The organism is Calothrix sp. NIES-2100, from assembly GCF_963875285.1.
Classification (GTDB): domain Bacteria; phylum Cyanobacteriota; class Cyanobacteriia; order Cyanobacteriales; family Nostocaceae; genus Aulosira.
In genome coordinates this window covers 4,609,735-4,667,405 of sequence record NZ_CAWNLA010000001.1, presented here as the reverse complement: position 1 = coordinate 4,667,405, position 57,671 = coordinate 4,609,735, and the positions used below count along the sequence as shown (strand labels likewise).

General features: G+C 41.7%; 58 protein-coding genes and 2 pseudogenes (2 of these 60 only partly in view). 40 read left to right on the top strand and 20 right to left on the bottom strand.

Annotated elements, in window-relative coordinates; genetic code table 11:
• Nucleotides 1-202: the 3' portion of a DUF2231 domain-containing protein gene (locus AACU32_RS19175; RefSeq protein WP_339378692.1), read on the top strand. Its footprint begins 107 nt before the window's first position; the window shows 202 of its 309 coding nt (coding positions 108-309); its start codon lies beyond the left edge, outside the window; its stop codon occupies nt 200-202.
• A 102-nt stretch (nt 203-304) separates the two neighbouring features.
• Here the strand turns inward: AACU32_RS19175 and AACU32_RS19170 are convergent, their stop codons facing one another.
• The 4 genes from AACU32_RS19170 to AACU32_RS19155 all read right to left on the bottom strand — a co-directional run bounded on the left by AACU32_RS19170 (nt 305) and on the right by AACU32_RS19155 (nt 4,976).
• Nucleotides 305-745, bottom strand: coding sequence for a cupin (locus AACU32_RS19170; RefSeq protein ID WP_096602352.1), 441 nt, complete (start codon nt 743-745; stop codon nt 305-307).
• A gap of 285 nt (nt 746-1,030) precedes the next feature.
• On the bottom strand, nt 1,031-1,969 hold the full coding sequence (locus AACU32_RS19165; protein WP_096602350.1) for a cation diffusion facilitator family transporter: 939 nt from the start codon (nt 1,967-1,969) through the stop codon (nt 1,031-1,033).
• A 61-nt stretch (nt 1,970-2,030) separates the two neighbouring features.
• Complete coding sequence (locus AACU32_RS19160; protein ID WP_096602349.1) at nt 2,031-4,157, bottom strand: amylo-alpha-1,6-glucosidase; 2,127 nt, start codon at nt 4,155-4,157, stop codon at nt 2,031-2,033.
• Nucleotides 4,158-4,163: 6 nt separating this feature from the next.
• Entirely contained in the window at nt 4,164-4,976 is an 813-nt protein-coding gene (locus AACU32_RS19155) for an SDR family oxidoreductase (protein WP_096602347.1), read from the bottom strand.
• A gap of 426 nt (nt 4,977-5,402) precedes the next feature.
• Between AACU32_RS19155 and AACU32_RS19150 the strand changes: the two genes are divergently transcribed.
• Nucleotides 5,403-6,362: a VOC family protein gene (locus AACU32_RS19150; RefSeq protein WP_096602345.1), complete on the top strand. Its 960-nt coding sequence runs from the start codon at nt 5,403-5,405 to the stop codon at nt 6,360-6,362.
• Nucleotides 6,363-6,511: 149 nt separating this feature from the next.
• Nucleotides 6,512-6,829 carry a sulfite exporter TauE/SafE family protein gene (locus tag AACU32_RS19145; RefSeq protein ID WP_339378082.1) on the top strand — a complete coding sequence of 106 codons (318 nt, stop codon included), beginning with the start codon at nt 6,512-6,514 and terminating at the stop codon, nt 6,827-6,829.
• Nucleotides 6,830-6,843: 14 nt separating this feature from the next.
• On the opposite strand, the gene AACU32_RS19140 is transcribed toward AACU32_RS19145, so the two are convergent.
• On the bottom strand, nt 6,844-8,211 hold the full coding sequence (locus AACU32_RS19140) for a sensor histidine kinase (RefSeq protein ID WP_096602342.1): 1,368 nt from the start codon (nt 8,209-8,211) through the stop codon (nt 6,844-6,846).
• 769 nt (nt 8,212-8,980) lie between these two features.
• Between AACU32_RS19140 and AACU32_RS19135 the strand changes: the two genes are divergently transcribed.
• From AACU32_RS19135 to AACU32_RS19100, 8 genes are all read left to right on the top strand, one after another.
• Complete coding sequence (locus tag AACU32_RS19135; protein WP_096602340.1) at nt 8,981-10,801, top strand: peptidoglycan D,D-transpeptidase FtsI family protein; 1,821 nt, start codon at nt 8,981-8,983, stop codon at nt 10,799-10,801.
• A gap of 207 nt (nt 10,802-11,008) precedes the next feature.
• Nucleotides 11,009-12,934 carry a transglycosylase domain-containing protein gene (locus AACU32_RS19130; protein ID WP_339378081.1) on the top strand — a complete coding sequence of 642 codons (1,926 nt, stop codon included), beginning with the start codon at nt 11,009-11,011 and terminating at the stop codon, nt 12,932-12,934.
• 60 nt (nt 12,935-12,994) lie between these two features.
• Nucleotides 12,995-13,672 (top strand): response regulator transcription factor, encoded by a 678-nt coding sequence (locus AACU32_RS19125; protein ID WP_096602338.1) that lies wholly within the window; start codon nt 12,995-12,997, stop codon nt 13,670-13,672.
• A gap of 525 nt (nt 13,673-14,197) precedes the next feature.
• Nucleotides 14,198-14,419, top strand: coding sequence for a hypothetical protein (locus AACU32_RS19120; protein ID WP_096602336.1), 222 nt, complete (start codon nt 14,198-14,200; stop codon nt 14,417-14,419).
• Nucleotides 14,420-14,481: 62 nt separating this feature from the next.
• Complete coding sequence (locus AACU32_RS19115) at nt 14,482-15,924, top strand: glycosyltransferase (RefSeq protein ID WP_096602334.1); 1,443 nt, start codon at nt 14,482-14,484, stop codon at nt 15,922-15,924.
• Nucleotides 15,925-16,002: 78 nt separating this feature from the next.
• Nucleotides 16,003-16,365: an STAS domain-containing protein gene (locus AACU32_RS19110; protein ID WP_096602332.1), complete on the top strand. Its 363-nt coding sequence runs from the start codon at nt 16,003-16,005 to the stop codon at nt 16,363-16,365.
• 31 nt (nt 16,366-16,396) lie between these two features.
• Nucleotides 16,397-18,814 (top strand): sucrose synthase, encoded by a 2,418-nt coding sequence (locus AACU32_RS19105; protein ID WP_096602330.1) that lies wholly within the window; start codon nt 16,397-16,399, stop codon nt 18,812-18,814.
• 158 nt (nt 18,815-18,972) lie between these two features.
• Complete coding sequence (locus AACU32_RS19100) at nt 18,973-19,743, top strand: sucrose-phosphate phosphatase (protein WP_096602328.1); 771 nt, start codon at nt 18,973-18,975, stop codon at nt 19,741-19,743.
• A gap of 32 nt (nt 19,744-19,775) precedes the next feature.
• Here AACU32_RS19100 and AACU32_RS19095 read toward each other — a convergent pair whose 3' ends face one another.
• Together AACU32_RS19095 and AACU32_RS19090 are read right to left on the bottom strand one after the other, a co-directional pair.
• Nucleotides 19,776-20,327 (bottom strand): alpha/beta hydrolase, encoded by a 552-nt coding sequence (locus AACU32_RS19095; protein ID WP_096602325.1) that lies wholly within the window; start codon nt 20,325-20,327, stop codon nt 19,776-19,778.
• Between the two features lie 382 nt (nt 20,328-20,709).
• Nucleotides 20,710-20,979: a GlsB/YeaQ/YmgE family stress response membrane protein gene (locus AACU32_RS19090; RefSeq protein ID WP_096602323.1), complete on the bottom strand. Its 270-nt coding sequence runs from the start codon at nt 20,977-20,979 to the stop codon at nt 20,710-20,712.
• 975 nt (nt 20,980-21,954) lie between these two features.
• Here AACU32_RS19090 and AACU32_RS19085 point away from each other — a divergent pair.
• Complete coding sequence (locus AACU32_RS19085) at nt 21,955-22,350, top strand: four-helix bundle copper-binding protein (RefSeq protein ID WP_096602321.1); 396 nt, start codon at nt 21,955-21,957, stop codon at nt 22,348-22,350.
• A 129-nt stretch (nt 22,351-22,479) separates the two neighbouring features.
• Here AACU32_RS19085 and AACU32_RS19080 read toward each other — a convergent pair whose 3' ends face one another.
• The 3 genes from AACU32_RS19080 to AACU32_RS19070 form a co-directional block, all read right to left on the bottom strand.
• A complete protein-coding gene (locus AACU32_RS19080) occupies nt 22,480-22,773 on the bottom strand; it encodes a hypothetical protein (protein ID WP_339378079.1) in 294 nt (97 codons plus the stop codon).
• A 152-nt stretch (nt 22,774-22,925) separates the two neighbouring features.
• Nucleotides 22,926-23,468, bottom strand: coding sequence for a DoxX family protein (locus tag AACU32_RS19075; protein ID WP_096602319.1), 543 nt, complete (start codon nt 23,466-23,468; stop codon nt 22,926-22,928).
• Entirely contained in the window at nt 23,465-24,370 is a 906-nt protein-coding gene (locus AACU32_RS19070; protein WP_096602317.1) for an SMP-30/gluconolactonase/LRE family protein, read from the bottom strand. The genes AACU32_RS19075 and AACU32_RS19070 overlap by 4 nt, the downstream gene beginning before the upstream one ends.
• Nucleotides 24,371-24,882: 512 nt before the next feature.
• Between AACU32_RS19070 and AACU32_RS19065 the strand changes: the two genes are divergently transcribed.
• The 12 genes from AACU32_RS19065 (at nt 24,883) to AACU32_RS19005 (ending at nt 37,286) form a co-directional block, all read left to right on the top strand.
• The gene (locus AACU32_RS19065) at nt 24,883-26,457 is read left to right on the top strand and encodes a GMC oxidoreductase (protein ID WP_096602315.1); all 1,575 of its coding nucleotides are present in this window, start codon (nt 24,883-24,885) and stop codon (nt 26,455-26,457) included.
• Between the two features lie 228 nt (nt 26,458-26,685).
• A complete protein-coding gene (locus tag AACU32_RS19060) occupies nt 26,686-27,066 on the top strand; it encodes a glycine zipper domain-containing protein (RefSeq protein WP_339378078.1) in 381 nt (126 codons plus the stop codon).
• Between the two features lie 151 nt (nt 27,067-27,217).
• Nucleotides 27,218-27,748: a hypothetical protein gene (locus AACU32_RS19055; RefSeq protein ID WP_096602313.1), complete on the top strand. Its 531-nt coding sequence runs from the start codon at nt 27,218-27,220 to the stop codon at nt 27,746-27,748.
• A 16-nt stretch (nt 27,749-27,764) separates the two neighbouring features.
• The gene (locus AACU32_RS19050) at nt 27,765-27,917 is read left to right on the top strand and encodes a hypothetical protein (protein WP_339378077.1); all 153 of its coding nucleotides are present in this window, start codon (nt 27,765-27,767) and stop codon (nt 27,915-27,917) included.
• Between the two features lie 144 nt (nt 27,918-28,061).
• A complete protein-coding gene (gene rppA / locus AACU32_RS19045) occupies nt 28,062-28,787 on the top strand; it encodes a two-component system response regulator RppA (protein WP_096602312.1) in 726 nt (241 codons plus the stop codon).
• Nucleotides 28,788-28,918: 131 nt separating this feature from the next.
• Entirely contained in the window at nt 28,919-30,259 is a 1,341-nt protein-coding gene (gene rppB / locus AACU32_RS19040; protein WP_096602310.1) for a two-component system sensor histidine kinase RppB, read from the top strand.
• A 177-nt stretch (nt 30,260-30,436) separates the two neighbouring features.
• Complete coding sequence (locus tag AACU32_RS19035) at nt 30,437-33,043, top strand: chloride channel protein (RefSeq protein ID WP_096602308.1); 2,607 nt, start codon at nt 30,437-30,439, stop codon at nt 33,041-33,043.
• Nucleotides 33,044-33,404: 361 nt separating this feature from the next.
• Nucleotides 33,405-33,782: a response regulator transcription factor gene (locus AACU32_RS19030; protein ID WP_096602306.1), complete on the top strand. Its 378-nt coding sequence runs from the start codon at nt 33,405-33,407 to the stop codon at nt 33,780-33,782.
• On the top strand, nt 33,779-35,200 hold the full coding sequence (locus AACU32_RS19025) for a sensor histidine kinase (RefSeq protein WP_096602304.1): 1,422 nt from the start codon (nt 33,779-33,781) through the stop codon (nt 35,198-35,200). Before AACU32_RS19030 ends, AACU32_RS19025 begins: the two co-directional genes overlap by 4 nt.
• Before the next feature lie 37 nt (nt 35,201-35,237).
• Nucleotides 35,238-35,381: a hypothetical protein gene (locus tag AACU32_RS19020; RefSeq protein WP_339378076.1), complete on the top strand. Its 144-nt coding sequence runs from the start codon at nt 35,238-35,240 to the stop codon at nt 35,379-35,381.
• A gap of 488 nt (nt 35,382-35,869) precedes the next feature.
• Complete coding sequence (locus tag AACU32_RS19010; protein WP_339378075.1) at nt 35,870-36,055, top strand: hypothetical protein; 186 nt, start codon at nt 35,870-35,872, stop codon at nt 36,053-36,055.
• A 178-nt stretch (nt 36,056-36,233) separates the two neighbouring features.
• Nucleotides 36,234-37,286, top strand: a complete 1,053-nt coding sequence (locus AACU32_RS19005) for an NADP-dependent oxidoreductase (RefSeq protein WP_096602302.1) — start codon at nt 36,234-36,236, stop codon at nt 37,284-37,286.
• Between the two features lie 36 nt (nt 37,287-37,322).
• Here AACU32_RS19005 and AACU32_RS19000 read toward each other — a convergent pair whose 3' ends face one another.
• The 3 genes from AACU32_RS19000 to AACU32_RS18995 all read right to left on the bottom strand — a co-directional run bounded on the left by AACU32_RS19000 (nt 37,323) and on the right by AACU32_RS18995 (nt 38,306).
• Entirely contained in the window at nt 37,323-37,688 is a 366-nt protein-coding gene (locus tag AACU32_RS19000) for an SDR family oxidoreductase (protein ID WP_339378074.1), read from the bottom strand.
• Nucleotides 37,621-37,815: an SDR family oxidoreductase gene (locus tag AACU32_RS40760; RefSeq protein ID WP_445223183.1), complete on the bottom strand. Its 195-nt coding sequence runs from the start codon at nt 37,813-37,815 to the stop codon at nt 37,621-37,623. Before AACU32_RS40760 ends, AACU32_RS19000 begins: the two co-directional genes overlap by 68 nt.
• 218 nt (nt 37,816-38,033) lie before the next feature.
• On the bottom strand, nt 38,034-38,306 hold the full coding sequence (locus AACU32_RS18995; protein WP_096602296.1) for a hypothetical protein: 273 nt from the start codon (nt 38,304-38,306) through the stop codon (nt 38,034-38,036).
• 390 nt (nt 38,307-38,696) lie between these two features.
• Between AACU32_RS18995 and dinB the strand changes: the two genes are divergently transcribed.
• The 3 genes from dinB to AACU32_RS18985 all read left to right on the top strand — a co-directional run bounded on the left by dinB (nt 38,697) and on the right by AACU32_RS18985 (nt 40,561).
• Nucleotides 38,697-39,611, top strand: coding sequence for a DNA polymerase IV (gene dinB, locus AACU32_RS18990; RefSeq protein ID WP_096602294.1), 915 nt, complete (start codon nt 38,697-38,699; stop codon nt 39,609-39,611).
• Nucleotides 39,612-39,817: 206 nt separating this feature from the next.
• Entirely contained in the window at nt 39,818-40,075 is a 258-nt protein-coding gene (locus AACU32_RS40755; RefSeq protein WP_096602292.1) for a DinB/UmuC family translesion DNA polymerase, read from the top strand.
• 330 nt (nt 40,076-40,405) lie between these two features.
• A complete protein-coding gene (locus tag AACU32_RS18985; protein ID WP_096602290.1) occupies nt 40,406-40,561 on the top strand; it encodes a dihydrofolate reductase family protein in 156 nt (51 codons plus the stop codon).
• Between the two features lie 102 nt (nt 40,562-40,663).
• Here the strand turns inward: AACU32_RS18985 and AACU32_RS18980 are convergent, their stop codons facing one another.
• Nucleotides 40,664-41,932 carry an RNA polymerase sigma factor gene (locus tag AACU32_RS18980; RefSeq protein ID WP_096602288.1) on the bottom strand — a complete coding sequence of 423 codons (1,269 nt, stop codon included), beginning with the start codon at nt 41,930-41,932 and terminating at the stop codon, nt 40,664-40,666.
• 169 nt (nt 41,933-42,101) lie between these two features.
• Between AACU32_RS18980 and AACU32_RS18975 the strand changes: the two genes are divergently transcribed.
• From AACU32_RS18975 to AACU32_RS18950, 6 genes are all read left to right on the top strand, one after another.
• A complete protein-coding gene (locus AACU32_RS18975; protein WP_096602286.1) occupies nt 42,102-42,461 on the top strand; it encodes a YciI family protein in 360 nt (119 codons plus the stop codon).
• 210 nt (nt 42,462-42,671) lie between these two features.
• A complete protein-coding gene (locus tag AACU32_RS18970) occupies nt 42,672-43,169 on the top strand; it encodes a VOC family protein (RefSeq protein ID WP_096602285.1) in 498 nt (165 codons plus the stop codon).
• A gap of 87 nt (nt 43,170-43,256) precedes the next feature.
• The gene (locus AACU32_RS18965; RefSeq protein ID WP_096602283.1) at nt 43,257-43,688 is read left to right on the top strand and encodes a YciI family protein; all 432 of its coding nucleotides are present in this window, start codon (nt 43,257-43,259) and stop codon (nt 43,686-43,688) included.
• A gap of 227 nt (nt 43,689-43,915) precedes the next feature.
• Nucleotides 43,916-44,326 carry a VOC family protein gene (locus AACU32_RS18960; RefSeq protein WP_096602282.1) on the top strand — a complete coding sequence of 137 codons (411 nt, stop codon included), beginning with the start codon at nt 43,916-43,918 and terminating at the stop codon, nt 44,324-44,326.
• A 317-nt stretch (nt 44,327-44,643) separates the two neighbouring features.
• On the top strand, nt 44,644-45,078 hold the full coding sequence (locus tag AACU32_RS18955) for a VOC family protein (protein WP_096602280.1): 435 nt from the start codon (nt 44,644-44,646) through the stop codon (nt 45,076-45,078).
• Between the two features lie 110 nt (nt 45,079-45,188).
• Complete coding sequence (locus AACU32_RS18950) at nt 45,189-45,821, top strand: glutathione S-transferase family protein (RefSeq protein WP_096602278.1); 633 nt, start codon at nt 45,189-45,191, stop codon at nt 45,819-45,821.
• A 598-nt stretch (nt 45,822-46,419) separates the two neighbouring features.
• Here the strand turns inward: AACU32_RS18950 and AACU32_RS18945 are convergent.
• The gene (locus tag AACU32_RS18945; RefSeq protein WP_096608073.1) at nt 46,420-46,986 is read right to left on the bottom strand and encodes a GNAT family N-acetyltransferase; all 567 of its coding nucleotides are present in this window, start codon (nt 46,984-46,986) and stop codon (nt 46,420-46,422) included.
• Here AACU32_RS18945 and AACU32_RS18940 point away from each other — a divergent pair.
• The gene (locus AACU32_RS18940; protein WP_339378073.1) at nt 46,979-47,104 is read left to right on the top strand and encodes a hypothetical protein; all 126 of its coding nucleotides are present in this window, start codon (nt 46,979-46,981) and stop codon (nt 47,102-47,104) included. The two genes, AACU32_RS18945 and AACU32_RS18940, sit on opposite strands and share 8 nt — an antisense overlap.
• Here the strand turns inward: AACU32_RS18940 and AACU32_RS18935 are convergent.
• Nucleotides 47,090-48,076 (bottom strand): NAD-dependent epimerase/dehydratase family protein, encoded by a 987-nt coding sequence (locus tag AACU32_RS18935; protein ID WP_096602276.1) that lies wholly within the window; start codon nt 48,074-48,076, stop codon nt 47,090-47,092. The two genes, AACU32_RS18940 and AACU32_RS18935, sit on opposite strands and share 15 nt — an antisense overlap.
• 578 nt (nt 48,077-48,654) lie before the next feature.
• On the opposite strand from AACU32_RS18935, the pseudogene AACU32_RS18930 reads away from it, so the two are divergent.
• Nucleotides 48,655-49,221, top strand: a pseudogene (locus AACU32_RS18930) (class I SAM-dependent methyltransferase); the annotation flags it as partial.
• 188 nt (nt 49,222-49,409) lie between these two features.
• On the opposite strand, the gene AACU32_RS18925 reads toward AACU32_RS18930, so the two are convergent.
• Nucleotides 49,410-49,565, bottom strand: coding sequence for a hypothetical protein (locus AACU32_RS18925; RefSeq protein ID WP_339378072.1), 156 nt, complete (start codon nt 49,563-49,565; stop codon nt 49,410-49,412).
• A gap of 131 nt (nt 49,566-49,696) precedes the next feature.
• Here AACU32_RS18925 and AACU32_RS18920 point away from each other — a divergent pair, with 131 nt between their 5' ends.
• The 4 genes from AACU32_RS18920 (at nt 49,697) to AACU32_RS18905 (ending at nt 54,211) form a co-directional block, all read left to right on the top strand.
• Nucleotides 49,697-50,533 (top strand): class I SAM-dependent methyltransferase, encoded by an 837-nt coding sequence (locus AACU32_RS18920; protein ID WP_096602272.1) that lies wholly within the window; start codon nt 49,697-49,699, stop codon nt 50,531-50,533.
• 89 nt (nt 50,534-50,622) lie between these two features.
• Nucleotides 50,623-51,171, top strand: a complete 549-nt coding sequence (locus AACU32_RS18915; protein ID WP_096602270.1) for a GNAT family N-acetyltransferase — start codon at nt 50,623-50,625, stop codon at nt 51,169-51,171.
• 195 nt (nt 51,172-51,366) lie between these two features.
• Nucleotides 51,367-52,488 (top strand): fatty acid desaturase, encoded by a 1,122-nt coding sequence (locus AACU32_RS18910; protein ID WP_096602268.1) that lies wholly within the window; start codon nt 51,367-51,369, stop codon nt 52,486-52,488.
• A gap of 1,015 nt (nt 52,489-53,503) precedes the next feature.
• The gene (locus AACU32_RS18905) at nt 53,504-54,211 is read left to right on the top strand and encodes a transposase (protein ID WP_096602266.1); all 708 of its coding nucleotides are present in this window, start codon (nt 53,504-53,506) and stop codon (nt 54,209-54,211) included.
• 21 nt (nt 54,212-54,232) lie between these two features.
• Here AACU32_RS18905 and AACU32_RS18900 read toward each other — a convergent pair.
• From AACU32_RS18900 to AACU32_RS18890, 3 genes and pseudogenes are all read right to left on the bottom strand, one after another.
• Nucleotides 54,233-55,049, bottom strand: a pseudogene (locus AACU32_RS18900) (IS5 family transposase).
• A 56-nt stretch (nt 55,050-55,105) separates the two neighbouring features.
• Nucleotides 55,106-55,240, bottom strand: coding sequence for a hypothetical protein (locus AACU32_RS18895; protein WP_339378071.1), 135 nt, complete (start codon nt 55,238-55,240; stop codon nt 55,106-55,108).
• A 167-nt stretch (nt 55,241-55,407) separates the two neighbouring features.
• Nucleotides 55,408-55,695, bottom strand: a complete 288-nt coding sequence (locus AACU32_RS18890) for an alpha-ketoglutarate-dependent dioxygenase AlkB (RefSeq protein ID WP_339378070.1) — start codon at nt 55,693-55,695, stop codon at nt 55,408-55,410.
• 57 nt (nt 55,696-55,752) lie between these two features.
• Here AACU32_RS18890 and AACU32_RS18885 point away from each other — a divergent pair, with 57 nt between their 5' ends.
• Nucleotides 55,753-57,671, top strand: partial view of an AAA family ATPase gene (locus AACU32_RS18885; RefSeq protein WP_096608072.1) — the 5' end (the start) only. The gene runs 4,075 nt beyond the window's last position; 1,919 of the gene's 5,994 nt are visible here — the first part of the coding sequence; it begins with the start codon at nt 55,753-55,755; its stop codon lies beyond the right edge, outside the window.

Here is a 57,671-nt window from a genome sequence, read left to right as displayed (position 1 = left end):
ACACTTTCAAATAACTTCTAAGTTAGTGTTTGTAGTGTTGTGGATTTGGCGCTGTATTACAAGAGAAAGGATGGCGAAATTTGCCATTATTTATTTTGTCATTACAGCGATCGCAGTCGGTGCAATTTTCTATGGCGCTCACTATGGCGGAGAATTAGTGTATGAATACGGTGTGGGTACAGCAGTACAGCCTGCTGTATAAAAACAGAAAAAGGCAAAAGAAATTTATTTTAGCTGATTGCCTTGTCCCATACATTGAAATAAGCATTGTTTAACATCAATGTAATTACCTAAAATAGTAGAGCTACTCCATACTTGGTGTTTCTTCAAATTGAACCATTATCAAAACAGCTGGCCCATCGCCTACGGTTCCAGAGAGATGACCCTTACGGCCTTGTGCATCCTCCTTTGTACCCTGATCTTCTCCAAAGGAAATTTCGCCAACACCCATCTCGACTCGCTGTCCGTCCATAGTCTCCACAAACCAGCGTCCTGACAAAGGGATGATCCACTGGGGTTTCGGGTTTTCATGCCAGTTACCAACCCATCCCACAGGTAGCACAGTGAAGGTGATTGTAGCACCAGACTGTTTCAAATTAGAAAGCCACTGCGGTGAAGTATCCGGGGCTATGCCTTTTTGAATGAAGTCTTCAATTTGACGACGGGATTGGTGACTTATACCGTCGTCGTCAGCCCAGACGTGCCAGTATTCAATTGTTGGTTTCGGTGATGAGTTATTCTGCATAATAATGGCTCTTTTTGATCCGAAATGTATTGAAAGGCGAACTAGAAATTAGGAATTACGAAATTCTAATCGTATAATTGCGTCCTTCCCATTTGCTGCTTTTAATCCAGAAAAAGCTAAAGTTGATGGGCTGTTGCTGATTATCATAAAGTTTAAACAAGTTTTTTGCTGGTGCAATAGCGAGGCTCGATACCTGGTGAACCAAATGCTTGTCCTTGACCAAGAATTTTTATCATAATTTATTGTAGAGTTCAGCGCTGTAATTGATATTTATTTGATTAAAATTTATTGAGAAGTTTGAGAAGTTCTTCGAGCAGTGGTTAAGGATTTAGCTTCAATAAAAATTTGTTTGATCTCAGGATGCTTTTGGCGAATGTTTGCTTCTAAACTTTCTACAGTTAAAGCTATTTCTTCACCTGTAAGATTGTGAGAGAATTGAAGTTCTAAGTTGAGTAATACTTCTTTGGGAGCAAGTTGCATTGTTAGCACTCGGATAACTTCTTTCACTCCTGGTTCCGTTTTTGATAAAGAACGGATATTAGCTATAGTTTGAGGCTCGGCACTTTCACCAACTAATAATCCTTTACTTTCTCTCGCTAGTACCACTGCTACTATAGCTAAGATAATGCCAATAATAATTGAGGCGATACCGTCCAAATAAACATTATTAAATAGATGACCTAAAAATATGCCTATTAAGGCAACAAATAAACCTAAAATCGCCGCAGTATCCTCAAATAATATTGTAATTACTGTGGGGTCTTTACTGCTTTTGATAGCCTGCCAAAAATTTTGTTTACCCTTCGTCGGCAAAAACTCTTTTAAAGCTACAGTCCAAGAAAAACCCTCCAATAATATTGCCATACCTAACACAATATAATTCCACATTGGGTCTTCTAAAGGGCTAGGGTTAATTAAATGAGTAATTCCCTCATAAATTGACATCCCGCCACCAATGGCAAAGATGAGGATAGCAACGATAAAAGTCCAGAAATAAAGTTCTTGACCGTAACCAAAAGGATGACTATCATCTGCTGGTTTTTGGCTCCTGCTAATTCCCAGCAAAAGTAATAGTTGGTCGCTAGTATCTACGATTGAATGAATACCCTCAGATATCATGGCAGAACTGCCAGTAATAGAAGCAGCGACAAATTTAGTAATAGCGATCGCTAAATTCGACCCCATCGCCGCAAAGATTGTTTTTTTAGATGAATCAGTTGCCATGATTGTAAATATTAGCTTCTAAACATTTTTATCAATTATCAGAATAGTTTTAGAGCAATTCCTAATTTGTAGTAGAAACTTCTAATCCACCATCAAGATAGGTAACTTCCCATTGAGTTTGTTCGCCATCGCGCCAAAAGCGTAATCCCACCGTAGCGTCTCCCACGGACAAATTTGTGAGTTCTAAATCGGGTAAGAAATCTGGTAGATTTGGCTGTACTTTTAACTGTGGTTTTGAAGCATCAGCTTCGAGTCCTAAAATAGTACGAATGAGTAAGAAAATTGAACCAGCAGCCCAAGCTTGGGGTATATTAGCGTCTGGGTAGGGGACTGGAAAGTTATTATCTTGGCGTTCAATTCCCGCAAACAATTCTGGCATTCGCCCAGCTTGAAAATAACTAGCAGCAGCAAAAATACCCTCGGCGATGCGATTAGCTTCTTGGTGATAGCCGTATCGCTTTAATCCTGCGGCAATAATAGAGTTATCGTGAGGCCAAACACTACCCCGTTGATAACTAATCGGGTTATATGCCGGATTTTCAGATGAAAGAGTCCGTACACCCCAACCACACCACATATCTGGTTGAAAAAGTCGGTTAACAAGTTTTTTTGCTCGTTCCTGTGGGACAATACCAGACCAGAGGAGATGACCAGGATTTGAGGCGATAGACTTAATTTGTTGCTTGTTATTATCTAAGCCCAGACAGTAAAAGCCTTCCTCTTCCATCCAAAAGCGATCGTTGAATCGTTGATAAAGTTCTTCGGCTTTTTGACGTAGCTTTTTGGCTTGTTCTTTTTCGCCCCAAACTTCATAAATTACAGCTGCCCTCAGCCATGCATCATAAACGTAACCTTGCACTTCACACAAAGCGATTGGCGGCTCAACTAACTGCCCATCAGGGTAAACTATTGCATCACCCGAATCTTTCCAACCTTGATTGCGTAATCCTTTTGACGAATGAGTTAAATACTCAACAAAGCCATCGCTGTCAAAGTCGCCGTATTTGTCAATCCAATTTAGGGCCTTTTCAAGTGGCGCTCGACACTCATCAAGCATACTGACATCGGCGTTCCAGTTATAGGCTTCAGCTAAAGTAACAATCCAAAGGATGGTAGTATCTACTGTTCCGTAGTAGGGATGATATGGAAGTAGATTTAATGTAGTTAACTCATCGCGGCGCATTTCGTGCAGCATTTTGCCCGGTTGGGCATCGTGCCAATCATCCAACTCAGTTGCTTGGAGTTGAGCCAGTTTGAGTAACGTGCCACGGGCAAATTCATGATAAACTGCGATCGCTTGCAAGCTAGCAATTATTGAGTCACGCCCAAAAACAGCAACAAACCAGGGAATACCAGCAGCAGGCATCCAAAATTGATGTCCATTATCATCCACCTCAATGCGTAACGCTCCCATATCTGCGATCGCTTGCTGATAGTATTCGGCAATTTCAGCATTAGACGATCGCAACTTTGTGGCATTAGTCAGAAATTCATCCCTAACCTTTCCCGCTTTTGTATTGTGAGGTACAGCGCAGGTATTTTGAGGTTTGAAAACTTTTCCATCTGCTAAGGCTGTAAAATTGACACAAGTGTGCCATGTTTTCCCAGGAGCGATGACCACATCAAACATTAAACGACCATTGGCATAGCGTGGCTTAGAAGTACCACAAACTGGCTCAATCACAATACCTCGCAAGAAAGAGCCGTTGCAATATTCAGTAGTGAGTACACCATTTTTCCATGTGGTTTGTATTTGACCTCGCGTTAATATTTGTTGTGATTTAACATCAAAAATATCCGCGAAATCAGAACGCACAGCTAGCATTAATTGAAATTTAACAACTTCATTGTGATAGTTAGTTATATCAATATCTTCATGCATACCTTCCACAATGTCTCGCCCAACGGTTACAAGCAAACTACCAGGGGGTAAAGAGCCGTTGATAATAGGAAGTTGTGGGTTAGTAAATTGATAAAGGGCATCATGATGGCTGATATTGCTAGAGGCTAACAGCGAAAGTCGGCAGCGGTTGAGGGAAATTTCGTAGTAAGAAATTAGCCGTGTGTCCCAAACAAAAAAACCTTGAGGTAAATTTTCGTCGATGGAACCATCACTAGCCGTTACTAAAAAAGAGGAACCATCGTTAATAGTTATTAAACCCGAATTGACAGTAACTTTTGTAGGCATTCTCAATTAACCATTCTCTGTAAAACCTGGATATAAAGTCATTCCACCATCTACAAATAGTGTTGTACCGTTGACATAATCAGAGTCATCAGAAGCCAACCAAACTGCTGCTTTAGCGATGTCCTCTACATCTCCCACACGTTTTGCTGGAATTAGTTTTAGTAAATTCGCCTCTGCTTGTGGGGTATCCCAAGCTGATTTGTTAATTGGGGTTTTGATTGCACCAGGCGCAATACTATTAACACGAATTTTGTGGGGGGCAAGTTCTTGGGCAATACTTTGCATCATCATATTAATGCCACCCTTGCTAGTAGCATAATTAACATGACCTGCCCAAGGAATTACCTGATGTACGGAACTCATACAAATAATTTTACCTGCCGCACAAGAAATATCAGGCTTCACACCTCGACGCAAGAATTCCTTCGCAGCTTCCCTAGCACACAAGAATTGTCCCGTTAGATTTATCCCAATCACTGCATTCCATTGATCGAGGGTCATATCTATAAATGCTGAGTCTTTTTGAATGCCCGCATTACTTACTAAAATATCAATAGTGCCAAATTGTTTAATGGTCTGGCTGAACATTGCCTTTACTTGGTCTTCTTTGCTGACATCGGCTTGAATAGCGAATGCTTCTCCATTAGTAGCTTTGATATCATCGACAAGTTTTTGGGCTTCTTCAGCTTCAGAATGATAGTTAATAGCTACTGCTGCACCTGATGCAGCCAAAGAGCGAGCGATCGCTTCACCAATTCCAGAACTAGCACCCGTCACAAGTGCTTTTTGACCTTTAAGTAGGTAAGGGGAATAACTCATAATACTTTTTCAGAATTTTTGCTATGTATTTTCATTTGCAAAGTTTGAGGATGGCTGATATTGAAAACTTATGATTGAATCCAAATTGAAGCAAGCTGTCCGACATTTAAATTTTTATACTAATTACACATTTTGCTTATGTGTTTAATTTTTGACAGCTATTTTGATGATTCTGTCATTACTTTAGAGGTTTGCCTGAATTAACGCTTCTAGCCATTGGAATAATAAATATCTCTACCGAAAGAACTATAAAAGTTTCATCACGATTTCATTATTGGATGAAATCTTTAAAGGATAAAGTCAGTTGAATGTATTTCTGAAGCTAGAGAGAAACTTTATAATATTTTTTTATGTTGATTGATTTATACAAGACTCAGATTGAATTTTTGCGAAGCTAGTACAGAATAAGTACAAAGTCTGTTGAATATGTCTAGTCAAACCGATGTACAAGTACAAAGAATTAGAGCTATTGGCTTAACCGTGACAAACTGCGATCGCTCTTGGGAATTCTATACACAAGCACTTGCTTTTGAACTCGTTTCTGACATTACTGTTGAAGGACAGGATTACAATGATTTAGAAGGTGTAACTGGGGCAAAAATTCGCATTGTCACTTTACGATTAGGTGATGAACTTATCGAGTTGATGGAGTATATTAATATCCAGGGTAAACCCATCCCCAGGGATTCACAAAGTAATGACCTGTGGTTTCAACATCTGGCGATTGTCGTGAGTGATATGGATCGCGCTTATGCACAAGTGTGTTCATTTCCCATTCAACCGATTTCAGTTGCGCCGCAGACAATACCACCTGGAAATGAAGCATCAGCTGGTGTCCGCGCTTTTAAGTTTAAAGATCCTGATGGACATGATTTAGAGTTAATTTGGTTTCCGCCTGATAAAGGACAAGATAAATGGCATCAAAACACGAATCGCTTATTTTTAGGAATAGATCATAGTGCGATCGCAATTTCTAACACCGAGCAGAGTCTACACTTTTACCGCGATCTTCTGGGAATGCAAATCGATAGCCACAGTCTCAACTGGCGTGCAACCCAAGCGCGTATGGATAATTTACCAGGAGCAGAAGTCAAAATTACAGGACTGCGACCTGCTCAAGGTGGCGTAGGGATTGAGTTGTTAGACTATCTTGTACCCCCTAAAGGTCGTCCTATACCCAGTGATTGGAAAAGTTCCGATATTGCAACGGTGCAAGTCCAAATCATCGTTTCCGACATCGAGCAGATTGTAGATAAGCTGCGTCAGCACAAAGTTCAGTTGGTTTCGCCCAGAATTGTGCAGTTTGCAGATAGCTCCCAGCCTTATAAGCAGGGTTGTCTAGTTAAAGATCCAGACGGACATACAATATTGCTGCTTACCCAATAGTGAAACCAAAGTCAGGAAACAACTATTGTTAGAGGGTGCTAAAAGCTTTGATGTCTTCAAACTTAGCTTGTTTTTGCATTTCGTAGCTAATGCGATCGCAAACTAATTCGCATAAATCAAATTTGAAAAATCTTATCCTATTAGGCTGTATGCCAGACCAAACAGTACAATCAGAGTCACAATTACATAGAAAAAATGGTTTTTCTCAACACCAAGCTCAGGGAACTACATTAGCTTTACTTGTTCCTCCTATTGATATCTTGGCTGCATGGACTTATTACAAACAAGGCTATGTAGACATTAAGATAGCTACATTGCTCTGTATAGGTTTTGTATTAGGTGGGTGGTTTGGAGCAAAAATAGGAACAGAATTATCGAATGTAATTTTGGCGAGAATTTTTGGAGTTTTACTACTGGGAAGTGCTATCAGAGTCATGTTTATAAATCCAGGCGATTCTAATTTATAATTTATTTCTTCTGTTCAATTGTTTTTGCTGTTATATTGGGGAATCTTTACTGTAAAAATTGTTCCAACACAAACCTCACTTTCTACATAAATTTCTCCTTGATGCAGTTCAACACATTTTTTAACCACAGCCAACCCTAGTCCAGTACCAACAATTTTGCTCACATTCTCAGCACGATGAAAAGGCTCAAATAAATGCTGCTGAAATTCGGAGGGGATACCTATGCCAGAATCTTTCACTTGGAAAAGTATTGCGTCTGATTCACATCTGAGAATTAACAATATATCTAACTCTTCTGGTGAGTATTTTATAGCATTAGAAAGTAAATTACTGAGAATTGAGTAGAGCAAATTCTCATCTAATTGGGCATGAGTACAGTTACTTTGCGTGACAAATTTAATCGGATGTTGTGGTTGATTGCAAAACTGGATGTCTTCAATTAAGTTAAGACAAAATGCTTCCAAATCTATAAGTTCTGGATGAAATTCAAGTTTACCAGCTTCTGCCCTAGTCAAAGTCATAATATCTGTCAGCAATTGATTCATTGACCGAGCTGAAGATTGAATCCGATGTAAATTTTTGACTTTCTTTTCTTCTGTCCACTGCTGGTTGCTCTGAGCTAACAATTGAGCCGAGCCTAAAATTATACTTAAAGGTGTGCGGAATTCATGGGAAACCATCGAAAAAAAACGCAGTTTTAGTTCGCTGAGTTCTTTTTCTTGAGCTAATGTCCGTTGAAGAGCTTCTGCTTGTTGGCGCTTAACTAATTGTTGATAAAGCAAGGCGTAAACAGCTAACAAAATAGCAAAACTTAGCACAGTACCCAAGAATTCAATCAACATCCGGTTGTGAATATTTTGCTGAGAATGTTTAACCGATATTTCTAGTAACTTTTCTTCCCTAGCCTGTAACTGAGCCAAAGTTTGGCGGATTTCGCCACGAGTTTGGTTAATTCGCGTAGCTTGTATAGCAAAGGTTGATTTGCCTACTTGTTGCAGGTTAAGCGACTTTTTGGAAAGTTCAACTCTTTGAGAAATTAAGACTTTAAGTCTCATTAGTTGCTGCTGTTGAGAAGAGTCATCAGCAAGTTGTTGTTGTAACTTTTCGACTTTTGCATCTAAGCTTTGGATTGCCTGATCGTAACGTTTAAGTTCTGATCGCTCTCCAAACAGAATATACCCTCTACGTCCAGCTTCAGCATCAGTCAGGGTAGCAAAGATATCGATCAGGCTTTTCATTACCTCATGTGTGTGCTTTACTTTATTGCTACTTTCAATTAATTGAGTAGCATTTTGGTAAGAAATAAAGCTGACAATACCCATTAATAAAAAGGATAAGCCAAAACCAGAGGCAATCCATTTTCTTTCTAGCGACCATTTCATAACGCTACCTTTAAACTACCCTATTTTTACCCGATATTTGCCCCTTAATTCTTCAAATTATTGTTAGATTAATAATTGAATTAACCTCTTATACACTATATATTCTCCCAACCATTTTAATTATTTGGTTTGGAGAATTTTAATTTTGAGCTATCTTTACCAACAAACATATTATATATAGTAGCCGAATTTGATTCATCAACTTACTTGTGTGGTACGCTTTACTCAGTGTAAGCGCGATAGACAGGCTTACCATCAATCCGATAGTGTGGGATTGATGGTAAGCCTGACAAAGGCTATGCGTTAGGCTGAGTACAGCACCTGGCTTTCTTGCAGATAGAGCAATACAGTTTAGAAGATTATAGTTTACAGAGGTTTTGGAAAAAGTTTTTTGTTTCTTTATGTTTAACCAGTTATTACCCGATTTCTACCCGATTTCTACCTGATTTTTCAACATATAAGGTGTACAGTTCAAAAAAGAGAAAAATTCCGATAAATATTTCAGTGTTGGTGAAACTTATATGTCTCGTTCTCCAGTTAATATTGCTAACATTGTTCTGACTCATGACCAGTATCATAAGCTCAAAGTTTATGCAGACAATCATCAAATATCTATTCACGAATCAATTCGGTTACTTATTGATTCTCTTCCTGAACCCTCTCAACCCAGGAAAAATTTAAACACAAGGTATTTGTTGCTATCTTCGAGAAGATTTCTGCAAAGCTTTTTTGATGTTCAAAATTAGCTGCTATAACTTGCTGACAGAAAATGTATAAATTTCCTAGTAGAGTAAAAGCTAAAACTTATCATAATCCAGTATTGAAAAAGCAGCAGAAGGATTATAGGCAAGATTCAAGAAATAGATTTTCCACTAATACCCAAAGCCAAATATCGAATACTAGAGAAAGACTATTTGTAGTTTGGTGCATATTAATGGTAGCAGGATTAGGACTGGCTATCAATTTGTATCAATTGCAAATTGTGCAGGGAACAAAACTTACCAAGAAAGCCCGAAACCAGCAAATGGTGACTTTGCGACCTTTTACGCCTCGACGAATGGTTGTAGATCGCAATAATCATGTCTTAGCTCTTGACCGGATTGTGTATACTCTATACGCCCATCCACAACTGTTTCAAAAATCGCAAGAGGAAATAGCACAACGCCTAGCTGTAATACTTAATAAAAATGCTGATGAATTAGGCAAAATATTTCAAGGTCAAAAAACTGGTATTTTGCTGGACTCTGCTGTCCCAGAAGAAATTGCTACTCAAATAACCGCATTGCACCTCAATGGCTTGGAACTAACTCAGAAATACTTACGATTTTATCCACAAGAAGATTTAACCGCAGATGTAGTGGGTTACATCAATACAGAACGTCAAGGTCAAGCTGGCGTAGAATACAGCCAAGAAAATTTATTAGCGCGTTCTGCACAAACTATAAAACTCAGGCGCGAAGGAAACGGAGCATTACTATCAGATGATGCGCCTGTGGGATTTCTCAGTGTTGATGATCTGCAACTACAACTGACTATTGATAGCCGCATCCAACGGATAGCGCGTACAGCACTCAAACAGCAAATGGAAAAGTTTGGGGCGAAACGCGGAGCAGTAATTGTCATGGATGCGTTAGATGGTTCATTGCTGGCTTTAGTATCTGTGCCCAGTTATAACCCCAATCAATACTCCAAAGCTGATATCTCACTGTTTAAAAATTGGACAATAGCAGATCTTTATGAACCAGGATCGACTTTCAAGCCTTTGAATGTGGCGATCGCATTGGAGACTGGTGTAATTAAACCAGATGATGTGTTTGACGATCCTGGTTTTATGAGAGTTGCCGATCGCATTATTAAAAATGCCGAGCAAAACAGCGATCGCATAATTAATATTGCTCAAATTTTACAACACTCTAGCAATGTTGGCATGGTGAAAATTATGCAACGATTGCCACCTTCAATCTATTACCAATGGCTCCAACGTTTAGGGCTAGGAGAAAGCATAAATACAGATTTGCCATTTGCAGTTAGTAGTCAGCTTAAAAGCCAAGAAAAATTTAGAGCCTCACCTATTGAAGCGGCGACGGCTTCCTTTGGACAAGGCTTTTCCTTGACACCACTACAACTAGTGCAATTGCAAGGAGCTTTAGCTAACGGTGGCAAACTAGTCACACCTCATGTAGTTAAAGGACTGATTGATAGTCAAGGACAGATGCATTATTTACCCACTTTACCAACACCACGCCAAATTTTCTCACCCATGACAACTCAACAGGTGATTCAAATGATGGAAACAGTGGTGGAAAAAGGCACAGGAAAAGCATCAAAGATTGCGGGCTATCGTATAGCTGGCAAAACTGGTACGGCTCAAAAAGCTAGTTCTACTGGTGGTTATAAAAGAGGCGCTTATATCACCAGTTTCTTGGGGATATTACCAGCCGAATCTCCTCGTTATGTAGTTTTAGCATTGGTAGATGAGCCGAAAGGAGCAAATGCTTACGGTGGTACTGTCGCCGCACCAATTGCTCAATCTGTGATCAGCGCACTGATTCCCCTTGAGCAGATTTCGCCAAGTCCAGGAGTCAAGTAAATATATGACATTGGGAATATTGCTTTGGCGATCGCGCTAATTTATCTTAAAACTTAGGGTGCTAAATTCTTTTTTAATACAACTATCAACAACAGAAAAATTAGAATTTTTAATCACTGATTTCTTAACTCAATTATTTATAAATCAACTTGGTATTTTCAGAAACTTTATTTCAGTTAAATTTACAAATAAGGAAGTAAAATTGCCGTGTCTTCGTATAAAAAATTTACCAACAAAACATCACAAATTCAGACTTTACCTAACCTGGAGTTTTGGAAAGGAGTTGGTCAAGTAGCGGGTGGTACGCTCCTATCAATTACTATGCTGTCAAGTTCTGTGTTAGCGGGAGGATTAGTTGGGTTAGCTATTAGTTTCCGGAATCTGCCAGATGTGAGACAACTACGAAACTTTTTCCCCTCAGAAACAACTTATATATATGATATTAAAGGCAAGCTTTTAGCACGTATACATGGGGAAGCTAATCGACAAGTAGCGCCCTTAGATGCAATTTCTCCCAATTTAAAACGAGCTGTATTAGCTAGCGAAGACAGCAGTTTCTATGAGCATCACGGGATTAACCCCGTCGGTATTGGACGTGCGGCGATTACTAACTTAACATCTGGAGATGTGCGAGAAGGTGGTTCTACAATCACCATGCAGTTAGTGAAAAATTTATTTTTATCTCAAAAGCGTGCTGTTACCCGAAAAATCGCCGAAGCAGTATTAGCCATTCGGTTAGAGCAAGTTCTTAGTAAAGACCATATATTAGAGATGTACCTCAACCAAGTTTACTGGGGACACAATAATTATGGTGTGCAAACAGCAGCACGCACTTACTTTAACAAATCAGCCGCAAATTTGACTCTAGGGGAAGCTGCAATGATGGCAGGTTTAATTCCCGCTCCAGAAGAATTTAGCCCGTTTGTCAACATGAAATTGGCTAAACAAAGACAAAAAGAAGTACTGGGGCGAATGTTAGAATTAAATTGGATTAGCCAACAAGAGTATAATGATGCTCTCAAACAACAAATCAAACTTGGCAAAATCAAGTCTTTTCAAGGTAGTGCTTTGCCTTATGTTACCAATACCGTTGCTCAAGAACTAATTAAAAAGTTTGGGCGTGAAGCACTGATCAAAGCTGGAATGCGGGTACAAACAACAGTAGACGCAGACTTCCAATTGATGGCAGAAGCAACTATCAAGAAATGGCATAGAACCCTTGAAAGTGAAGGGATAAATAAAAATCAGATGGCTTTAGTTGCAATTGATCCTCGCACACACTTTGTTAAAGCACTAGTAGGTGGTGTAGATGCAAAAACTAGTGAATTTAACCGCGCAACTCAAGCACAGCGTCAGCCAGGATCTTCTTTTAAGCCGTTTGTTTACTATACCGCTTTTGCTAGTGGGAAATTTACACCAAATACAACGATACTAGATACCCCTGTTAGTTATAGAGATGGTAGTGGTTGGTATTACCCACGCAACTACGATAATAGCTTCATGGGAGCAATACCAATTCGTACTGCCTTAGCACTGTCCCGTAATATTCCGGCAATCAAGCTTGGTAAAGCTGTGGGCATGAATAAAGTTATTGAAACTTGCCGTACTTTAGGAATTATGAGTCCAATGGTTCCGGTAAGTTCTTTACCATTAGGTGCAATTGGTGTCACACCACTGGAAATGGCTAGTGCTTATGCCACGTTTGCTAATTATGGTTGGCAATCACCAGCAACGATTATTGCTCGTGTGACTGATAGTAGTGGCAATGTGTTGCTAGATAATACTCCTAAACCGCAACTAGTTCTTGACCCTTGGGCATCAGCCGCAACTTTAGACGTGATGCAGACGGTAGTTAATGAAGGAACTGGTAAAGGCGCAGCTATCGGCCGTCCAGCCGCAGGAAAAACGGGTACAACCTCCTCAGAGAAAGATATTTGGTTTATTGGCACTGTACCGCAGTTAACGACCGCCATCTGGGTAGGGAGGGACGACAACCGACAATTAGCTCACAGTGCAACGGGTGGAGGTACGGTAGCTCCTATCTGGCGTGATTTTATGCAGAAGGCACTTCAGGGTGTACCAGTAGAAAGATTTCAGCCACCTTCTAAGTTTCCTCGTCCTAAATCAGATTGAAAGTATTAAGGTTAGATATTGGGATTGATTTTAGTTTTTTAATTCACAAATATTTGAGAAATGCGGATTTTGGTAGTTGAAGATGATGCGCAACTAGCAGAGATGCTAATGGAAGCCCTCACTGACCGTCAATATGTGGTGGATGTAGCCCAAGACGGAGAAGAAGCATGGGATTTTGTTAAGGGGTTAGAATATGACTTAGTAGTGCTAGATATTACTTTACCCAAGTTGGACGGTGTCAGTTTTTGTCAACGCTTGCGATCGCGTCACCATAGTCTGCCTGTCCTCATGTTAACAGCGCGGGATACCCTGGCTGATAAAGTTACCGGGTTAGATGCAGGTGCAGATGACTATATGGTCAAACCTTTTGAAATGCCAGAGCTAATGGCTCGTATTCGCGCACTGTTGCGCCGTAATCAAAGCGCCACATCTTTCCCAGACCTAAGTTGGGGTAGTCTCTCTTTAAATTCCAGCACTTATGAGGTCAACTATGCTGAACATCCCTTACATCTGACACCAAAAGAATTTGCCCTTCTAGAACTCATGGTTTCTAGTGGTCGGCGGGTACTCAGTCGCACTGGAATTATTGAGCGTATTTGGTCACTCAATGACCCACCTAGCGAAGAAACGGTTAAATCTCACATTAAGAGTCTCAGAAATAAACTTCGAGAAGCAGGCGCTCCTGATGATTTGATTGAAACAGTTCATGGACTAGGCTATCGCCTAAAACAGCTTTAGAAAACTACCCGATTTCTACCCGATATTTACCCGTTACCTCCACAATTAATTGTTAAAGTTCTATAAAGAATAACTCCTTTGGAACACCACAATTTCTCCAAACCATTTTAATTATTTAGTTTGGAGATTTTAATTAATCAAGAATTATTAAATATTGAAAACTGCAAAATTCCAGTTTTATTCCCGACGAACTTAAGAGTGCATTTACCCAAATAAAGCTCACCTATCCTTGGCGTTACTGAAAGGTAGGTGGGCTTTATTTTTGAACTAATTGTTTCTAGAATGAATTAACTTTCTCAATAAAATTTAAATTGGGGCTTTTGGTAAGCAACAAGGTTTGTTGACTGTCAATGGTTAACAGCTAAAACAAATATGTTTCACAACTAAAATAAGACTGCTAGAGTTAATGATTTTGATTAATCCCCGATTTTTACCCGATTAATACCCGATATTTTGACTTCTAAGACGTAACATCTCAGAAGACCAGCAATTTTGCAACATGGTTTTAGTTTTGAGTAAATTTCTATGTCGCAATTCTCAGTAAATATTGCCAATATTGTTCTGACTAGCGAGCAATATCTTAAGCTCAGAATTTATGCAGAGAATCATCAAATATCAGTTCATGAGGCGATTCGGTTACTCGTCGATTCCCTTCCTGAACCCTCCAAAGCCAGCAAAAAAATAGATAAAAGCCATCCGTTTTTAAGATCTAGAAAGTTTTTGCAAACTTTTTTTAATGCTCAGTAATTTAACTCTGAGCGCCAGCAGTTAATTAAAAATCTTTGAGTTTTGTAGGTAGAAATTTGACCATGAATAATCTTGTTCCTCTGAATTTAGTTGAGTCTCTAGAAAATCTGGCTCTAGAAACACCAAATTCTCAGCCAACTTATGCATTAATTTCAGTTCATGGTGACCCTACAGCGGAAATTGGCAAAGAAGGAGCAGGCGGACAAAATATCTACGTGCGGGAATTGGGATTAGCATTAGCAAAAAGGGGTTGTCTGGTTGATATGTTTACCCGACGTGAACACCCCAATCAAGAAGAAATTGTAGAACTAGCACCAGGGTGTCGCACAATTCGTCTCACAGCAGGGCCTGCAAAATTCATTTCCAGAAACGAGTTATTTGAACATCTACCAGAATTTGTAGAAGCTTGGCTAAACTTTCGTAAGTGTTCAGGGCGTAACTATGCACTGATTCACAGTAATTACTGGCTTTCTGGTTGGGTAGGATTACAACTCAAATCTCAACTGGGATTACCTCAAGTTCATACCTATCATTCCATAGGAGCAGTTAAATACCGTGATGAGCAAAATCCGCCACAGATGGCTGTGATTCGTCATCATGTAGAAAAAGCAATTTTAGAGCAAACAGATTGTGTAATTTCCACCAGTCCCCAAGAAGTAGATGACCTCCGCCAATTCATTTCCCAACAGGGAAGGATTAAAATCATTCCCTGCGGTATTAATACTGAACATTTTGGTTCTATTAGTCAGAAAATCGCCCGCCAACAGTTAGGAATTAGCTCCGATTCTCAAATAATTATGTATGTAGGGCGCTTTGACCATCGCAAGGGAATAGAAACCTTAGTCAAAGCCTGCGCCTTTTTGTCTGATTCATTTACACTCTATCTAGTTGGTGGTAGTCGCGAAGATGGCGCAGACTTTCAAGAGCAACAACGCATTCAAGCCTTAGTTAAAAAGCTGGGATTGGCAGCAGTTACAGTTTTTACAGGACGTATTTCTCAAGCCTTGTTACCTGCTTACTATGCAGCTGGAGATGTTTGTGTTGTACCCAGTTATTACGAACCTTTTGGTTTAGTTGCAATTGAAGCAATGGCAGCAGGAACACCTGTAATTGCTAGTAACGTTGGAGGATTGCAGCATACGGTAGTGCATGGGAAAACCGGGCTATTGGTTCCTCCTGGCAATCATCATGCTTTAGCCAGAGCTATTGGTAATCTGTTAGCAAACCCTAGTCTGAGGCAGTTTTATGGTAATGCTGCACATAATTGGGTTCAGTCTCGTTTTAGTGCTGAGGCTGTCACTAATCAAATTTATGAACTCTACCAATCTTTAACGCTTTCTATGTTTGTTCAAGAAATAATCCAAACTAATAATTTAACTCCAAACGTGGAAAAGCAAATTCAAACTTTGTTGAAGTCAAAAGCTTTAAAGCCTAGCGAAATTAAAGCTCTAGAGAAATTAGTTGACTCTTTTTCTAATGGTACTGTGCAGTGGGTAAATAATTGAGCCAAAATTAGCAATTTTCCAAGGCAATGTGAGTTGATTAATGTGAAATTTAACTTTCATCCGTAGGCAAATAGTGTAATGGAAATAGAGGAAAAAAAACTTATAACCCAAGAAGGGAATAATGTAATTGTGTTAAAACCTAAAGTGCGACTAGATATCAGCACATCTTGGCAACTTCGCTTGAAATTACAAGAGTGTATTTCTCAAATCAGTTGCTGTGTAATAGTAAATCTTGCTCAAGTGATTTTCATTGATAGTGCGGGTCTAGCTGCTTTGGTAGCTGGAATGAGGAGTATTCAGCAATTTAAGGGAAGATTCTGCATTTGTAATCTGCTTCCTGAAGCCAAATTATTGTTTGAAATCACAATGATGGACACAATGTTGGAAATTTTTGACACTGAAGAGGAAGCTTTAAATAATTTACTGCCAGCGTATCTATAACTGATAATTTTGACGTTCATGAGGATTTATCATGCTGGAATTAATTCATGAAATTTTGAATAGCGAAGAACGCATTGATTTACGTCAATTTTTACACCAACTACGTCAACAAAATAAACAATACTTACTCCGAAATGATATTTTGTCAGCTTTTAGTGATTACTGTAAAAGTCTGCAAAAATCAGAATTCTTTTGTAACACTTCTCAATTAGGAAAGCTGATCTATTTCACCCAAGAAATTATCCTTAACAATGGCAATTCTTGCTTGGTAGTAAGACCAAAAATTGCTAATCAACAGGTATTTCAGATAACTGAAGACTTGCAAGTTGAACCAATGACCGTAGAAGAATTGTTAGACTTGCGCGATCGCCTTGTCAATCGCTTTCACCCTCACGAAGGCAATCTCCTAGAACTGGATTTTCATCCATTGTACGATTATTCACCGACAATTCGCGATCCAAAAAACATTGGTAAGGGCGTGCAGTTCCTCAACCGCTACTTATCCAGCAAACTTCAGGAGTCGCAACAGTTGCAAGAAAGACTGTTTACATTCCTAAGTCTGCATAACTATAACGGTACACAATTACTAATTAACCCCCGGATTCAAAATCAGCAGCAACTATCACAACAGGTCAAATTAGCTCTTGATTTTGTTAACAAATATTCTCCAGCTACTCCCTACAGACAATTTTGCTTTGAACTGCAAGAGATGGGATTTGAACCCGGTTGGGGTAACACCGCAGGTCGCATTCAAGAAAGCTTAGAACTTTTGGATGGGTTAATTGACTCGCCTGATCACCAAGCTTTAGAAAATTTTCTATCTCGGATACCAATGATGTTTCGCATCGTTTTGGTGTCAGTCCACGGCTGGTTTGGACAGGAAGGTGTTTTGGGAAGACCTGACACAGGTGGACAAGTAGTTTATGTTTTAGACCAAGCCAGAAGTTTAGAGGAGCAACTCCAAGAAGACATAACTTTAGCTGGATTGGATGTGATTGATGTCCAGCCAAAAGTCATCATTCTGTCTCGGCTAATTCCTAATAGTGATGGTACTCGCTGTAATCAGCGTTTAGAGAAAGTTTATGGTACTACAAATGTCTGGATTTTGCGAGTTCCTTTCCGAGAATTTAATGCGAAGGTAACGCAAAATTGGATTTCTCGGTTTGAAATTTGGCCTTACTTAGAAACTTATACCATTGATGCCCAAAAAGAAGTATTAGCTGAATTTCATGGGAAACCAGATTTAATTGTTGGTAACTATTCAGATGGGAATTTAGTAGCTTTTTTACTGGCGCGTCGTTTAAAAGTTACCCAGTGTAATATTGCCCATGCTTTAGAGAAGTCTAAATATTTATTTAGTAACCTCTACTGGCAAGACTTGGAGGATAAGTATCATTTTTCGCTTCAGTTTACAGCTGACTTAATTGCCATGAATGCGGCTAATTTTATTATTAGCAGTACCTATCAAGAAATTGTGGGTACTCCAGATAGTGTAGGGCAGTACGAATCTTATAAAAGTTTTACCATGCCAGAACTTTATCATGTTGTAGATGGCATAGAGTTATTTAGTCCTAAGTTTAATTTAGTACCACCAGGAGTAAACGAAAGTTACTTTTTTCCTTATACAAACACAAATAGCCGACTTAAATCAGAACGCGATCGCTTAGAGAATCTGCTATTTAATCTCGAAGACTCCAACCTCGTATATGGCAAATTAGATAACCCCAATAAGCGACCAATATTTTCAATGGCGCGTTTAGATAGAATTAAGAATCTTACAGGTTTAGCAGAGTGTTTTGGTAAAAGTGAGGAACTACAACAACACTGTAACTTGATTTTGGTAGCGGGTAAATTACGCGTTGAAGATAGCAGCGACCATGAAGAAGCGACTGAAATCGAAAAACTCTATAGAATAATTGATCAATATCATCTCCACGGCAAAATTCGCTGGTTAGGTGTTCGCCTTTCTAAAAGTGATTCTGGAGAAATTTATCGCTTGATTGCTGACCATCAAGGAATTTTTGTGCAACCTGCTTTGTTTGAAGCTTTTGGTCTTACGGTTCTCGAAGCAATGGTGAGCGGATTACCTACCTTTGCTACTGAGTTTGGTGGGCCATTAGAGATTATTCAAAACGGAGTAAATGGATTTTATATTAACCCCACTCGGTTAGAAGAAATGGCACAAGTAATTCTGGATTTTGTTTATAAATGTGACCAAAAACCAAACTATTGGTTGAAAATTTCTCAACAAGCAGTTGAGAGGGTTGTGAAAAACTACACTTGGAAAATTCACTCTACTCGCTTACTTTCCCTTGCCAAAATTTATGGTTTTTGGAATTATACTTCCCAAGAAAATCGTGAAGATATGCTCCGCTACTTGGAAATACTATTTTATTTAGTATTCAAGCCAAGAGCACATCAATTATTAGCGCAGCATCTGCAACGCTAAGATTAATTGAGGAATACAGGGGTGAAAATATTTTAGAATTGGGATTGAAGAATATAATTCAAAATTTCCAATTTTTGATGCAGTAATATCCCTGTATTTTATCAAGATATTCATATTTTTTATTATTACTAACACTTTGTAATTTTCAGGAATTAAATATGAAACTACTTTTAGTGATTGATTTAGACAATACTCTGGTTGAGAAAGATAAAGGTACTAATATTTTAAATCAGCGGTTAGCAGGCTTCCGCAAGTATATTTATTTAGTCTATGTTACAGAGCACTCTGAAACTGCTATTCGTAAATTTATAGCACAAGCAAATATATTAAAACCAGATTACTTAATTGCTAGTCTAGGTAGTGAGATTTATCAACAGGGTTTGATTTTAGATCGGGATTGGGCTAATTATATCTCCAAAGGCTGGAATAGAGATACAATTTGGGCAATTGCCAGCCAATTCTCGGGATTGCAACTGCGCTCCAAAAGTGAACAAACCCGTTGGAAAATCAGCTTTAGTCTAGATACAGATGCCTCACTTCACGTTATTGATGATTTGCAAGATTTATTAAACTTTTCGGGACTATCGACTCAGGTTATTTTCAGCAATGGGTGCGATGTTGATATAGTCCCCAAAAATTGTAATAAGGGTAAAGCTACTGCATATCTGCAACAACTACTGCAAGTAGAACCGGAGATAACAATTATCTCTGGAGGTTCAGGAAATGACATTAGCCTATTTCAATTGCCATCGCCGGGAATTATAGTCAATAATGCTCAGACAGAACTTCTCCAGTGGCACTTTAAGACTCATTACCCTTGGCACTATTTAACTGATTCTCCTAACGCTGCTGGTATTATTGAAGGACTGGTTTATTTTAATATTTTGCCATTCCCTAACAGCTGGCGATCGCTACCCATTTCCAATTAATTCTCATGCTCCTAAATCAGCAATCGCTTGTACTAACTCAAAGATATAGGGATAGGGATTACCCTTTGTAAACTTTCTACCAGAATGTATAGCTGGTTATAAGTTTGGGCAAGACGTTCGCCATCAACAATCACTTCTGTGGTTGGGTAGTTTTGAATTATTTCAATTAACGAAACTTTGTTGTCTTTGTTAGCAGATAAAATTATCGCTGAACGCAAAGCCTGTCGATTGGCTTGACCAGAAGGAGTACTAACCGACTGACCAATTCGATCCAATAAAAATTCACCTATTTGGTTATTGAGGACACGATCTAATACAACAGGATTAGCATTTACCTCTTGTGTCAAGATTTTTTGAACTGCCTTTGGATCTTGTCCAGCCTGATTAAAGTAGAAATTTAGGCTTTGCGAAACTTCTCCGGTCTCAGCAAGTTTCGTTAATTCATCAACTGATACAGATGGACGAAAAATACCGGATTTAAAGGTAACTCTTTCGGCAGCGATCGCACTGTTAGTGTAAAGAAGAGTAACAATACTTACTATTAGAGATAAATTATATTTTAAGATCTGAATTGAGAATTTCATTGTTTTATCCTTTTAGTTATATATAAATTTGATAAATTAAAAATAATTGCAGAATTATTTATAAATAGCCAGATTCTATTGTAAAATCATCTAAATAAAAATGTTTTTATTCATGCTCTTGCATGATTTTTTCTGTTATTGATTAAATTACTTGTTATGAAAAAGCCTCTGCTAAGTAGCAGCTTTAGGAACTTCCAATTAAAAAATATTCTCTTATTATTGTTGACTGTTGAGCGTTAACAGTCAACAGTCACGTCCGTGTGAGCGAAATTGTGTTCAACAGCCAACGACTTTAAGCGGAATAATTGATTTTTTGGAGTTCCCTGACTCGTTATATACTTCAAGAATTACAATTCACGACTTCTCAACAGAGGCTATTGGTTTAGTAGGCTTTGCGGGTAAAAGTGTAGTAAAGCCAGAGACCAATAATGGCACCAATGATTGAGACTATAATACCGCCAATACTCAATCCTGCTGATGTAAAGGCTAACGTTCCTGTGGTTAACAAAGTGTATATGCTTCCACCAATGAGCGCACCAATCATTCCCAGGAGTATTGTGCCTAAAATGTTACCCCCTTGATGTCCGGGATAAATCATTTTTGCGATTGCACCTGCAATTAGACCTAAAACGATCCAAGCTATAATATTCATAAGTTTTCTCCATTAACAACATATTTCGTTAAACACACTGAACATTCAATCAGTAACTCTACCTGTTTTTGTAATCAAACAAAAATTACTATTTCTCTTTGATCAACGAATTAAGCGTGTTTTTCTAGCTATGTATAGAATATGATTTTCGTCAAGACTATTTCCACTATCTGAAGTAAGAGAATCTATCTAAACAGTGTCTACCTTAAAATATCTATTTTTTGATAATCGGGTTTTTCTTCATCAATCTTACACTGTTCCTTATTCATTGTTCTCTTTGGAAAAACTCCACTTCTCAACTTAGATGATAAATAATAAGCATCAGCATATCAAAATTAGTTTATTAAGAAATTAGGCGTTGCTTAAGATTTGGATGAATTAGCAAATGAAACCATTAATAATTAGTTCCAAGTTTAACGCCATCATCAGATGAGTTAGCAACGCCTGAAATTAAGCTGAGTTTGCCTTCAATACAAAGATAGTGATTTTTCAGTCTAAGTTTAACAATCAGTTGTAAAAATAACGGGCAAAATTTGGGCAGAAATCGGGTAGTTATTTAAAACCAGGTAGTTGCTGGAATAAGTTTTATATTGATAACTCCTTAAAGCTAGCAACACTACAGCACTTCAAGCTATTATGCAATACAGTTTTTCTTCTTGCCCTTTCCTATCATAGCTTTCAGCTATGAGGATGTACCTCATAGCTGCCGGAAGTGCTGTATTTAAAATACTACGTCTACAACGGACTACACATACTCTATTTTCAACACTTATGTCTATATATTTAATCTAAATCATGAAAATACAGGCTGATTAGGCTGATACATATAGATATGAAATTAGCATGAAATATTGTTAATCCATTAGAAATAAATATTCCTTATTACTATTGGCAGACGCATTTCCATTTCTACATTTATAAGGTAGGGCTAAAGGCAATTGTGCCTATAAATAAGTAAATCCGGAGGTAAAAATCTTGGCTGTACAACAACTAACCTTAAATCAAGTTAACCAAGAAATGCAGCAATGTATTCAAAACTGCTTAGATTGCCATAGCATCTGCTTGAATACTGTGACTTACTGCTTACAAAAGGGCGGTAATCATGCAGAACAAGCTCATATTCGGCTTCTGCTTGATTGTGCGGAAATTTGTGAAACTAGTGCTAATTTTATGCTGCGGGCATCTGAGTTACATACTCGTACCTGCGGGGTTTGTGCAGAAGTGTGTCAGCGTTGCGCTCAGGAGTGCGTAGACGCACAGCGGCTTGCCGACAGGCATCGCATGAGTAATGATGCTCAGATGAAAGCTTGCGCTGATATGTGCCGTCGCTGTGCTGAATCTTGTCGGCAAATGTCAATAGCAGCTGCGTAAATCATTATAAATACTGGCTACTGCATGGACAAGATTTCTGAATGCAGTAGTCAGTAAGAGAAAAATTATATCTAGTTAAAAGTGATTAAAAGCAAGGTTTCGCAAAATTTTCAGTGGCATTTTTTCATCCTAATTGCTTGCCGCACGGGACGTAATAACGAAGTAAACAGTACCAGCACAGGAATAATTTCCACTCGTCCCATCCACATAAAAAAAATTAAAATCAAAGCCAAATTTTGAACTGTAGATAGAACGGGCATTTGAGCGTTTATTTTCTAACAAAATGGCTGAGATTATGTTTTTTGCTAAAAGTCTTATGCTGTAAGCGTTCCAGATTATTCTCCGCCGAAAATAGTCAGATAACAGTGCAAGAAATAAAAAGATCGCACCGATCGCTGTGATTAAAATATTGAGTTCATCCAAGGGTCAGTAACCGATTTTGAAACTTGAAACTGAGTTTCTCAGTGTGTCAATTATAAATATATGTAAATAGTTTCTATTCAAGGCAGCATCTATCAATAGGAGAAGATGATCTTTATCTCCTTAGTTGAGATCCAGTATTTATGATTAATGATTTACCGCCCAAAAATCGCAGCATCAAGTGAATAAGCACCAGGGCCTAAAACTGCGATCGCAATCAACATCACGCAGTACATAAATGCTTTTTCCCAGCTTGGTGGTTCACCTTGTCCATTAGCTCCTTGATATTGCTCGGGCGGAATTAAGTATGGATCTTGGGCTACAAAAGGTTTATGACCAGCGATGTGTAGATATATTGCAAAAATCATTGAGCCGAGAATAGGTAAGGTTCCTAAGAGCGTCAAAAATCCCACAATCAGAAAAATTCCGCCACCTAACATAGACGCAGCTGATAAAAAGCACATAAAGACAGGCATTTTGAGAGACTCAGCCCACTGTCTCAGATGGGTTATTTTCGGGTAGCCGTGTAGTAAAAACAATCCGCCTACGCTAACTCTTAGTAGTAAAAGTGCTAATCCTGGGAAGCTATTAGGATACACATTATTGATTGAACTTAATAGATTGAGACTGATCTGTGGGACATGAAATGTAGTTAGTAGAAAAGCGATCGCTATACCCAGCACAAATTTATAAATCATAGCTGCACCCCACGGGTATTCAGGTTGATAACATATAAGGATTTGCCTGCTGTGATGAATAGAGAATCACGTTTCTTACCGCCAAAGGTGAGGTTAGCGCCTACTTCCGGTACAAGAATTTTCCCTAAGCGAGTTCCATCAGGAGCGTAAACCTGTACGCTGTCACCAGAAGTAGTAAAAATATTGCCATGTTTGTCAACTCGCAATCCATCAGGTTGACCTGGTTCGATGACTGCAAACACGCGTCCGTTCTTTGCCCATTGACCATCCACAACCTCGTAGACGCGAATATGATGAGGCCCGCCGGGAATATTAAACGCAGCCGTATCTGAGACATACAGTAGGCTTTCGTCTGGGCTAAAAGCCAGTCCATTAGGGCGCACCATGTCAATTACTACAGGATAAATCTCACCTGTTGCTGGATCAAAGCGATACACGTAACTTCCGGGTTGTTCCTGTTCGCCACCGTATCCTTGGTTTGGTTCAGTAATGCCATAGGGTGGATCGGTAAACCAAATTGTGCGATCGCTTTTCACGACCAAATCGTTGGGACTGTTGAGGCGTTTGCCTTGGTAGCGATCAACTAAAACCTTCCATTCACCGTTATGTTCCCGGCGAACGATCGCACGCAAACCTGACGAACAGGAAACTAGACGACCTTCTAAGTCACGGTAATTACCGCTTTGGTAATCAGATGTGTCTCGTAGAACGGTTACGTTATCAGTAGCACTCCACCGCAATAGGCAGTTACCGTGAGCATCACTCCACACAATACTGTCGTCTTCGTGAAAGTAAACAGGCCCTTCACTATGAACTGCACCATTGGCCAGCTTTTGCAGTAAAGCATCGGTCGGGACAATAGCACGCAGGCGATCATCATAAATCTCAATAGCTTCAGCCATAGGAATCTCCTGTGATCTAACTCGGTAGCTGACAATAAATAGCAGATTCAAATTAATATCCAATTGCTATAAAGCTGCATCATTTTTTTATAACAATCTGTATTTTATATAAAATTAATTGTGATTTTATTGATTTATGTTACCTCAACCTATAGATATACTATTATGTGGATTTTTATTTAAGTCTGTTTAATGTTTATTTTTTTAATTAATAGTTTAATAAATGCCATATAAATTTTATTTGTTACTTAGATTTATTAGCCCTACATATTTGATATTCTATATTTAAAAAATGAAATTAAAATGAAATTATTCCCTGTCTTTAGGTATAAAAAATATTAATTCCTTAGGCAGAAGCATTACTGCAATTAAAGTTTTAGCCTAAGTGTAGGAATCTATCTTTAGAGCTATATGATATTTAAAAAAATTTAGAATATAGCTGAAACTATTGCTAAATTACTGTGCATAAAATGACATAGTGAGACTTTTTCACTCGTAATAAACATGAAATTATGACGAGCATCTCAGACCATTACGACATCATTATTATCGGTACAGGAGCAGGTGGCGGGACATTAACTCACCGCCTTGCACCCACAGGTAAAAAAATTTTGGTGCTAGAACGAGGCGATTTTTTACCGAGAGAGAAAGATAATTGGAATCCACAGGAAGTTTATCAAAAACATCGCTACCATACTGATGAAGAATGGTATGACAAGGGAGGTAAGGCTTTTAAACCTCAGACTGGTTACTGGGTTGGTGGCAATACCAAACTTTATGGTGCAGCCTTAATTCGATTACGAGAGCGCGATTTTGAACAGGTAATTCACAAGGGAGGAATTTCTCCAGAATGGCCTTTGAAATATCAAGACTTTGAACCGTACTACACCCAAGCAGAAAAGCTGTATGACGTACATGGAAAGGAAGGAGAAGATCCAACCGAACCATCTCGTAGTGAGCCATATCCTTATCCGCCTGTGAGTCATGAGCCGGATATGCAGTCTCTTGTTGATGGTATCCGCGAACTGGGATATTACCCATTTCATTTACCCATAGGATTAAAGCTCAATGAGAGCGATACTACAAATAGTCCCTGCATTCGCTGCGATACCTTTGATGGATACCCTTGTCTGGTACAAGCAAAAGCTGATGCCGACGTTAACGCCATTCGTCCGACTCGTGAAAAGTATGCCAATGTTACCCTGAAAACCAATACCAAAGTTTTACGGTTGCATACTAGCGAGTCAGGACGAGAGGTTACGAAGGTAGAAACTGAAATTGCCGGCGAGAAGCATTGGTTTACAGGCGATATTGTAGTGGTTGCCTGTGGTTGTGTCAATTCAGCCGCTTTGTTGTTACGTTCTGCTAACGATCGGCATCCCAATGGATTGGCAAACAGTTCCGATCAAGTCGGGCGGAATTTCATGAAACAGTTGGAAACCGCTATTGTTTCTATACATTTAGATGTAAATAACGCTAAGTTTCAAAAAACCATCGCTGTCAATGATTTTTACTGGGGAGAGCCGGATTTTCCTTATCCGATGGGCATGGTGCAGAATACCGGTAATGTCCTAGCTGATATGATTCCCGCCGAAGCCCCTCCACTCATGGCTCCATTTGTCAAGCTAATTCCTCATTTTGAGCGCCATTTATTAGCTGAGAGGTCAGTTGGTTGGTGGTTGCAGACAGAAGATTTACCAGATCCTAATAATCGGATTCGTGTAGTAGGAGACAAAATTCACATTGACTATACCCTCAACAATACCGAAGCAAGCGATCGCTTGATTCATCGTTGGACTTCTGTACTCAAGTCAATCCCGCGTTCTGCTAAACACGTTCTGCCATTTAGCATTTATCCCCGTACTCATCTGCCTGAACAAGCAGTTGCCCATCAATGCGGTAGTTGTCGATTTGGCACAGATCCCAAAACTTCAGTTCTTGACCCCAATTGCCGTACTCATGATGTTGAGAATCTCTATGTAGTAGATAGTAGTTTCTTTCCGTCAAATTCTGGCGTGAACCCGACGCTGACAATAATGGCCAATGCTTTGCGCGTAGGCGATTATCTAGCTGAACAATTGAAGTGATACCAATTTCAAAAAAGAATGCAACAGATACACGGTTTCTTAATTTACGTTTAATGTGAATTACGTCTTGAAAGCCTTTAATTTCGTCGATAGTCACAAAACATAATTTTGGGCTAGTCTAGAAAACCTTATAAAATAAGCGGCGTTTCTAATTCACATAAGGCGTAATTTTGAATTTTGAATTGGTATGAGATGGTTAATTAATCAAGTCAAAAAGGACAAAATATTATGACAAACGATGAACGACAAATTACACCACAACAGCAACCTCAACAGAATGATTCAACAAGCAAATCTTATCCCTTAGCTACAGGTTTAGGTGCGGTGGGAGGTAGTGTAGCCGGATCTGCGATCGGTCGCTCAATTGGTGGTAAGGTGGGTGCTGCCATTGGTGGCGTTGCAGGGGCAATTACTGGTGGAGTTGCGGGTAACAAGTTAGCAGAGTACGGTGAGGAATTTATTGAGGAACTTCAGCCAACAGTTGGGTTGGAGTTAGGAGCCGATGACAAACCAATTGCATTACCCTGTCATTATAGTTGGGAGGAATTACAAGCACTATCAAAACCGCAAGGTGCAGAAATTCAACCCAATAGTACCAATGAGCAATAAAAGCGATCGCGATTCATCATCACAAACTACAAACTGATTTTCCACAAGCGCTTTTCAATCTGCTACCTGGCTTTCTCCTAGATGGAGGTCGCCTATTCTGTGCCCTTGTTTGGCTGTCTCATCATTACCTATATGCCAGAAGGAGGTAAATGTGTTTAACCGACAAGCACAATCACTAGAAGAGAGAATTACTAAGCTTGTAAAATGTGCTCAACGTCGAAATATCCGTGAGACAGTGGTTGCAGGCGCTCTCATTGGGGTCTTTGCTTTGATTATGGCTTACGATATTTATCAACAACCAGAAGACATTCTCGCAATCATTGGGAGCGGAGTGATAATCTTCGCGCTGTTGCTGGATATAACCGTCATCTGGTGGAAACTGCACATCCCCAAATCAGAACTGTCTGCGTTCCCCCCTACTCAGTTTCCAGACAAGTGGAAGCAGCGTCTGACCCATCAGGCTCGTATGCTCAGGCTCGTTTGGCTATGGTATCTTCTGCCTTTATTCTTGGGACTTTTTATCTATTTGTTGAGCGTTTACGACGCATCTTCCGGTGCTGTAATCATACCACTTTTGATTCAAGCCGTTGTCTGTATCGGAATCTGGCGGTTCAACCTAAAAGCAGCCAAACAGATTGAACGGGATCGTGACGCTTGGTTTGGCAATTTGCGTACTGTCTAACACAAGCTTGAAGGCAATGTATGGAACGACTATTCCTTTCTCGACTCGGATGACGGTTGTACGGTTGAACAATGGTGAATTATGGTGTCATTCACCAGTTGAACTAACTCAAGCACTGAAAACAGAGATTGATACACTTCGGTTTAGTCCGCCATCTCTTTTCACCTAACAAGATTCATTATGCTCACATTAGCACTTAGGCTAAAGCCTACCCAGAGGCGATCGCTATATCTTAAGTAGAATAAAAATTTCATAGTGATTTCATTTTTGCGTGAAAGCGTAATTAAAGAAGGCTTTTAGCACTGGGTTGACTATGCGGCTGATATTAGTTGAGGATGAAGCGGATTTAGGTGCAGCAATCAAACAAGTCCTGAGTCATGAGGCGTATGTAGTTGATTGGTTTCTGGATGGTACTCAGGCATGGCAATATCTCGAAACTGGATGGACTGAGTACACGTTAGGGATTTTTGATTGGATGCTGCCTGGAGTTTCCGGGATAGAGTTGTGTAAATGGTTGCGATCGCGTCAATTAACTTTACCCGTTTTGATGTTAACTGCTAAAGACCGCATGGAAGAAAAAATTATTGGTCTAGATAGCGGTGCAGATGACTATTTAGTTAAACCGTTTGATATGGCAGAATTGCTAGCAAGATTACGGGCATTACAAAGGCGAGCTTCTTACACAGGAACAGCACTGATACCCCAACCCCGACGCTTACAAGTAGGCTGCTTGACGCTCAATTACAGCACGCATGAACTTACTCGACAGTATCCTCACGGTGAAAAGCAAGTATTATCTTTAACTGCCAAAGAATTCCAATTATTAGAATATTTCATGCGGCATCCTCACCAAATTATCAGTCGCGACCAAATTATTAATCAACTTTGGGAAATTGGTGTAGAACCGGTTAGCAATGTAGTAGCAGCACAAATTCGCTTATTGAGACGCAAATTGGGAGAAGAAGACAGCGAATCTTTGATAGAAACTATCTATGGTGTGGGCTATCGCCTCAACATTCATGCTGCTGATTTTTGCTAACTTGAAGCAACACTTTGAGATCCTATTTTACTACCTTGGCATTAATGAGATTGCTTCCCTAGACTGCGTTTCAGTCGCAATGACATATACTAATTTTGATTGAAACTTGGTATAAGTAAGGTTCAAGAAATATGAAACACAATCCCATTTTCCACCAGACTCGGTTACGGCTAGCAGCTTGGTATACCCTAGTCATGGGTGGTATTCTAGGGCTATCGGGATTGGGCGTTTATAGTGTAGTTGCCCATGCTTACCAAGAAACTATAGACCAGGGTTTGGAATCAGTAACAAAAGCACTGCATCAAAGTATTGAACCTGCTTGGCAGCAACCTGGACACTTAGAAGAACTGGCTAAAGAACTTTCCTTAAAGTTATGTATAACTCAAACAAACTGTTTGCCCAAAACAACTATTATTCAACAACCAATAGCAGAGGCTGCTAACGGAGTTAATTACTATATACGCTTATTGGATCGTTCAGAAAAACTGTTTGCTATTGCCGGTATCTCATTTGATAAGTTACCGATAACCTCACCTTCAAAGCATTGGCAAATCCTCACAGATTCGGATGGCATTAGATATCGCCAAATCACTTTACCTCTATATACTCAAAACCAGCTTTCGGGTTATCTACAAGTGGCGCGCAGCCTCACTGATTTAGACCAACATCTTACTTATTTGAGATTAACTTTAGTGTTGGGATTGCCAATTTCCATGATTTTTGTTGGTTTGTCTAGTTGGTGGTTGGCAGGAAGGGCAATGCAACCTGTATATCATACATACCAACAAATGCAGCAATTTACTGCTGATGCTGCCCATGAGTTTCGCACACCTTTAGCAGCGATGTATTCTACGATTGAAGCTGCTATTAAGTTACAGCAAGAACCAAAATCGAATAATGGACTTTTAGATGTACTCAAACGCCAAAATCGTCGCCTGTCGCAATTGGTAGGAGATTTGCTGCTGTTAACGAGAATAGATCAAAAACAACTAACACAAGAATATCAGCCTTGCTGTTTGAATGATTTAATTAGCGATTTAATTGAGGAATTAGCATTTTTGGCAGTAGAAACTCAGATACATCTTTATAAGCAGATACAAGTTTCAGAAAAACTTTACGTTATGGGAAATGAAGAACAGCTTTATCGTCTAATCTCCAATTTAATTATCAATGCAATTCAAGCAACAGCTAGTGGCGGAACAGTCACGGTTTTTTTAGAACATAGTGAGCGTTACGCCATCATCAAAGTCCAAGATACAGGAATTGGCATTGCTGTTGAACATCAAGGGCGAATTTTTGATCGCTTCTACCGAGTTGAGCGCGATCGCTCTCGCACCTCTGGTGGTTCGGGATTGGGTTTAGCTATAGCTTGGGCGATCGCTCTTGCCCATAAAGGTAGCATTCAAATCCAGAGTCAGCTAAATGTGGGCAGTACATTTATCCTACGACTTCCCTTAGGTACTTCCAAATAAAAAAATATCCTATCGCTTTGATGGCAGGAAGCGGCTAGTCAGATAAATTAACATCTATCAAAAGATACATACAAATTTCATTTAATTTTCATTTTTTAATGAAACGCTATTGATATGAGAAAAAACATTTTAAGTATTTCTAACACCATCACTGATTAAAAGTGATTGCTAAAAATTATGTTAGTGAGGGGAAAAATTCTTTGGTTGAGGCTTTACCGCCAGATGCTTCAACCAAGACGCTTGGCTTTTGTTGAGGCTTGCGTGATTGGTTTGGTTTCAGGGCTAGCAGCAGTTTTATTAGGACAAGCAGTGGACTGGGCCGGAGCATGGCGAGTCCATGTTTCTTATCTTTGGCCTGCTTATTTAGTGTTACCTGGCATTGGGCTGTTGGGAGGAATCTTAGCTGGTTGGTTAGTAGAGCGCTTTGCACCGGAAGCATCAGGTAGCGGGATGTCTGAAGTTAAAGCGGTACTAGCTCGTGTACCTATGCCGTTGAATTTGCGGATTGCTCTAGTCAAGTTAGTCAGCGCAACCCTAGTACTAGGTTCTGGAATGCCTTTAGGAAGGGAAGGCCCAACTGTGCAAATTGGGGCAGCTTTAGCTAATCAACTGAGTAATTGGGTGCCGACTTCCCCAGAACATCGTCGTCAACTGATCGCCGCCGGAGCAGGGGCTGGGTTAGCTGCCGCTTTTAATGCACCCATCGCAGGTGTCCTGTTTGTAGTAGAAGAACTACTCCAAGATGTATCAGGTATTACTCTTGGCACGGCAATTTTGGCTTCTTTTATCGCTTCAGTCATCTCCCGGCTCTATGGTAGTCACAGCTTAGATCTGAGTCATTTGAATTTAGCCTCTTTGCATACAACTTTCTTCGCTCAGGAAATCCCTTTCTACTTGATTTTGGGTGTGCTGGCTGGACTACTAGGTATTCTGTTTAATAAAGGTATTCTTGCTAGTCTGGCACTGAACCGCCGCCTGCTACGTGTGAGTTTACCCTGGCGAATTGGAATTGTTGGGTTAGTTACCGGTGTTGCGATCGCCCTGTTACCCGTAGCCTTTCGCGATCATGCTGGACTGCGAGAGATGTTACTTACAGGTAGTAGTGATTCACTATTTGCGGCGATCGCTCTTGTTGTTCAATTTACCCTAATTATTTTAACCTACGGCTCTGGCGCACCGGGCGGTTTACTAGTTCCTACCTTGGTCTTAGGTGCTGCCCTTGGCTACTTAGTAGGTGCTACCCAAGAGAGTTTACTGGGCATGAGTGCAGCCACAACCTACGCCCATGTAGGTATGGCGGCATTTTTTAGTGCTGTCTCTAAGGTGCCAATTACAGCAGTTGTCATTGTGTTTGAGATGACAACAGATTTTAATTTGGTGCTACCGTTGATGATTGTGTCTGTAGTTGCCTATTTAGTAGCGGAAAAAATTGATCCTCGGTCGCTTTACGATTTGCTACTTGAATGGAAGGGCATTCATATTAAAAAAGAACCTGTTGCCGAGGGACTTTTAGCACAGTTAAATGCCGCAGATGTGATGCAGCGCCGTGTCGAAACTCTCTCCAGCAAAATGAGTATTGATGAAGCAGTACAGGCATTTTCTCATTCTCACCATCGCAATTTCCCAGTTGTAGAGAATGGCAAACTTGTGGGTATTGTCACTCAAAAAGATGTAGTCAATACTGGCTCACAGCAGTTAGCTCGTGATACAGCTATCAATCAAATTATGACACCAGAGCCAGTTACAGTCAGTCCCTCCGCTACCCTGGCTTATGTGCTGCATCTGCTCAACCGTTATAACTTGAGCTGTTTGCCTGTTACAGAAGGTCGCAAACTCATAGGCATTATTACACGCACTGATATTATCCGCGTCGAAGCAGAACGGCTGAATGGCAATCTAGAAAACATGGAGCCGACAAGGACATTAGAACCTTCTTATGTGATTCACCAAACTCGCGCTCCTGCTATCAGAAAAGGCAGGTTGTTAGTACCATTGTCCCATCCGCAGACAGCCGAGACCTTACTAGAAATGGCCGCAGCGATCGCTAAAGAGAAGAATTACGAAATAGAATGTCTGCAAGTGATTATAGTTCCACGCGATCGCACTCCCAGTGAAACACCAGTGCAAACCATCAAAAGTCATCATCTTTTGCAGCAGGCTGTACAGTTAGGAGAAGATTGGCGAATTCCTGTTCATACACAAATTCGGGTTGCCCATGATGTTGCTGGGGCTATTTTGGAGACTGTCAAAGAACGACATATTGACTTAGTATTGATGGGTTGGAAAGGCAATACTTCAACTCCTGGTAGAGTTTTCAGCCGAGTAGTGGATACTGTAATTCGACAGGCCGCCTGTGATGTTGTATTAGTTAAATTAAATGATCAAAAAGGTTTTAAGCGTTGGTTGCTGCCAATCGCAGGCGGCCCCAATTCCAGCCAAGCAATTCAGTTATTACCTGCGCTGAGTTCCCTAAGTTCATCACCTGCTATTAAGCTATATCAAGTTTTCCCACCTACTGAATCTAAACCAGATACAACATTGCTCGACAACTGTGTTCGTTTTCTGAAACCAAGAGTCAGCGGTAAGGTAACTGCTACCCCAGTCAGAGCTAGTTCTGTTCCTGACTCTGTCATTGATTGTGCCCAACAAGACCACAGTGATGTGATTATCTTGGGTGCTAGTCGTGAAAGTCTTCTCAAGCAAGCGATTAACGGCAATATTCCCGAAAATATTTCTCGTAGGAGTAATTGCACAGTTATTTTGGTGCGGAGTGCAACAGCATAACTAACTTGAAAAATAGGGCAGGGGACATTAAAATTTAGTTAAATAATTTGTAAGAATTCAGCACACAGGAATCAGTTGTCAGAATTTAGAAGGAATTCCAAATGATTGGTATGTTGATTCATTAAATTTTATCCTCATTCTGTAACTATTCTAGCTACTGGATTCTGATTCCTGAATTCTTACAACATTTTCACCATTTTCTAGTAATTAGTACAACATTATTTAATCAACTAAAATTCTCTAATTTTTGGCTTTTAATTACTATTGAATAACTTAATTTATTTCTTGAGATAGATGTCAAATATACAAAAACTAATACATCTTATAATTACAAAAAGTTGTCTCAAATTTACAATGTAAAATGCCACACGTCTTACTCGTGGATGATGAAGCAGCCCTGCGTGACAGTCTCACATATACACTACAAAAAGAAGGCTACACAGTGAGTACAGCCGTTGATGGGCATAATGCAATCAAACAGTTCCATAAGCAAGTACCAGATATAATTTTACTTGACCTGATGTTACCGGAAGTTAGTGGCATGGAAGTCTGTTGGCGAATTCGAGCTTTTTCTAATGTACCCATCGTCATGCTCACAGCTAAAGATCAGGATGTAGATAAAATTTGGGGTTTGGAAGCCGGAGCGGACGATTATGTGACTAAGCCCTTCAATACCCGTGAATTGCTAGCACGCATCAAAGCAGTGTTGCGTCGTCGTTCTGAGGAACAGCCTTCATGAGAGGCTTCTTACCCCGGATTAAATTAAACACAATTCACGCGAAGCTGTTTGGCACATACTTGATGCTGACAGCTTTTGGAACGTCACTCCTAGCAGGTTATATCCTGTGGTCGTTCTCTGATTATTTCATGCGAATGCGACAAGTAGATCTGGATAACTGGACAAGTGCATTAAGTGAAAGTGTTGCAGATGGACTAGAAGAAAAAGATATTCCTCAGGTAAAGGTGCTAGTACAAAGATATGGCGCACCACAAAATGTGACGTTGCGTGTTTTTAATCAACAAGGTAATCTGATAGCCACTTCTGACCCAAAGTTAGACTCTCAAGTTAAAGACTGGTATCAAATTCCAGGAATGCGCGCAGCTCTAAAAAATCGTGTAGAACAAGGAATTGCTAAAGGAGTTTTATCTAACAAAGATCGCCTCTACATTGCTAGACCGATTGAACGCCACGGTCAATTTTTGGGTGTCTTGCGAATGTCTATGACCCTGGAGCAGTTTCAGCGACAGTTTGCAAGGGTGTTTTGGAGTGTTTTGGGTACGCTAGCAATCACAATTTTACTGTGTGCATTGATTAGCAGTCGCTTTGCTCGCAGTCTCTCTAAACCGATTGAGATTATGCAGAACTTTGCCATTCGCTTAGGTGGTGGTCATTTTGGCGATAAGCTAACGATCCATGAAAACAATGAGTTAGATCAATTAGCAGCAGAACTCAACCGGATGAGTGAGAGGTTAGCTTCCCTAGATCAAGAGCGCCGGGTGTTTTTAGCTAATGTCTCTCACGAACTGCGTACCCCGATAAGTAATGTACAGGTAACAGTAGACGCACTTAAAGGCGGAGCTTATGAAGAACCAGAAATACGCGATCGCTTTTTTCAAACTATCGATAGTGAAATTAAACGTTTAGCACGATTAATTCATGACCTCCTAGATTTAGGACGTTTAGAAGCGGGAGTCACACAACTTGAACAGCAAAGCATTTCACTAGCGGGGTTGATTAACCGTGCTGTCAATGCAATAGAACCGCGAATGCAAGCCAGGAACATTTCCCCACAAGTAAACGTAGATAGCCTTATGATACAGGGCGATCCAGAGCGACTATTACAGGCGATTCTCAACTTATTAGATAATGCCATCAAACACTCACCAGCCGACTCTCAAGTATTGATTTCTGGATACAGCAAAGGAAAACAAGCAATTATTCAAATTCAAGACCAGGGAAAAGGCATAAATGAAAATGATTTACCAAGAATTTTCGAGCAATTTTATACAACAGACCCTGCACGTAAAGGTAAAGGTAACGGTCTGGGGCTAGCAATATCCAAGAGAATTATTGAAGCTCATCAAGGTAGTATTACTGCTATTAGTACTCTTAATCAAGGTGCAACTTTCACTATTAGTTTGCCTTTAAAAGGCTAAACATAGTTCCTCTGGTTATCGATCAGCAATGAGGGTAATGACACTGCACCTATTAGGCTATGAGAATGTCCAAGGTTTCCCACCTAGCTTTGCAGGCTGGAAAAACGCAAAAGAAGCGATCGCCTCCAGACTAAAACTAATTACCCTGCACAATTCTCCAAGAAAACAATGCTGGTGTTAGAGATGTTGGGCGATCGCTCTTTCCACAATCACGCCATCTTGCATTTGAATCACCCGCTTTGTCTGATCTGCTACCGAGGCATCATGGGTGACAATTGCGATCGTGGTTCCCTGTTGATTTTAAAAATATCACCTATTAATCTTGAGTAACAAGAAAGATTTAATCAAGCTTGATCAATTTATATTTGTCTTTCCACTTCAAAGCCAAGTGTGATTTTATTGATTTGATTTTTTAATTGTTATGTAATCAAAATTATGTTTCAGTAAGCGTTGCAATTGCCAGGATTTTGTATAAGTTTGACTAAAACATTCAAAAGGTAGAGATTATATTAGGTAAATTTTGTAAGGATTCAATCGTACAGATAAATAAACTCAAGCCGAAATTTAATCGAAACTCTACTAAGTAAAAACAAAGCTAGCAGATCAGAAACAATAATTTGACGAGTAACAGGCAAAGCTCAAAATTCAATTCGAGGAAAAAAATCTGAGGTGAAGTCGAATGTCGAGGAATGGAAAGCGAGTCGCGAAGTCAAGAAACTCGAACATCGAGCAGGTAAAGCTGAAGACTATGCAGCAACATTCTTAGCAATGGCGAAGATGGAAGAAGCCGAAAAAGCAATCTTAGAAGCGATCGCTGCCAGATTAGATGCTGAAACTGCTGCGGTAGCTACATAGAAATCAGATAATTCGTAATTCGTAATTAAAGACAGTTTTAGACCCCAAATAAAACTCCGAATGCTTGTATAAGCACTAGGTAAAATACCTTTTTAATTATGAATTATGAAGATTATTAGCATAAAACGAAACTACCGCGTTTAAAAAGTAAAAAACAGTCAATTGACGAGGTGAACAAATGACTTCAGCAAATGTTTCTGTTAGTCGAACTCATGAAGAGAAAATTACGACAGATATTATAAGCCGCGAAATTCGACTGGTCTCCCGCCCCAAGGGGATGCCAACCGCAGATAACTTTGCCCTTGTGGAGACCGAACTGGAGCCGCTTGAAGATGGGCAGGTGCTGGTTCGCAATCTATATATGTCAGTAGATCCATATATGCGCGGTCGCATGAATGACGGGAAATCCTATGTTCCAAGTTTCGAGTTAGGCAAACCCCTTGAAGGCGGCGCAGTAGGCGAAGTCATCCAGTCGCGTACCCAGGAATTCAAGGCGGGTGATGCCGTCACTTCCAACTTTGGCTGGCGAGAATACTTTATGGCTTCGCCGAAAGAATTGCATCTGGTCAGCCACGAGATTCAACCTCTTTCAGTGTACCTCGGTGTCCTCGGCATGACGGGCATGACTGCTTGGGCTGGGTTGAATTTGGTAGAGGTTAAAGCCAGCGATATCATTTTTATTTCGGGAGCTGCTGGCGCGGTGGGAAGCGTGGCCGGACAACTGGCGAAATTGCGCGGGTGCCAGGTGATCGGGTCAGCTGGTTCAATGGAGAAGGTCAAGTTTCTGCGGGAAGAATGTGGATTTGATATCGCCTTCGACTACAAGGTTAGTCCTATCCTTGAACAACTGAACCTGGATGTGCCGGACGGGATTGATGTTTATTTCGATAATGTAGGAGGCGAAATGCTCGAAGCGGCGCTCTCGGTGTTACGTGTACATGGCCGGATCGTCGCTTGTGGCGGTATCTCCAGTTACAACCAGGAAAAGCCGCAGCCCGGCCCATCCAATTTATTTAACATGACTACTAAACGGTTGACGATGAAAGGGCTACTTGTTCGCGATTGGCTAGATCGTCAAGGTGAATTTGAACAGGAAGTGGGCGGCTATTTCCGAGCCGGCAAGCTGAAGAATAAGGAAACAGTGGTGGTAGGAATTGACCAAGCGGTAGGCGCGTTCATCGGTCTGTTTGAAGGAAAAAATCTTGGCAAGATGGTAGTGAAGTTGGATTAGGTAGCGACACAAAGCTCATTTTCATAACCAATCTCCTCAACTTGATATTAATCGCGTCCAGCCACAGTCTACCACCAGTTCTTCACCCAAAACAAACGACGATTCATCGCTTGCTAGAAATAGTACGGCTTTGGCAATCTCTTCTGGTTCTCCAAATCGTTTCATGGGAATGCTTTGCTGAAGGTTTGTAGCTATTTCCCCTAACTGTTCTTGAGAAAATCCTAGCTTGTCATACAGAGGTGTTTTAATTGGCCCCGGACTAACGGCATTGACTCGAATTCCGCGTCCAATCAGTTCGGCTGCTAACACCCTCACAAGCGATCGCAAGGCAGCTTTAGAGGCAGCATAGATACCAGAACCAGGCATTCCCATTTGATTGTTGAATTGAAGTGTTAAAGACAATGCTGCTATTGGCTGGCATCAGGGGAACAGCTTTCTGCACCGCAAACAGTGACCCCTTAACATTGATATCCATCGTTTCATTAATAAATGCCTCGTCTACATCAAGTAATGGTCTAAACTTGGTCACTCCAGCATTGACAAACAAAATGTCGAGTCTAACCCATCGTTATTTGACTTGGGCAAATACCTTATCTAAATCAGTCAGCGATCGCGAATCAGCCAACAGGTGCCCACAAAATTGGGCCGAAGATGAGTTGAAAATCTGGTGAAACTTCCTGATTATTCTCGCTATATTGCAACTGCACAAAAGTACAATAGTTGTTGCAACTAACCATAGAGAAAATATCAATCACAAAAATTATCAACACGTAAATCTCGCCAGATGTCAGAAACCTGCCAGCCAGTGTTACCCACAGACTGGAGAACTGGAGCGTCTTGCGCTGGAGCAAAGACGTGAATATATTCTGTCAATTGGCTTTCTACCTCCAAATCTGGCTGCTGGTCAATGATAGGTTCATCAGCAGAGACTGTCTCTACGGGAGCAACTTCCTCAAGTGCTGGCTGTGAAGCAACAGACTTTTTGACAATCAATACTTCCGGTTTTTTGATAGGTTTCATGTTTATCTTGGTGTCAAAAGCTTGATAGCAGAAAAACAGATGTAGCTAAAAGTTGTGCGCCTCATCTATGGTGAGTGATTGAATAGCCCTTCACAAGTAGTGAAAACAAGCCAATCTGTTCGGTCTGTTGAAGGTAGCAATTTAGTATTCGCAAGTTCTTTCTATGGCTTGGTCTGATTCAGGGCATTAGGTGAAAGTCGGGCAGTATACCCAGTTCATGATTTTAGGCATCTCTTCTGGCTGATATAGTGCCTATGTACTATAAAGTTAGTACCATAGGATTGAACTTCTGCAAACAAGGTATGCAAAACACAAAGCGCTTGAGGAGCAAAATTGGGGATAAAAAAACATATTTTGCGGTAAATCTATGTTTTTGCAGTCAGTAAATGGATGAGGAAGATTATTCATGTTGATATGGATGCCTTTTACGCATCAGTAGAGCAACGGGATCATCCCAGCTACCGAGGCCAACCATTAGTAGTTGGTGGCAGTCCCAATCAACGCGGTGTAGTAGCCGCCGCTAGTTACGAAGCCAGAAAATTTGGCATTCACTCAGCCATGCCTTCCGCAGTTGCGATCGCTCTTTGTCCATCCCTTATCTTTGTTAAACCAAGATTTGAAGTTTACCGAGAAATTTCACAGCAAATCCACGACATATTTAAACGCTACACCGATTTAGTAGAAGGTGTAGCCTTAGATGAAGCCTACTTGGATGTTACCGAAAATAAGCAAAACATCACCTACGCTTCTACGATTGCTAGGTACATCAAAGCCGCAATACTAGAGCAAACTCACTTAACAGCAACAGCCGGTGTGTCAATTAACAAGTTTTTGGCAAAGATGGCATCGGGGCAAAACAAACCCAACGGATTAACAGTGATTCGAAGAGAGAATGCGAGCGCCTTTGTAGAAGGGTTAGCAATTGAGAAGTTCCACGGCATAGGAGAGGTAACGGCAGCGAAAATGCACGCTCTGGGCATTCACACTGGTGCAGATTTAAAGGCACGTTCGCTCTTTGAATTAACACAAAATTTTGGCAAGGTGGGGCATTATTACTACAAAATTGCCAGAGCAGAAGATGATCGCTCAGTTGAGCCGAATCGAGTTCGCAAGTCGATTGGTGCAGAAACATCGTTTGCTTGGGACTTAAGCGAGCGCCATCAGATGCTACAGGAACTCAAACAAATTGCTCAAATTGTAGAGCAACGCTTGGAGCAGCACTCCTCAGGAGGACGCACCCTGACATTGAAAGTCATTCAATTTTGGATTTTGGATTTACGATTTTGGATTAACCTCTCCTTATAAAGAAGAGGCTTAAATATTGAAAAATTTTTGTTTTTCTTCTGGGTCACTCAATTTTAGACTTTGGATTTTAGATTTTAGATTATCCCTATGCATTAATGCAGGGGCTTGTCAATAAATTTTAGATTTTAGATTTATTCCCAATCCAAAATCCAAAATTTAAAATCTAAAATCCGGTTAACCCAGAAGCTTGAAACCAAATACTTTAGATTTCAAATTTTCATTTAATCCAAAATCTAAAATCTAAAATCGTTTCGGTCAAGTTCTCTGATTACCATCAAATCACACGCAGTAAAACTCTTTTGTCACCCATTAAGAAAGGAGATATAATTTTTGAAACTGCAATCTTCTTATTTGATTCAATTGAATTGAAAAACCGTAGTATCAGGTTGTTAGGAATTTCATTGTCCAATCTGGATAATCACAAAGCATTTGAAGTAATTCAATTACCTTTATTTAAACTTTAGATAGAAGACTACAGTCCATATAACATAGCGGCAACTACTTTGGCTTTCCAAACAGGTATTGTTCAGGTAGAATGAGTGAGTTTTTCATATCAGCTAACATTTTTACTTCCCAAGACTATAGTCTGCCTGGACTAATAATAGCTGCTTCACCATCGATTTTAAAAGTCGGAAAAATTGTGGTTTATTCCTCACTGGGCTGGTGTCGCTGCGAATCCGGATGATGAGGACTTTACCTCCGAAAAGAGATTTACAGACACGCACAAAGTTGTTTTTACCAAAACGCTGAACCAGTCATAGTGGAACAATAGGGTATTAGCCAAGGGTGATTTTGTGGACGAAATCACTCAACTTAAAAACCAGGAGGTAAACTATATCATTGCTGATGGCGGAGCGACTTTTGTATCGGCTCTCATCCACCATAGACTGATTGATGAGTTTCATTTCTTTATCAATCCAGTTGCAATTGGTAAAATCAACATCCTTTGAATGCGGTGTTGTTGTTTTGAATTATGAGCCGAAACAGAACTAAGACAGGCGAAACATAAACAGCTTTCACATTGTTTGCCCAATTTAAACGGTTGTAAACCCTTAGCCGGACTGAATGTTAGGTTGAACTTCGCGCAACCGACGTTCCAGAAAACGACGCTCACTGTCATTTGTCACTAATTCTAGTGCCCGTGTATAGCTCCTCTTCGCTTCCTCTAATGCTCCAACACGCCGGAATAAATCTGCACGGGTGGCATGAAACAGATGATAGCTGTCCAGTTCTGGAGCAAGGCGATCAATCAGTCCAAATGCGGCTTGAGGACTGTCTGCCATTGCGATCGCCACTGCTCGGTTCAAGGTCACGATGGGTGAGGGCTGCAAGCGTTCCAACACTTCATAAAGCCGCATGATCTGCGCCCAGTCTGTTTCTTCGGCGCGGGTTGCCTGACAATGGAGGGCTGCGATCGCCGCTTGCAGGGCATACACTCCGGTTCCAAAGAGCAACGCTTCCTCTACTAGAGGTAACGCCTCAGCAATCTGTAGATGGTTCCAACGACTGCGATCCTGATCTTCTAGCAAAATCAAATCGCCTGCCTCATCTAGACGCGCATTGCGCCGCGAATCGTGCAATAACATCAGCGCCACCAATCCTGTGACTTCAGATGGGGGTTGGGGTGCCAGCAATTGCCGCACCAGTTGCCCCAAGCGAATCGCTTCGATGCAGAGGTCAGCCCGCACGATCGCATCTCCTTTGGTTGCGGCATAGCCTTCGTTGAAGATGAGATAGATGACTCTCAGGACTGCCTCTATCCGGGGAGCGAGATCAGTCGTCTCAGGTACTTTGTAAGGAATGCCTGCGTCTCGAATTTTGCGTTTAGCACGAACTAACCGCTGTGCCATTGTTGCAGTCGGTATAAGAAAGGCGCGGGCAATTTCGTCGGTTTCTAGTCCACCCAACATTCGCAGGGTCAACGCTACTTGAGTTTCCGTTGCCAGTGCCGGGTGACAGCAGGTAAAAATTAATCGCAGGCGATCGTCTCCAATTTCATCACTGTCATAGTTTGGTTCTTCAGTCGATGGAATTAAGCCAGATGCTGCATACCACTCCAGTTTTTCGGTCAGTTTCGTGCGTCGTCGGAGGCGATCAATCGCCTTGTACCGGGCAGTTCGGATAATCCAGGCACGGGGACGATCGGGAATACCGTCGTTTTCCCACTGATTCACTGCTGCTGTAAATGCTGCCTGTGCAGCTTCTTCAGCTACATCAAAATCTCCGACTAGCCGAATCAGAATAGCGACAATGCGCCCCCATTCAGTTCGATAAAGGGCAGCAATTGCTTGAGCCACATCTGTTTTTGGGATTGAAGCCATACCTTTGACAAAAAGACATAAAAAATTTTGGGCAAGGTGTCGATTTGAGCAATTGCCGTTCGACTAACTGATAAAGGGAGATAAGTTCAATTGTACTAAACAAAATTTTTGCACTCAGGTGTCGATTTGGACAATTCCCGTTCGACTTAATCACAAAGGAGGTAACCAAATGAAATATTTGCTGCTGATTTATATGGACGAAAACGCCATGAGCGACACCGAGCGGGAGCATTGCTATGGGGAATCTGCCCAACTCGCCCAGGACTTGCATACTCAAGGACAATTTCTGGCGACGGCTCCACTCCATCCTGTTGCAACCGCAACCAGTGTTCAAGTCCGTGATGGTAAATCACTCGTGACCGATGGACCATTTGCCGAAACCCGCGAACAATTGGGTGGATTCTTCCTCGTTAATGCTCAGAATTTGGATGAAGCCATTGCGATCGCCACCCGCATCCCAGGTGCAAAAGTCGGCACCGTCGAAATCCGTCCTGTCATCGAAGTTGCGGGACTACCAGCACAGCCCTGACCAAGCCCCGTTGGGGCGGGGTGTGGGGTGTGGGGTGTAGTGAATATTTAGCCCCAACAACCATAGGGTTACAAGCCCCGTCTTTTCAAGACGATAGTATTGGTGGGTGTTCAAGCCCCGACCAATGCAGTCTTCCCTACACCCCACACCCTACCCCCTACACCCTTCTTGTTGACCGTCCTTAACCGCTTGAATGCAAGGAGAACTCTCATGCAAAACAATTCCAAAATCACTCCCTGTTTATGGTTTGACGATCAAGCCGAAGCCGCCGCTCAGTTTTATACGTCGATTTTTCGCAATTCCAAAATTGTCCACGTCAGTCGATATGGAGACGCTGGACAGGAAATTCACGGAAAACCAGCCGGATCTGTCATGACTGTCAGCTTTGAACTTGATGGTCAGCCGTTCACAGCACTCAACGGTGGTCCGACCTTCAAATTTAACGAGGCGATTTCCTTCCAAATCTTTTGCGATACCCAGGCGGACGTGGACGATTACTGGCAAAAATTGTCTACCGGTGGGGATGAAACTGCACAGCAATGCGGCTGGCTCAAAGACAAATACGGCGTCTCCTGGCAAATTATTCCTCGCATTCTGATTGAGTTACTCAACCACCCCGACGCGGCAACCTCTCAAAAAGTAACCAATACCATGCTGCAAATGAAGAAGATCGAGATTGATGAACTCAAACGTGTTGCTGCTGATTAGCGGTTCCTTCGGAGTTGCGCTTTGTGCTAATCAGCACACCCAACCCTTCGCAATCTAACTCAAAACCATTCAACAGGAGATTTCACAATGAAAGTCATGGTCTTTGTCAAAGCAACCCAAGACTCCGAAACTGGGGTCATGGCGAGCGAACAGCTTTTAACTCAAATGGGGCAGTACAACGAAGAATTAGCCAGGGCAGGTATCTTGCTCGCCGCTGAGGGGTTTCATCCTAGCTCAAAAGGGGTGCGAGTTCACTTTTCAGGAACTGATCGCACCGTCACCCAGGGACCTTTTACTCCAGCGCAGGAGCTAGTGGCAGGGTACTGGCTGTGGCAGGTGAACTCAATGTCCGAGGCAGTTGCTTGGGTAAAGCGCTGCCCTAACCCTATGCCAGGAGACTCCGAGATTGAAATTCGTCCCGTATTCGAGGCAGAGGATTTTGGTGAAGTCCTGACACCCGCCTTAAGGGAGCAGGAAGACCGCATTCGCGCTCAGGTTGAAACGCAACAGCAAGAGTAACGTCAGCGAAGAGGACAAGGGGCAGGGGGCGGGGGGCAGGGGGGAGAACCCCATAAATAAATTTAGGGGCTTGCAACCCTTGTGGCAGGGGAACTCCAGTATCTTTCTCCCTTGCTCCCTGCTCCCTGCTCCCCTGCCTCTTTGGTCATCAGCAACCGCGCACATGATGTTTATATGCGAACGATCCGCTCATCAAAACGCAGAATCGATTACAAAAGGAGAAATCAATGCAACTCAATTCTTACCTGATGTTCAACGGCAACTGTGAGGCAGCGTTCAAGTTCTATGAACAATGTCTGGGTGGCAAGATGACTATGATGATGACACACAAAGAAGCACCTTCGGCAGAAAATGTCTCACCGGAATGGCAGGACAAAATCATGCACGCTTGCCTTGAACTAGATGATCGCCTCCTGATGGGATCTGACTGCCCACCAGGATACTTTGAAACCCCGCAAGGTTTCTACGTACAAATTAGCGTTCCTGAAATCGCTGAGGCAGAACGGCTTTTTCACGCTCTAGCAGAAAACGGCAAGGTGAAGATGGCGATCGCGCAAACGTTCTGGTCATCGCGCTTTGGCATGTTGATCGATCAGTTTGGGACACCGTGGATGATCAACTGCGAACAAACCATCTGAGCCTATACCAACATCTGTCATTCGTCCTTTGTCTTTTGTAAATAACCTGAGTTCGGGATAATAAATCCTCAAAAGCCTTGAATTATCGTTGTTCGGTCTAAAGCTCTGTTTTCATCTATTGTCAATAAGATATATTGCTGAGATTAGTTTCATTTGTGAACCTTATTGACAAAATAATTCCACTTTTATCCCTGCTTTGATCAATTCCAGTTTTATTCAATCCTGACAGAATAAGCTTTTTAGCTTCTGGCTTAACCCGAACTCAGGTTAAATAGCCACTGACCACTGACCAACAACTAACTACACCAGGAGAAACCATGAGTACTCAAATTTTCGTCAACCTACCCGTCAAATATCTCCACCAATCCATCGAGTTTTTCACAAAACTTGGCTTTCAGTTCAACTCCCAATTTACCGATGAAACGGCCACCTGCATGATTGTGTCCGAAACCATCTTTGTGATGCTTTTGACGCATGAAAAATTCAAAACATTCACACCCAACCCGATTTGCGATGCCACAAAAAGTACCGAAGTGTTGACGTGCTTATCAGTTGAGAGCCGAGAAAAAGTGGATCAGCTGATTCGTGAAGCCGTTGCTGCTGGTGGCACAACCTACAACGAACCTCAAGACCACGGATTTATGTACGCGCATGGATTTCAGGATTTAGATGGTCACATTTGGGAACTGATTTACATGGAACCCGAAGCAACCCATCCAGTTGAGGCCCAAAGGGAAGGAGCAGGAGTGTGAACCACAACAGAACAACCAGTGGAACACAAAGAAAGCGAACTCATCTAAACATGAGCACACCCATTCATACAAGAAGATGAAAGGTATTTGCACATCACTGAGGTTGATTCATGAAACTCTATGAATTTGCTCCCACGCGATCAATTCGAGTTCGCTGGGTTCTCCAGGAACTTGGGGTGGAATTTGAAGCAATCTCCATCAACATGCAGGCAGGTGAACACCGTACACCCGATTTTCTCACCATCAATCCCACTGGCAAGCTCCCTGTACTCATCGATGGCGAACATATCATCACTGAATCCGTAGCCATTGCTTTGTACCTCGGTGAGAAGTACCCAGAATCTAACCTGGTACCTACAGACTTGCTTGTGCGAGCACAGCTTTATCGTTGGCTCCTCTTTACTGCCACCGAATTGGAACAGCCGCTATGGCGTATCGCTCGCCACACGTTTATATACCCAGAAGAGTTAAGATTGCCTGCTGAAATATCTCTCGCTCGGCAAGACTTCACCAGTATGGCTGTCGTTTTAGAGAACCATCTGTTGGATCGGCAGTTTGTAGTGGGTGAACACGTCACAGTGGCTGATTTTGTGCTTGCTTACACACTGGATTGGGCGAACGAAGTTCAGCTACTCGCCACTTTCCCCACGCTGGTGGACTACATGGAACGAATGTACAAACGACCAAAGGCATCTGGGCGAATCGCAGCTGCACTTGCAAGTCTCAATCAGACCTCACAATGATTCGTGATCTGATCAGCCGTTTGGGTATCAGCCAGAGTGAAGTCTGGTAGATATTAGACTTCTTGCATAAGTCGGGAAAAGGTCAAGGGGGAAGGGGAAAAAGTTCTGTATTGTCCCCTTCCCCTCAGGGCAAACGCATCTAAATTACTCTCGATCGCAACCAAGATTGAGAACCAACGAAAAAATCACTATTTCGCGTTTGATTTATTCTCCAAGCTTAAAAGCGATCGCTAAACATATGTCAATAAGCAGCTATTAATGCGACTATTTTTCAGCTTATTGAGAATAAACTCTTTTTGTTGACATGATGCGGCCGCCCTGCCCTTCCCCTTTAACCTTTACCCTTTTCCCCAAGAGTGCAAAAAGCACTTTTGCAAGAGGTCTATTGTTTTACAGAGACATCCAGGACATCCAGGTTAATTTTTCCAGCTTCTACCAATTGCAGCGCTGCGATCGCTGTAAAAGATTTACTCAGTCAAGCGATCGGAAATTGAGTTTGTGGGGTGATAGGTTGCTGAGCGTCCGCTTTGCCATAGCCTTTGGAATGGATTGACATCGCGACACTCCTTGAATTACGTTGCTCCTTCTTCCAAAAAGCTCAATTAACCGAACTGGTCAAAGGAAATAAATGCTCCCATGATTCTCTGGTAAGCTGCCACTTAATCTGGCTCCACCCTTGCATATGCATCCAGCCGGAACCAGGTTGTGTACCGATCGCCTGGAATCCGTAACGTTCTGCTAGCCGGGATACTCTCAGGTTAGCACTCACAGAAAGACCAATAATTTCCTTTAGTTCCAAATCGCGGAACCCAAAATCAATCAGAGCTTTCCCAACTTCGATTGCATAGGCATAACGCCCCCAGTGCTGGGGTGCTAGCTCAATTCCAAGTTCTGCCTGCCCGGCAGCATAGCCATCCTGCCGCAATCCACCACAGCCAATTAACTCCAGATTGCGGAGCTCGACGATCGCCAACTGGTAATTGCATCGAGGAACTTCGGTTGCCCATTGTATGAACCGTTGAAACAGTTGATAAGTAAAGTCCGGGGTCACTTCTTCCGGTGAACAGAACTCGGCATAACGAGGATCAGCGTGATAAGCAAGGAATGCAGGCTCATCTTCCTGAACAAAGTCACGGAGAAGAAATCGTTTGGTGGTAATGTCCATAGCCATGTTTGAGGAAAGCGATCGCTGCTGGGTTCCTTCACCAGGCGTGATAAATAACACTGAACTGGGAGTACGAACCTTGCTTTGTCATCCCGCCGCTTTATCATCTGCTAAGTGATCGCGACTCTGGACTGGTTGCGGTCAGGTTTTCTCGTTCCCAGGCGATCGTTTGCCGCAACGCTTCCTCTTTAGTCATGGCTTCAACATAGCCTAACTCTTCTTGAAAACGAGTTGTGTCAGTTGCCAGATGATACTGCCACTGTAAATTCATCTGCAAATGAGAAGGGAGTTGATCTCTGGGAAGAGTTACTATCTCGCCATGCCAATTCACCAAATTTCCGAGCGTCTGGATTCGCTCCCGTAAAGTTGGAGTGGATGCTTCACCCAGGTTGTAAATGCGTCCAGCGGTACGATCGTCCGTGACAGCGAGTGCGATCGCTGCTGCAATATTCTCTACATAGCCATGAGAGAAGCGCCAATGGGCTTGTTCCTCCTCCAATAGAATCGGTTGCTGGTCAAACATCTGCCGAAGATAGGGTAGAAATCGATGCTGGCGATCGCCAGTACCATACATAGCTGGCAACCGGAGAATTGTGGCAGGAAGTTCTGGGTGCTCCATTAGCACCTGTTCCACCAGGAACTTGTCATAATCCTGCTTAAACTCAAAGTCTAACCCGTCCAAGTCTCGATAGGGGTATCGCGTTTCCCGCAGTGGTGCATCTTCAGTTAAGGGCACTGGGTCAGGGGGATGGCTTCCCTGACCCTGCAAACCCTCATAGTTACGGTAAACATCTCCACTACTGATAGCAACAAGACGCTGAGTGCAGTTGCTCAACACCTGAACAACATCCTGTGCTTGTGCTTCTGTAAAAGGGATGATATCAAGAACAACATCGGGAGAAAATTGTTCAAATTGGGCTTTGAAGTTGGGTAGTTGATTGCGTCTGCCATAGAAATGGGCCAGCGAATCTAATTCACTAGTAGTGGTGCTACCTCGGTGAAACAGGGCGACTTGATGCCCTTGCGCCATTAATTGGTGAGTGACATGTGAACCAACAAAACCTGTTGCCCCGATCGCAAGAATTTTCATGGCATAGGATGAATCATAGGTAGAGGTTGCTACGCTTTAGGCTTTGCCACTTTTGTCAGCCAAGCAGATGAAATTACCACAAGTGTCATCCAATACAGCGATTGTGACCTCTCGCCTTGGAGTTGGTTTGGAATGAAAAACCACACCCAATTTCTTCAAGCGTTCATAGCCTCAGAACTGAATGGCACTAAGTTAAGCTGAAGGGTATACAGTATAAGGATTGCAGAGGGGCAGGGGTGCAGGGGTGCAGGGGGGATTTCTATTTCTTGCGAACGCACAGCCTTAAACTTCTTTTTTCTCCCCTGCTCCTCCGCTCCTGGAGCCCCCCTGCTGCCTCAACGATTTCCCCTTTTCAAGCGTGCCATTCGCCTCAGAACTTTTTCCTGGTCATCAACAAACACACTGTTGAGTTTGATCTTCACCGCTCCTGCTCCCAAAGTTGAGGATAATGAGCGATCGCTTTTGGGTCTGTTATTTGATTAACTGGTGATGGCAGAGAATTAGGCACATCGCGTTAATATAAGCTCAAAAGGTAACTAACAATGACTTAACGAGAATTTCCCAATTGGGAAGCGCTCTATCAAGAACAAGCCGTTGAAACCATGCCCTGGTTCAACCCAAGCTTAGATCCAGATGTCGAATCAGCTCTCCTCACCCTTGAACTGAGCAATGGCTCGGTGCTGGATTTGGGAACAGGGCCGGGAACCCAAGCGATCGCCCTAGCCGAACTAGGCTTCCAAGTGATAGCGACAGATTTGTCAGAGACGGCCATTCGTCAGGCAGCAGCAAAAGCGAACCACAAGGGATTACAAATTTCGTTTCGGCAAGATGACATTCTCAACAGTCGTCTGGAACAATCTTTCGATTTAATTCTTGACAGAGGATGCTTCCACGTTCTGCCACCCCAAAGTCGAAGTACTTATGTGCAAACAGTTGCGAATTTATTAAAGCCTAATGGCTACCTGTTACTGAAATGCTTTTCTGACTTGGAAACAAGAGAACAAGGCCCTTACCGCTTTACGCCAGACGAAATTCAGCAGATATTTAAAGAGCGATTTAATCTGCGTTTGGCTCAACAAACGGTCTATCATGGGACACTTGATCCACTTCCCAAAGCGCTCTTCTGCATCCTGGAAAAGCATTGACTTTTTGGGTTGTGTCGTAAGTGTACCAAGCAAAATTCGATGTGCGTAAATTGAACAACGAACGCTCTGGTAGTATCTATTTCGATTTTCGTGCCGACAATGGCGGTGTTCGATGTGCGCCAAAATATTTCTCACTGCGATAACGCAGCCACACCCGCAAGACTTGCGGTATCTGCTGTTTTTGCTCTTTAGTTAATGTGTTGTAAAGGGCAAGCTGCGCGATCGCGCTCACCTCGACAAGCGGCATTGTTATGAGCATCCCAATAGCTACGAGCTACTCGAATGCGACGACAGACTTCTTTAATCAACGCTTCTCCTGTGAGCGGAGCATCTTGCTTTGCCATACTTAATACCTCTGCTATTATTGGATTCAGCCGTAGCATGGGTGCTCACAGCCATTTCGGTAATTGGGTTTTAGATTCTATAATATATCTAAATTTGTCAAAGTTGGTCACTAAGGAGTCAGAAAAACGCAGTGAGCCACCAAGTAGAACTAAGTGAATACAAGCAGCAGATAGCAGATTTATATAGCCGCCGGAGTTCTACTTACGATAACGGTGACTGGCATCCTCGCATTGCTCACCGTTTAGTTGAATATGCACATATTCGTCCTGGACAGCAGGTTTTAGATATTGCAACTGGAACAGGCATGGTGGCACTTGAAGCGGCTCAAATTGTGGGGGCATTGGGTCGAGTGATTGGGGTCGATATTTCGACTGGGATGCTCGAACAGGCTAGACGAAAAGTTGCTGCATTAGGGTTGAGTAACATTGAGTTCCAACTTGCAGACGCTGAAGCCTTGGATTTCCCATTGAACAGTTTTGATGACATCTTCTGTTCATCTGCGTTGATTTGGATGTCTGATCTAGTGGGTGCGTTGCGACTATGGTATGGGCTTCTTAAACCAAAAGGTTTACTTGGCTTTCATGCTTTTGCAGACACCGCTTTTGTCGAAGGGGTCGTAGCACAGAGGGTACTTGAAAAGTATGGCGTTTCCTTGTTGTTTAGCAAGCCAACTGGAACAGTTGAAAAATGCCAGAAAATGCTCCAACAAGCAGGTTTTTCAGAAATTGAAATTAAATCAGAGCTTGATGGCAGTTACATCAGTTTAGAGAAAGCAAAGGGAATGTGGATAGGTAATGCCTCATCTCCTGTACCCGGACAGTATCCTAATCCCTTATTGCAACTCACACCTGAACAATTGGCACAGGCTAAAGTAGAATTTGATGCTTCCTTGGAGGCACTGCAAACTGAACAAGGAATTTGGAACGATCTCACTATCTTTTACGTCTTCGGACGCAAGCCGAAATAATAATTCGTTGATAAAGATGAGACATTGGGGTTTGTACAAAAAACCCCATACTGATTTTTACCACACTGCTTGACGAAAGGAATAAAAGTATGAAGTCTGTGGAAACGAAACGGTTAATCATACGCCGTATGGCAGAGACAGACTTGCTTGATTTTCTGGCGTACCAAACTCACGCTGAAGTTTTACAATATACGCCAGTAGAACCACTTACGTCATTGCAAGCAATGAGCTTTCTCACCCGACAAGCAATAGTGGAAATCGGCGATGATGGGGGCTATATCATGTTTGGAATCTACCATATAGGCGATGCCAAAATAATTGGCGAGGTTAGCATAAACCTTTTACCAAGAGCACAAAGTAAAGGCGAAGTTGGGTGGTCACTTCACCCTAACTATCAGGGATATGGTTATGCAACCGAGGCTGCACAAGTATTGCTTAACTATGCCTTTGTAGATCGTAAGTTGCACCGAATTACCTCAATTTGTGACACACGCAACACAGCATCCTTTCGGCTCATGGAACGTCTTGGTATGAGGCGCGAAGGGCATTTAAGGCAAAGCCAGTTCATCAAAAGCGCATGGCAGGATGAGTATATTTATGCTTTATTGCACGATGAGTGGTTTCCTAATTTGGCGTAGCTCTGGCTCTGCGGTTTGACAAATTGGTTCTTGGCTACAGTCTAAAATCTCGTTTTTCAAGTCCTCACTTTTAGGAGGCTCAACAGCAGAGTGTTGTTGTGGCTTTGAAGCTTCAGGATGGGATCTGTGATATTGTTCTGCATTGAATCTGTAATGTTCAGTTTTGCACTAGCCGCTAGGAGAAAGTTTTATTTAATGGAAACCGCAGTGAAAAAGTCGGATTTTGTCCTGACTCCTTACATGAACAGCAGCGACTTACGGGCAACTTATCAAATCCTGAATACGGTTGTGCCTTATGTAGTTTTATGGTTTTTAGCACACAAAGCAGCTGCTAATTGTTTTTGGTTGCTTGTGCCTACTATAGTCTTGATGATGCTGTTTTCATCGCGTTGTTTTTCTTTAATGCATGATTGCGGACACTATTCACTCTTTCGTTCAAAAAGGGTTAATCAAATTATCGGTTTTATTCTGGGGGTAATCAACGCCATCCCTCAATATCCGTGGTCAAGAGGACATGCCTATCACCACAAAACCAACGGTGATTGGCAACGCTATCGCGGTCCTAGTGCATTACTCTCTACTGAGGAGTTTGCTCGCCTCAGCCCATCAGCCCAAAGGCGTTATGAACTACTGAGGCACCCATTGATGATCTTTCCGGGAGGTTTTTTCTATGTCGCAATTAAGCCAAGACTCGCCCTGATTTCCGGAACATATGATTTTATCATTCATCTACTGACTTGCTTGCAGCAAGATCCTTTTATGGATTTACCTCGAATCATCTCCTCTCATAAGTCTAGAAATTGGTACACTGCGGCTGAGTTTTGGCATCTGTTGTTCAACAACATTTGTGTAGTCGGCAGCTGGATTTTTCTGGGGTATTTACTTGGATTTGGTTTTTTCGTGAGCGTTTACTCAATCACGCTAACTTGTGCTGGGGCAATCCTCATCTGCATCTTCTTTGTTCAGCACAACTTTGATGGCTCTTACGCCCACAAAACTGAAGGGTGGGACTATCTCGAAGGGGCAATTAAGGGCAGCAGTTATCTGGAGTTACCCACTGTTTTAAAGTGGTTTTCCGCCGATATCGGCTACCATAACATTCATCATCTTTGTGACAGAATCCCCAATTACAACCTCCAAGCTTGCCACAATCAAAATATTCACCTGCTTAGGAATGCAAAAAGGCTGCGAATGGTAGATATTCCTGATTGCTTCAAATACATTCTGTGGGATTGTCCCTCCAATCGCCTGACGTCGATAGCATCGTTTCGTCAAGCTGCACAATCCATCGACCTAGAGAGAGCCAACGAGGCGTGAAAAAGCAGGGGAGCAGGAGAGCAGAGGAGAAAAACCACGCCACTTGCGGGAGTTGCTCTCAATCAAGGAAGCGAGGGAGCTATCGTCCACAAGAGGCGTGACTTTGAACCTTATCTTTTTCGTAAAGAATACCGTTGTTTCAAACAACGGGAGCATCCCAATTTGGCAAAATTGAAGAAGAATCCAGAAGCCAGAAGTCAGGAGCGGAGCCGGAGATGCTCCGCCAAGGAGTCAGAATCAATTAGTGGGGGATTCAGAGCCGCCACTAATTGTTTGCGTAGCGTCTCCCCTTGGGAGAAGACCACCAAAAAGTTCTGCGATCGCTAAAAAATAGTAGTGTATGATACCGTTTTCTGAGGGAATATAAAAAAGCTGACTGCTGTGGATATTTAATAAGTAAAACTTATTAAATATCTCGGAAATCAACCAAAATCACCCAGATGGCAAACAAACTTCGCTCTTTACTCCATAGTTGCGGTCTACTACTTGACGTAAAAACTCAAGCATCTGTTTGAGGGTAAATTAGACTTGCTCAAGGGTTTTGCCAAAAAATGTATCTAAGAATACGGTTTTTTTGACAATGATCAATTTATAGGTATCTTTCTGTGCGCGATCGCAGAACTTTTAGGTCTACTGATTGTAGATATTTTTAGGAATAATCGTCAAAATACTTGCTAGTAATCTTTTTGAGATATCTCATCAAGATAAATTTTTGTGTAAAATAATATACTTCATGTAAATAAAAGCACTTTTCACTTAGATTTGATTTTTAGCGATCGCACCTTTTTTGGCCGAACTCACAAAATCGCATTGCTCCCGCTTAAGCCTTCGGCTAGGGTGTCGGTCAAGTAATCACAATTGACAAAAAAGAGATAATGTGAAGTGGAAAAAACTAGGAACAAAAGGATGCGATCGTTAACACTCGTGTCGGTCAAGTAATTATGGTTGACAAACTAGATGTAATATGGGTAGGGATTTACCGAAATCAGTTGGGTATGATTTAGAGGTATAATTTATGCGTCCCCCCTACTGGAATCCTCCCATCGAATTGTCAGAGGCAGAACAAGCTATCATTTCTCGGATTAAGAGGGCCAAACTATTTATATTTCTACGCCACAATCGTCACCACCTCTTTGATGAGGAGTTTCAAGCAACTTTAGCCACTATGTTCAAGGACAGTACAGTGGGTCAATGTCCAGTTCCTCCAGCACTGCTAGCATTGGCATTAATTTTACAAGCATATACCGGAGTTTCAGATGATGAAGTGATTGAGGCATTGGTAATGGATAGACGTTGGCAGTTGGTACTCGACTGTCACGATTGCCAAAAACCTCCATTCAGCAAAGGGACTTTGGTAAATTTTAGACAAGTGATGATAGACTTTGAAGTTGATCGGAAATTAATTGAGCGCACGGTAGAAATAGCAAAGCAGCAAGGTGGGTTTGGTTCAAGTAACTTGAGGGCGGCACTCGACTCCTCGCCTTTATGGGGGGCGGCGAAAGTAGAAGATACATATAATCTCTTAGGTCATGCGCTACGTAAAGCTGTAAGGTTAATGGCGCAGGCTTCGCAACAGTCAACAGAGCAAGTAGCAAAAGAAACACAAATAGATGCTCTAGTCACAGGAACTTCCCTCAAAGCCGCGTTAAATTTGAACTGGGATGATCCAACTGAGCGTTCAATAGAGTTAGAAACCATTCTCAAAGCTTTAGAGGTTGTTTGAAAAGTTTTTGAGGGCTAAAAATTATGCCAATCGCCTCACCATAATACGTATCATTGCAAGATAAATAAAAGTCTCGGATGTTTCGGGCAATAACTCATAATCGCGAACTAATCGGCGACATCCCATGAGCCAACCAAAAGTTCGCTCTACAACCCAACGTTTTTTGAGCAACACAAAACCCTTAGCCTCTTGCGATCGCAAAACTACCTGCACAATCCAACGGCAAACATTCATCACCCACTGCATAAAAGGTTCTCCATCAAAACCACCATCTACCCAGATGGTTGTCAAACGAGATATCTTTTGATGAGACTGTTTGACCCGTTTGAGAACTTGTTTTCCTCCTTCTCGTTCAGCTACATTGGCTGCGGTGACTAAAACCCTCAACACTAATCCCAAGGTATCGACGGTCATAAATCGCTTACGTCCTTTGGTCTTTTTACCTGCATCAAAACCAACTAACTTGCTGACCATTGCGGCGCTTTTCACGCTTTGACTGTGAATTATTGCCTCGGATGGGCGCTTGTTGGCGTTGATTTTCTATCCGAACCCATTGTCTCAGGCTGTCATGAATTTTTAGCCAAGTTCCATCTTTACGCCAGTTCCCAATTGTGTGTAGACCGTCTGCCAAGCTGGAAAGTCTCCAGGCAGCGGTAAGCGAAGCTATGCCGAAGGCTTATCGCCATCTAACTCCTTCTACCAAAATGTAGAAAATCGCGTTAATCACCTCCCACATATTGACTTCACGTTTTCGACCACCTGGTTTCGCTTCCGGAATTAGGTCACTAATCAATTTATATTGCTCTAAACTCAGGTTGCTCTTGTATGCTTTACTCATACCACTCTCTCGGTGCTGTTTGTTATCTATTCACAGCGTATACTGAGAGAGCTTTTTTACAACATTCCCGACTTTTCAAACAACCTCTTAGGAAATTTTTGAGCAGCCTGTTCTTTGATTAAGTCATCGAAAACTAACTCCTTCATATGACGGCTGATAGTTTCTCGACAGTAACCCAAAATATCAGCCAACTTCTCAAATGTGATTCTGACCCATTCGTGCCCATAGTAATGTTTGCCATCAAGCCAAGACAGTATTGCTGCTTTACACTTCTGGCGACGGTTAAAAGTAGCGAGAAATTCAGAGAGAATATTGACGGGAGTTTATATTTGTCCGAGTACTGCGGAGGTGAAGCTAGTCATCTTCTACCTCCTATGTGTGGACGAAATGTAAGATTAATTCGCGTACTAACCAATTTCTTGGTCTTCGGAACTTGATGCAGGTGTGTAGCCTGACAAGCAGGGTGCATGATCAGCAAACTCCCATGCTCCAGCCAGAAATCAGTCGGCTTGCCCCCGATGGGCTTTATCTGAAACTTCCGCTCTGCTCCTAAACTCACAGATGCGATGGCTGGATTATGCCCCATCGATTGCTCATTATCTGCGTGCCAGCCAATAGAATCCTGGCCGCTCCCAGCAATTCTCAAAATGAGAATTGCTGTATAGTTTGAGGTATGGCAGATTATAATCTTAAGAGTTGCTCTATGATTGCTCTACCTGGTATTGCCATCCAAAACAAGATATATGAAAGTTCTAATTCTCTAGTTTATCGGGGCATTAGAGAGGATGGGGTCGCGATCATAGTAAAAATGCTAAAGCTTGATTATCCCTCACCTCAAGAACTAACCCGTTACAGACAGGAATATAAAATTACTCGTTCCCTCAACTTGGAAGGAGTTGTCAAAGCATACAGCCAGCAAAACTATCAACGCACTTTGATGATTCTTTTAGAAGATTTTGGGGGAGAGTCTTTAGAGCAATGGATGCACAAGCGTCCAGACATTTTCTGTCCCATGCCTTTATCCACTTTTCTTAGTCTGGCGATCGCCTTCACCGATATTTTGGGCAGAATTCATGCAGCCAATGTCATTCATAAAGATATCAACCCTGGAAACATAGTCTTTAATCCTGATACTGGCGTTGTCAAAATTATTGATTTTGGAATTGCCACCCAATTTAATCGCACAAATCCAACCTTCAAAAGTCCTCATGTTTTAGAAGGGACACTCGCCTACCTTTCTCCAGAGCAAACAGGACGAATGAACTGTTTGCTCGATTACCGCACCGATTTTTACTCCCTTGGTGTGACGTTCTATGAACTGCTAACCGGACATCTGCCGTTTGAAACAACGGACATACTTGAGCTAGTCCATTGTCATATTGCTAAACAGCCTGTTAGTCCTCACGAACTAAATGCAGCGATTCCCAGAGCAGTTTCAGATATTATTTTGAAACTGATGGCAAAAAATGCAGAGGATCGCTATCAAAGTGCTTGGGGTATCAAAGCAGATTTAGAAACAGGTTTTTGCCAGTTCGCAGAAACAGGTCAAATTGGCAGTATTCAACTGGGTATTCAAGACGTTTGCGATCAGTTTCAAATTCCCCAAAAATTGTATGGACGCGAAGCAGAGATTGAAGCATTATTAGCAGCGTTTGACAGAGTAGCAGGAACGGGGAATGAACATAAGAATGAAGAAAATTCTGAATTCCAAGTCGAGATGATGTTGGTATCGGGCTACGCTGGGGTTGGTAAATCAGCATTAGTGCAGGAACTCTACAAACCCATTACTGCAAAGCGCGGTTATTTTATCTGGGGGAAATTCGATCAATTTGGGCGCAATATTCCCTACAGTGCGATCGCCGATGCTTTACAAAAATTAGTGCAACAACTACTGGGTGAACCTGATGAGCAGTTGTTGCAGTGGCGATCGCAACTGTTAATAGCTTTAGGAACCAACGGACAAATCATCATTGATATCATCCCGGAAGTTGAATTAATTATTGGCAAGCAGCCACCTGTATCATCCGTTGGAGCAACTGAAGCTCAAAATCGCTTTCATCGCATCTTTGGGGAGTTTGTGCGGGTGTTTTGTTCAGAGTCACATCCCCTTACGATCTTTTTAGATGATTTGCAGTGGATAGACTCGGCAACGATTAAGTTAATCGAGCTGTTGCTGTTGGATGAGCAAACCCAATCCCTATTTTTAATTGGAGCCTATCGAGATAATGAAGTAAATTCAACACATCCATTAGCATTAATGCTAGAGAGATTAGGAAAAAAAGGGGCAGTGCTTCAGGAGATGATCCTGACACCATTAACCCTTGAACCGTTGAGTCAGTTGATTGCCGAGACACTACATCAAAATGCAGACACCGTTCGTCCCTTAGCTGAGTTAGTGCTTCGTAAAACTGAGGGCAATCCTTTCTTTGTCAGCGAGTTTTTGAGAATGCTATATAGCGAAAATCTGCTGATCTTTGATGCTCAAAATTTAAGCTGGCAGTGGAACATTTCTCAGATTCAAGCCCAAGATATCACTGATAATGTTGTGGAGTTGATGCTTCACAAGTTGAAGAAACTACCAGACAACACACAGCAAATTATTCAGTTAGCTGCTTGCATTGG

Excerpts from the sequence above, each read along its gene's own strand:
- AACU32_RS19165 (WP_096602350.1), bottom strand. The coding sequence starts at position 1,969 with ATGGCAACTGATTCATCTAAAAAAACAATCTTTGCGGCGATGGGGTCG.
- AACU32_RS18910 (WP_096602268.1), top strand. The coding sequence starts at position 51,367 with ATGGAAACCGCAGTGAAAAAGTCGGATTTTGTCCTGACTCCTTACATG.
- AACU32_RS19075 (WP_096602319.1), bottom strand. The coding sequence starts at position 23,468 with ATGATTTATAAATTTGTGCTGGGTATAGCGATCGCTTTTCTACTAACT.
- rppB (WP_096602310.1), top strand. The coding sequence starts at position 28,919 with ATGAAACACAATCCCATTTTCCACCAGACTCGGTTACGGCTAGCAGCT.
- AACU32_RS18955 (WP_096602280.1), top strand. The coding sequence starts at position 44,644 with ATGAGTACTCAAATTTTCGTCAACCTACCCGTCAAATATCTCCACCAA.
- AACU32_RS18980 (WP_096602288.1), bottom strand. The coding sequence starts at position 41,932 with ATGGCTTCAATCCCAAAAACAGATGTGGCTCAAGCAATTGCTGCCCTT.
- AACU32_RS19170 (WP_096602352.1), bottom strand. The coding sequence starts at position 745 with ATGCAGAATAACTCATCACCGAAACCAACAATTGAATACTGGCACGTC.
- AACU32_RS19120 (WP_096602336.1), top strand. The coding sequence starts at position 14,198 with ATGTCGCAATTCTCAGTAAATATTGCCAATATTGTTCTGACTAGCGAG.
- AACU32_RS19090 (WP_096602323.1), bottom strand. The coding sequence starts at position 20,979 with ATGAATATTATAGCTTGGATCGTTTTAGGTCTAATTGCAGGTGCAATC.
- AACU32_RS19065 (WP_096602315.1), top strand. The coding sequence starts at position 24,883 with ATGACGAGCATCTCAGACCATTACGACATCATTATTATCGGTACAGGA.
- AACU32_RS19005 (WP_096602302.1), top strand. The coding sequence starts at position 36,234 with ATGACTTCAGCAAATGTTTCTGTTAGTCGAACTCATGAAGAGAAAATT.
- AACU32_RS18905 (WP_096602266.1), top strand. The coding sequence starts at position 53,504 with ATGCGTCCCCCCTACTGGAATCCTCCCATCGAATTGTCAGAGGCAGAA.
- AACU32_RS19145 (WP_339378082.1), top strand. The coding sequence starts at position 6,512 with ATGCCAGACCAAACAGTACAATCAGAGTCACAATTACATAGAAAAAAT.
- AACU32_RS18945 (WP_096608073.1), bottom strand. The coding sequence starts at position 46,986 with ATGGACATTACCACCAAACGATTTCTTCTCCGTGACTTTGTTCAGGAA.
- AACU32_RS19115 (WP_096602334.1), top strand. The coding sequence starts at position 14,482 with ATGAATAATCTTGTTCCTCTGAATTTAGTTGAGTCTCTAGAAAATCTG.
- AACU32_RS19095 (WP_096602325.1), bottom strand. The coding sequence starts at position 20,327 with ATGAAATTCTCAATTCAGATCTTAAAATATAATTTATCTCTAATAGTA.
- AACU32_RS18965 (WP_096602283.1), top strand. The coding sequence starts at position 43,257 with ATGAAAGTCATGGTCTTTGTCAAAGCAACCCAAGACTCCGAAACTGGG.
- AACU32_RS19030 (WP_096602306.1), top strand. The coding sequence starts at position 33,405 with ATGCCACACGTCTTACTCGTGGATGATGAAGCAGCCCTGCGTGACAGT.
- AACU32_RS19160 (WP_096602349.1), bottom strand. The coding sequence starts at position 4,157 with ATGCCTACAAAAGTTACTGTCAATTCGGGTTTAATAACTATTAACGAT.
- AACU32_RS18975 (WP_096602286.1), top strand. The coding sequence starts at position 42,102 with ATGAAATATTTGCTGCTGATTTATATGGACGAAAACGCCATGAGCGAC.
- AACU32_RS19150 (WP_096602345.1), top strand. The coding sequence starts at position 5,403 with ATGTCTAGTCAAACCGATGTACAAGTACAAAGAATTAGAGCTATTGGC.
- AACU32_RS19050 (WP_339378077.1), top strand. The coding sequence starts at position 27,765 with ATGTATGGAACGACTATTCCTTTCTCGACTCGGATGACGGTTGTACGG.
- AACU32_RS19035 (WP_096602308.1), top strand. The coding sequence starts at position 30,437 with ATGTTAGTGAGGGGAAAAATTCTTTGGTTGAGGCTTTACCGCCAGATG.
- AACU32_RS18970 (WP_096602285.1), top strand. The coding sequence starts at position 42,672 with ATGCAAAACAATTCCAAAATCACTCCCTGTTTATGGTTTGACGATCAA.
- AACU32_RS19070 (WP_096602317.1), bottom strand. The coding sequence starts at position 24,370 with ATGGCTGAAGCTATTGAGATTTATGATGATCGCCTGCGTGCTATTGTC.
- AACU32_RS18940 (WP_339378073.1), top strand. The coding sequence starts at position 46,979 with ATGTCCATAGCCATGTTTGAGGAAAGCGATCGCTGCTGGGTTCCTTCA.
- dinB (WP_096602294.1), top strand. The coding sequence starts at position 38,697 with ATGAGGAAGATTATTCATGTTGATATGGATGCCTTTTACGCATCAGTA.
- AACU32_RS19155 (WP_096602347.1), bottom strand. The coding sequence starts at position 4,976 with ATGAGTTATTCCCCTTACCTACTTAAAGGTCAAAAAGCACTTGTGACG.
- AACU32_RS19100 (WP_096602328.1), top strand. The coding sequence starts at position 18,973 with ATGAAACTACTTTTAGTGATTGATTTAGACAATACTCTGGTTGAGAAA.
- AACU32_RS19020 (WP_339378076.1), top strand. The coding sequence starts at position 35,238 with ATGACACTGCACCTATTAGGCTATGAGAATGTCCAAGGTTTCCCACCT.
- AACU32_RS18960 (WP_096602282.1), top strand. The coding sequence starts at position 43,916 with ATGCAACTCAATTCTTACCTGATGTTCAACGGCAACTGTGAGGCAGCG.
- AACU32_RS18995 (WP_096602296.1), bottom strand. The coding sequence starts at position 38,306 with ATGAAACCTATCAAAAAACCGGAAGTATTGATTGTCAAAAAGTCTGTT.
- AACU32_RS18925 (WP_339378072.1), bottom strand. The coding sequence starts at position 49,565 with ATGGCAAAGCAAGATGCTCCGCTCACAGGAGAAGCGTTGATTAAAGAA.
- AACU32_RS18935 (WP_096602276.1), bottom strand. The coding sequence starts at position 48,076 with ATGAAAATTCTTGCGATCGGGGCAACAGGTTTTGTTGGTTCACATGTC.
- rppA (WP_096602312.1), top strand. The coding sequence starts at position 28,062 with ATGCGGCTGATATTAGTTGAGGATGAAGCGGATTTAGGTGCAGCAATC.
- AACU32_RS19025 (WP_096602304.1), top strand. The coding sequence starts at position 33,779 with ATGAGAGGCTTCTTACCCCGGATTAAATTAAACACAATTCACGCGAAG.
- AACU32_RS19110 (WP_096602332.1), top strand. The coding sequence starts at position 16,003 with ATGGAAATAGAGGAAAAAAAACTTATAACCCAAGAAGGGAATAATGTA.
- AACU32_RS19105 (WP_096602330.1), top strand. The coding sequence starts at position 16,397 with ATGCTGGAATTAATTCATGAAATTTTGAATAGCGAAGAACGCATTGAT.
- AACU32_RS19135 (WP_096602340.1), top strand. The coding sequence starts at position 8,981 with ATGTATAAATTTCCTAGTAGAGTAAAAGCTAAAACTTATCATAATCCA.
- AACU32_RS18950 (WP_096602278.1), top strand. The coding sequence starts at position 45,189 with ATGAAACTCTATGAATTTGCTCCCACGCGATCAATTCGAGTTCGCTGG.
- AACU32_RS19140 (WP_096602342.1), bottom strand. The coding sequence starts at position 8,211 with ATGAAATGGTCGCTAGAAAGAAAATGGATTGCCTCTGGTTTTGGCTTA.
- AACU32_RS19125 (WP_096602338.1), top strand. The coding sequence starts at position 12,995 with ATGCGGATTTTGGTAGTTGAAGATGATGCGCAACTAGCAGAGATGCTA.
- AACU32_RS19060 (WP_339378078.1), top strand. The coding sequence starts at position 26,686 with ATGACAAACGATGAACGACAAATTACACCACAACAGCAACCTCAACAG.
- AACU32_RS18915 (WP_096602270.1), top strand. The coding sequence starts at position 50,623 with ATGAAGTCTGTGGAAACGAAACGGTTAATCATACGCCGTATGGCAGAG.